At 42.6% G+C, this 54,308-nt stretch carries 53 protein-coding genes and 2 pseudogenes; 27 read left to right on the forward strand and 28 right to left on the reverse strand.

Annotated elements, in window-relative coordinates; all coding sequences use genetic code 11:
* Window positions 1–221: 221 nt before the first annotated feature.
* Together V7L05_RS17880 and V7L05_RS17885 are read right to left on the reverse strand one after the other, a co-directional pair.
* Complete coding sequence (locus V7L05_RS17880) at window positions 222–662, reverse strand: hypothetical protein (RefSeq protein WP_335165941.1); 441 nt, start codon at window positions 660–662, stop codon at window positions 222–224.
* 651 nt (window positions 663–1,313) lie between these two features.
* Entirely contained in the window at window positions 1,314–1,991 is a 678-nt protein-coding gene (locus V7L05_RS17885; protein ID WP_335165943.1) for a response regulator transcription factor, read from the reverse strand.
* On the opposite strand from V7L05_RS17885, the gene V7L05_RS17890 reads away from it, so the two are divergent.
* A complete protein-coding gene (locus tag V7L05_RS17890) occupies window positions 1,967–2,101 on the forward strand; it encodes a hypothetical protein (protein ID WP_335165945.1) in 135 nt (44 codons plus the stop codon). The two genes, V7L05_RS17885 and V7L05_RS17890, sit on opposite strands and share 25 nt — an antisense overlap.
* Here the strand turns inward: V7L05_RS17890 and era are convergent.
* The 3 genes from era to V7L05_RS17905 all read right to left on the reverse strand — a co-directional run bounded on the left by era (window position 2,078) and on the right by V7L05_RS17905 (window position 5,616).
* Window positions 2,078–3,052, reverse strand: coding sequence for a GTPase Era (gene era / locus V7L05_RS17895; RefSeq protein ID WP_335165947.1), 975 nt, complete (start codon window positions 3,050–3,052; stop codon window positions 2,078–2,080). The two genes, V7L05_RS17890 and era, sit on opposite strands and share 24 nt — an antisense overlap.
* A 363-nt stretch (window positions 3,053–3,415) precedes the next feature.
* A complete protein-coding gene (locus tag V7L05_RS17900; protein ID WP_335165949.1) occupies window positions 3,416–4,543 on the reverse strand; it encodes a succinylglutamate desuccinylase/aspartoacylase domain-containing protein in 1,128 nt (375 codons plus the stop codon).
* Between the two features lie 110 nt (window positions 4,544–4,653).
* Window positions 4,654–5,616, reverse strand: a complete 963-nt coding sequence (locus tag V7L05_RS17905; protein WP_335165951.1) for an alpha/beta fold hydrolase — start codon at window positions 5,614–5,616, stop codon at window positions 4,654–4,656.
* A 143-nt stretch (window positions 5,617–5,759) separates the two neighbouring features.
* On the opposite strand from V7L05_RS17905, the gene V7L05_RS17910 reads away from it, so the two are divergent.
* Window positions 5,760–6,284, forward strand: a complete 525-nt coding sequence (locus tag V7L05_RS17910) for an anthrone oxygenase family protein (protein WP_335165953.1) — start codon at window positions 5,760–5,762, stop codon at window positions 6,282–6,284.
* Window positions 6,285–6,354: 70 nt separating this feature from the next.
* Here V7L05_RS17910 and V7L05_RS17915 read toward each other — a convergent pair whose 3' ends face one another.
* On the reverse strand, window positions 6,355–6,696 hold the full coding sequence (locus V7L05_RS17915; RefSeq protein ID WP_335165955.1) for a hypothetical protein: 342 nt from the start codon (window positions 6,694–6,696) through the stop codon (window positions 6,355–6,357).
* 287 nt (window positions 6,697–6,983) lie between these two features.
* Between V7L05_RS17915 and V7L05_RS17920 the strand changes: the two genes are divergently transcribed.
* A complete protein-coding gene (locus tag V7L05_RS17920; RefSeq protein WP_335165957.1) occupies window positions 6,984–8,075 on the forward strand; it encodes a hypothetical protein in 1,092 nt (363 codons plus the stop codon).
* 101 nt (window positions 8,076–8,176) lie between these two features.
* Here V7L05_RS17920 and V7L05_RS17925 read toward each other — a convergent pair whose 3' ends face one another.
* Window positions 8,177–8,356 (reverse strand): high light inducible protein, encoded by a 180-nt coding sequence (locus V7L05_RS17925; RefSeq protein WP_069071239.1) that lies wholly within the window; start codon window positions 8,354–8,356, stop codon window positions 8,177–8,179.
* Between the two features lie 244 nt (window positions 8,357–8,600).
* Here V7L05_RS17925 and V7L05_RS17930 point away from each other — a divergent pair, with 244 nt between their 5' ends.
* The gene (locus V7L05_RS17930) at window positions 8,601–9,314 is read left to right on the forward strand and encodes a hypothetical protein (protein ID WP_335165959.1); all 714 of its coding nucleotides are present in this window, start codon (window positions 8,601–8,603) and stop codon (window positions 9,312–9,314) included.
* 512 nt (window positions 9,315–9,826) lie between these two features.
* On the forward strand, window positions 9,827–10,669 hold the full coding sequence (locus V7L05_RS17935) for a DNA adenine methylase (protein ID WP_335165960.1): 843 nt from the start codon (window positions 9,827–9,829) through the stop codon (window positions 10,667–10,669).
* Here the strand turns inward: V7L05_RS17935 and V7L05_RS17940 are convergent.
* The 4 genes from V7L05_RS17940 to V7L05_RS17955 all read right to left on the reverse strand — a co-directional run bounded on the left by V7L05_RS17940 (window position 10,630) and on the right by V7L05_RS17955 (window position 13,718).
* On the reverse strand, window positions 10,630–11,655 hold the full coding sequence (locus V7L05_RS17940; protein WP_335165962.1) for an NAD-dependent epimerase/dehydratase family protein: 1,026 nt from the start codon (window positions 11,653–11,655) through the stop codon (window positions 10,630–10,632). The two genes, V7L05_RS17935 and V7L05_RS17940, sit on opposite strands and share 40 nt — an antisense overlap.
* Window positions 11,652–12,314 (reverse strand): ATP-dependent Clp endopeptidase proteolytic subunit ClpP, encoded by a 663-nt coding sequence (clpP, locus tag V7L05_RS17945; RefSeq protein ID WP_335165963.1) that lies wholly within the window; start codon window positions 12,312–12,314, stop codon window positions 11,652–11,654. The genes V7L05_RS17940 and clpP overlap by 4 nt, the downstream gene beginning before the upstream one ends.
* A gap of 511 nt (window positions 12,315–12,825) precedes the next feature.
* The gene (locus V7L05_RS17950; protein ID WP_335165965.1) at window positions 12,826–13,398 is read right to left on the reverse strand and encodes an SRPBCC family protein; all 573 of its coding nucleotides are present in this window, start codon (window positions 13,396–13,398) and stop codon (window positions 12,826–12,828) included.
* Window positions 13,398–13,718: an ArsR/SmtB family transcription factor gene (locus tag V7L05_RS17955; protein ID WP_229492935.1), complete on the reverse strand. Its 321-nt coding sequence runs from the start codon at window positions 13,716–13,718 to the stop codon at window positions 13,398–13,400. The genes V7L05_RS17950 and V7L05_RS17955 overlap by 1 nt, the downstream gene beginning before the upstream one ends.
* A 227-nt stretch (window positions 13,719–13,945) precedes the next feature.
* Here V7L05_RS17955 and trpD point away from each other — a divergent pair, with 227 nt between their 5' ends.
* Window positions 13,946–15,013: an anthranilate phosphoribosyltransferase gene (gene trpD / locus V7L05_RS17960; protein ID WP_335166023.1), complete on the forward strand. Its 1,068-nt coding sequence runs from the start codon at window positions 13,946–13,948 to the stop codon at window positions 15,011–15,013.
* On the opposite strand, the gene V7L05_RS17965 is transcribed toward trpD, so the two are convergent.
* On the reverse strand, window positions 14,943–15,992 hold the full coding sequence (locus V7L05_RS17965; RefSeq protein WP_335165966.1) for a retropepsin-like aspartic protease family protein: 1,050 nt from the start codon (window positions 15,990–15,992) through the stop codon (window positions 14,943–14,945). The two genes, trpD and V7L05_RS17965, sit on opposite strands and share 71 nt — an antisense overlap.
* A gap of 218 nt (window positions 15,993–16,210) precedes the next feature.
* Here V7L05_RS17965 and carA point away from each other — a divergent pair, with 218 nt between their 5' ends.
* The 5 genes from carA to V7L05_RS17990 all read left to right on the forward strand — a co-directional run bounded on the left by carA (window position 16,211) and on the right by V7L05_RS17990 (window position 20,658).
* On the forward strand, window positions 16,211–17,371 hold the full coding sequence (gene carA, locus V7L05_RS17970; RefSeq protein WP_335165968.1) for a glutamine-hydrolyzing carbamoyl-phosphate synthase small subunit: 1,161 nt from the start codon (window positions 16,211–16,213) through the stop codon (window positions 17,369–17,371).
* A 251-nt stretch (window positions 17,372–17,622) separates the two neighbouring features.
* Entirely contained in the window at window positions 17,623–17,988 is a 366-nt protein-coding gene (locus V7L05_RS17975) for an STAS domain-containing protein (RefSeq protein WP_300422105.1), read from the forward strand.
* Between the two features lie 578 nt (window positions 17,989–18,566).
* On the forward strand, window positions 18,567–19,046 hold the full coding sequence (locus tag V7L05_RS17980; RefSeq protein WP_335165970.1) for a Mini-ribonuclease 3: 480 nt from the start codon (window positions 18,567–18,569) through the stop codon (window positions 19,044–19,046).
* A gap of 91 nt (window positions 19,047–19,137) precedes the next feature.
* The gene (gene rlmB / locus V7L05_RS17985) at window positions 19,138–20,268 is read left to right on the forward strand and encodes a 23S rRNA (guanosine(2251)-2'-O)-methyltransferase RlmB (RefSeq protein WP_335165972.1); all 1,131 of its coding nucleotides are present in this window, start codon (window positions 19,138–19,140) and stop codon (window positions 20,266–20,268) included.
* 87 nt (window positions 20,269–20,355) lie between these two features.
* On the forward strand, window positions 20,356–20,658 hold the full coding sequence (locus V7L05_RS17990) for a DUF1816 domain-containing protein (RefSeq protein ID WP_335165973.1): 303 nt from the start codon (window positions 20,356–20,358) through the stop codon (window positions 20,656–20,658).
* Between the two features lie 57 nt (window positions 20,659–20,715).
* On the opposite strand, the gene V7L05_RS17995 is transcribed toward V7L05_RS17990, so the two are convergent.
* From V7L05_RS17995 to truB, 3 genes are read right to left on the reverse strand one after another with little or no spacing between them, the layout of a single operon-like run.
* Entirely contained in the window at window positions 20,716–21,582 is an 867-nt protein-coding gene (locus V7L05_RS17995; protein WP_335165974.1) for an alpha/beta fold hydrolase, read from the reverse strand.
* Window positions 21,579–22,079, reverse strand: coding sequence for a hypothetical protein (locus tag V7L05_RS18000; RefSeq protein ID WP_335165976.1), 501 nt, complete (start codon window positions 22,077–22,079; stop codon window positions 21,579–21,581). The genes V7L05_RS17995 and V7L05_RS18000 overlap by 4 nt, the downstream gene beginning before the upstream one ends.
* A gap of 59 nt (window positions 22,080–22,138) precedes the next feature.
* The gene (gene truB, locus V7L05_RS18005) at window positions 22,139–23,023 is read right to left on the reverse strand and encodes a tRNA pseudouridine(55) synthase TruB (protein WP_335165977.1); all 885 of its coding nucleotides are present in this window, start codon (window positions 23,021–23,023) and stop codon (window positions 22,139–22,141) included.
* 126 nt (window positions 23,024–23,149) lie between these two features.
* Between truB and V7L05_RS18010 the strand changes: the two genes are divergently transcribed.
* From V7L05_RS18010 to V7L05_RS18030, 5 genes are all read left to right on the forward strand, one after another.
* On the forward strand, window positions 23,150–24,619 hold the full coding sequence (locus V7L05_RS18010) for an aminotransferase class I/II-fold pyridoxal phosphate-dependent enzyme (protein WP_335165979.1): 1,470 nt from the start codon (window positions 23,150–23,152) through the stop codon (window positions 24,617–24,619).
* Window positions 24,620–24,826: 207 nt separating this feature from the next.
* Window positions 24,827–25,804 carry a choice-of-anchor A family protein gene (locus tag V7L05_RS18015; RefSeq protein ID WP_335165981.1) on the forward strand — a complete coding sequence of 326 codons (978 nt, stop codon included), beginning with the start codon at window positions 24,827–24,829 and terminating at the stop codon, window positions 25,802–25,804.
* A gap of 135 nt (window positions 25,805–25,939) precedes the next feature.
* Window positions 25,940–26,959: an ABC transporter ATP-binding protein gene (locus tag V7L05_RS18020; RefSeq protein ID WP_292802838.1), complete on the forward strand. Its 1,020-nt coding sequence runs from the start codon at window positions 25,940–25,942 to the stop codon at window positions 26,957–26,959.
* Between the two features lie 185 nt (window positions 26,960–27,144).
* Window positions 27,145–28,032, forward strand: a complete 888-nt coding sequence (locus V7L05_RS18025) for an ABC transporter permease (RefSeq protein WP_335165983.1) — start codon at window positions 27,145–27,147, stop codon at window positions 28,030–28,032.
* 33 nt (window positions 28,033–28,065) lie between these two features.
* Complete coding sequence (locus tag V7L05_RS18030) at window positions 28,066–28,464, forward strand: hypothetical protein (protein WP_335165984.1); 399 nt, start codon at window positions 28,066–28,068, stop codon at window positions 28,462–28,464.
* Between the two features lie 77 nt (window positions 28,465–28,541).
* On the opposite strand, the gene V7L05_RS18035 is transcribed toward V7L05_RS18030, so the two are convergent.
* Complete coding sequence (locus V7L05_RS18035) at window positions 28,542–28,979, reverse strand: peroxiredoxin (protein ID WP_335165986.1); 438 nt, start codon at window positions 28,977–28,979, stop codon at window positions 28,542–28,544.
* Window positions 28,980–29,168: 189 nt separating this feature from the next.
* Between V7L05_RS18035 and V7L05_RS18040 the strand changes: the two genes are divergently transcribed.
* Window positions 29,169–29,573 carry an Npun_F0494 family protein gene (locus V7L05_RS18040; RefSeq protein ID WP_334945988.1) on the forward strand — a complete coding sequence of 135 codons (405 nt, stop codon included), beginning with the start codon at window positions 29,169–29,171 and terminating at the stop codon, window positions 29,571–29,573.
* Between the two features lie 68 nt (window positions 29,574–29,641).
* Here V7L05_RS18040 and V7L05_RS18045 read toward each other — a convergent pair whose 3' ends face one another.
* Window positions 29,642–29,800, reverse strand: a complete 159-nt coding sequence (locus V7L05_RS18045) for a histidine kinase (RefSeq protein ID WP_335165988.1) — start codon at window positions 29,798–29,800, stop codon at window positions 29,642–29,644.
* A gap of 71 nt (window positions 29,801–29,871) precedes the next feature.
* Here V7L05_RS18045 and cobQ point away from each other — a divergent pair, with 71 nt between their 5' ends.
* The 3 genes from cobQ (at window position 29,872) to V7L05_RS18060 (ending at window position 32,518) form a co-directional block, all read left to right on the forward strand.
* The gene (gene cobQ, locus V7L05_RS18050; RefSeq protein ID WP_335165990.1) at window positions 29,872–31,356 is read left to right on the forward strand and encodes a cobyric acid synthase CobQ; all 1,485 of its coding nucleotides are present in this window, start codon (window positions 29,872–29,874) and stop codon (window positions 31,354–31,356) included.
* Between the two features lie 118 nt (window positions 31,357–31,474).
* A complete protein-coding gene (locus tag V7L05_RS18055; protein ID WP_335165992.1) occupies window positions 31,475–31,711 on the forward strand; it encodes a 2Fe-2S iron-sulfur cluster-binding protein in 237 nt (78 codons plus the stop codon).
* A gap of 288 nt (window positions 31,712–31,999) precedes the next feature.
* Complete coding sequence (locus tag V7L05_RS18060; RefSeq protein WP_335165993.1) at window positions 32,000–32,518, forward strand: hypothetical protein; 519 nt, start codon at window positions 32,000–32,002, stop codon at window positions 32,516–32,518.
* An 89-nt stretch (window positions 32,519–32,607) separates the two neighbouring features.
* Here the strand turns inward: V7L05_RS18060 and V7L05_RS34760 are convergent.
* Window positions 32,608–32,691: pseudogene (locus tag V7L05_RS34760) on the reverse strand (SRPBCC family protein); the annotation flags it as partial.
* A 2-nt stretch (window positions 32,692–32,693) separates the two neighbouring features.
* On the opposite strand from V7L05_RS34760, the pseudogene V7L05_RS18065 reads away from it, so the two are divergent.
* A pseudogene (locus V7L05_RS18065) lies at window positions 32,694–32,828 on the forward strand (2Fe-2S iron-sulfur cluster-binding protein); the annotation flags it as partial.
* A gap of 204 nt (window positions 32,829–33,032) precedes the next feature.
* On the opposite strand, the gene V7L05_RS18070 reads toward V7L05_RS18065, so the two are convergent.
* From V7L05_RS18070 to V7L05_RS18080, 3 genes are all read right to left on the reverse strand, one after another.
* A complete protein-coding gene (locus V7L05_RS18070; RefSeq protein ID WP_335165995.1) occupies window positions 33,033–34,646 on the reverse strand; it encodes an iron uptake porin in 1,614 nt (537 codons plus the stop codon).
* A 428-nt stretch (window positions 34,647–35,074) separates the two neighbouring features.
* On the reverse strand, window positions 35,075–36,121 hold the full coding sequence (locus V7L05_RS18075; protein ID WP_335165997.1) for a Gfo/Idh/MocA family oxidoreductase: 1,047 nt from the start codon (window positions 36,119–36,121) through the stop codon (window positions 35,075–35,077).
* 414 nt (window positions 36,122–36,535) lie between these two features.
* Complete coding sequence (locus tag V7L05_RS18080; RefSeq protein WP_335165999.1) at window positions 36,536–37,936, reverse strand: sugar porter family MFS transporter; 1,401 nt, start codon at window positions 37,934–37,936, stop codon at window positions 36,536–36,538.
* On the opposite strand from V7L05_RS18080, the gene V7L05_RS18085 reads away from it, so the two are divergent.
* Window positions 37,926–38,327: a hypothetical protein gene (locus V7L05_RS18085; protein ID WP_335166001.1), complete on the forward strand. Its 402-nt coding sequence runs from the start codon at window positions 37,926–37,928 to the stop codon at window positions 38,325–38,327. The genes V7L05_RS18080 and V7L05_RS18085 overlap by 11 nt on opposite strands.
* 4 nt (window positions 38,328–38,331) lie before the next feature.
* On the opposite strand, the gene V7L05_RS18090 is transcribed toward V7L05_RS18085, so the two are convergent.
* From V7L05_RS18090 to V7L05_RS18115, 6 genes are all read right to left on the reverse strand, one after another.
* Complete coding sequence (locus V7L05_RS18090) at window positions 38,332–39,327, reverse strand: ABC transporter permease subunit (protein ID WP_335166002.1); 996 nt, start codon at window positions 39,325–39,327, stop codon at window positions 38,332–38,334.
* On the reverse strand, window positions 39,324–40,880 hold the full coding sequence (locus V7L05_RS18095) for a sugar ABC transporter ATP-binding protein (RefSeq protein ID WP_335166004.1): 1,557 nt from the start codon (window positions 40,878–40,880) through the stop codon (window positions 39,324–39,326). The genes V7L05_RS18090 and V7L05_RS18095 overlap by 4 nt, the downstream gene beginning before the upstream one ends.
* Window positions 40,881–41,316: 436 nt before the next feature.
* Entirely contained in the window at window positions 41,317–42,369 is a 1,053-nt protein-coding gene (locus V7L05_RS18100) for an ABC transporter substrate-binding protein (protein ID WP_335166005.1), read from the reverse strand.
* Window positions 42,370–42,497: 128 nt separating this feature from the next.
* Entirely contained in the window at window positions 42,498–43,499 is a 1,002-nt protein-coding gene (locus V7L05_RS18105; protein WP_335166007.1) for a substrate-binding domain-containing protein, read from the reverse strand.
* Between the two features lie 693 nt (window positions 43,500–44,192).
* Complete coding sequence (locus V7L05_RS18110; RefSeq protein WP_335166009.1) at window positions 44,193–45,089, reverse strand: inositol oxygenase family protein; 897 nt, start codon at window positions 45,087–45,089, stop codon at window positions 44,193–44,195.
* A 177-nt stretch (window positions 45,090–45,266) separates the two neighbouring features.
* A complete protein-coding gene (locus tag V7L05_RS18115; RefSeq protein WP_335166010.1) occupies window positions 45,267–45,776 on the reverse strand; it encodes a gluconokinase in 510 nt (169 codons plus the stop codon).
* A 185-nt stretch (window positions 45,777–45,961) separates the two neighbouring features.
* On the opposite strand from V7L05_RS18115, the gene V7L05_RS18120 reads away from it, so the two are divergent.
* The 4 genes from V7L05_RS18120 to V7L05_RS18135 all read left to right on the forward strand — a co-directional run bounded on the left by V7L05_RS18120 (window position 45,962) and on the right by V7L05_RS18135 (window position 51,106).
* Window positions 45,962–47,002, forward strand: coding sequence for a LacI family DNA-binding transcriptional regulator (locus tag V7L05_RS18120; protein WP_335166012.1), 1,041 nt, complete (start codon window positions 45,962–45,964; stop codon window positions 47,000–47,002).
* A gap of 127 nt (window positions 47,003–47,129) precedes the next feature.
* Complete coding sequence (gene uxaC / locus V7L05_RS18125; RefSeq protein ID WP_335166013.1) at window positions 47,130–48,551, forward strand: glucuronate isomerase; 1,422 nt, start codon at window positions 47,130–47,132, stop codon at window positions 48,549–48,551.
* Between the two features lie 408 nt (window positions 48,552–48,959).
* Complete coding sequence (locus V7L05_RS18130) at window positions 48,960–49,796, forward strand: SDR family oxidoreductase (protein ID WP_335166016.1); 837 nt, start codon at window positions 48,960–48,962, stop codon at window positions 49,794–49,796.
* Window positions 49,797–49,798: 2 nt separating this feature from the next.
* Window positions 49,799–51,106, forward strand: coding sequence for a lactate racemase domain-containing protein (locus V7L05_RS18135; protein ID WP_335166018.1), 1,308 nt, complete (start codon window positions 49,799–49,801; stop codon window positions 51,104–51,106).
* Here the strand turns inward: V7L05_RS18135 and V7L05_RS18140 are convergent.
* The gene (locus V7L05_RS18140; protein WP_442937870.1) at window positions 51,048–53,567 is read right to left on the reverse strand and encodes a CHAT domain-containing protein; all 2,520 of its coding nucleotides are present in this window, start codon (window positions 53,565–53,567) and stop codon (window positions 51,048–51,050) included. The genes V7L05_RS18135 and V7L05_RS18140 overlap by 59 nt on opposite strands.
* 246 nt (window positions 53,568–53,813) lie before the next feature.
* Here V7L05_RS18140 and V7L05_RS18145 point away from each other — a divergent pair, with 246 nt between their 5' ends.
* Complete coding sequence (locus V7L05_RS18145) at window positions 53,814–54,074, forward strand: hypothetical protein (RefSeq protein WP_335166022.1); 261 nt, start codon at window positions 53,814–53,816, stop codon at window positions 54,072–54,074.
* Window positions 54,075–54,308: the final 234 nt, after the last annotated feature.

The following is a 54,308-nucleotide window of genomic DNA, read 5'->3' on the forward strand; positions in this document are numbered from 1 at the left end:
GTCATTGGTGATTTTTTCGTCTCCTTACCTCCTGCATAATCTCTTACTTTTGTCAATGTTCATGTTAAGAAAGATGTGGGTAATGGATAGCTTTTCAAGGGGGACTAAGGGGGATCTCAAATGACTATGCACCAAAACCCGATCAGTATTGGATCGCAGCACTACGATTTCTGAACCCTGCGGGATCTTGCTACACCATGACATTTGACACAGTTCAGCTTCTATGAGCCGACAGTGACGGGGTAAGATAACTCAAAGGGCTTGAAACTAGCTCCAGATTTGGGAGTACCACTTAACTCCAATTCATAAGCTCCTACTTTGGGAAATACGATCTCGGCTCCGGGAATGCTTTTATATTGCTTGGTTGATACATTATGTAAAGTGGGCTTCAGCAATGGGGCATCAGTTTCTTTGTGAGGTTCAGGGTAGACAGCTAACTGACAGTTACATTGTGTCAGGGGGATTAGTCGCCCACCTCTATGGGTGAGGACAATCCAAACATGAGCGGTTTTGCCAGCTTGAGGATTGTCATGGGGTTCAATATGCAGCATCCCGCCGACGTCAGCTGATACCTTTTCGGTGTGGGCATTAACTGGTGTAGCAATCAGAACCGAAATTAATAATAGCCATCCCAAATTCTTCTCTAGGGTAAAGTTGAACATAGAGTTTCTAAAGAGTAAGCGAAGTAGGCCGGACTGACTGGGGAAAGGCAATTAAAGGAAAATTCCCAGATTTTTGATGCTATTTTTCCACCAGTATTTAGGAACGATAATTTTAAAAGAATACTTGAGTCAAAAGACAACCTGTCAAACTTTCGCTATGGGGTTTTTCCCTTATCCTGTTGGTTGACTCCTGAACTTCTATCTAAATATCTAAATTGGCTTATTACTTATGATAGTTACTAAAACTCATCTGGATGAGCGAGAGTAGTGAGAGTGATGAGTCAAAGCAAATATACTTAGTAGCTGAGGTTCAAAGCATGGACTCAACAGGAAAAGTTCAAGTTGTGGACTCGTCCTGGTACGTTCCACTGCCGTTGAAAGAGTATGCAATGAGCCGAGTGACTGTCTACTTTTATAGCGACGGATGGGTTCCAATTAAATATTGCTCTTTGGGAAAGGCAATTTTGCTTTACCAAAAGGCAAACTTAGAAGGCAAGGAAATTTTATTATTTCCTGTTAATTTAGACCCGAATCAATTCTCAAACTCTTTTAACTCTAATGCATTGAGGTAGACTATTTTTCCTAAATCTTGGCAGCAAATGCATCGGCTATAGAGGCGTACACTATGTACGCCTCTACTTGTAAATGGGATTAAACCAACCCAGAACGCAGTGCTACAACTGCTGCTTGCACGCGATCGTCTACTGCTAATTTATTCATAATCCCCCGGACGTGAGTTTTGATGGTGTTGGGACTCAGATAAAGTTTTTCGGCAATCTCCGGGTTACTCAACCCGTCTACCATCAGTTTCAAAACTTCTAACTCGCGCCCAGATAAGTTGGCGTTATTACTGGTGGGTGAGGGCGGTTTGAGATTGTCAATTACTCGCCGCGCAATTTGGGGATCGAGATAGGCTGCACCATCAACTGCGGCTGCGATCGCACTTAACAATCGTTCCACACTTGCACCTTTAATACAATAGGCATCTGCACCGCTAGATAGTGCCGCAATAATTTCTGTCTCCGTTTGATGAGATGTCAGCATCACCACATGAGTTGCTGGCAATGCCGCCTTAATTTGCTGTGTTGCGGCAATGCCATCCAATCGTGGCAATCCAATATCCATAACCACCAAATCAGGTTTCAGTTGCAGTGCGGCTTGAACTCCCAAATAACCATCTTCTGCTTGTCCAACAATCTCCAACTGAGGATGAGCCATTAACGATTGCTCTAATCCCAATTGCATCATCGGATCATCTTCGACAATTAACACCCGCAACGGCGAAGCATTGTCCGGTAAATTTAATGGATACCGAGTATCTAAAGACATTTTTATTAATTAAGAGTCATTTGTTCTTTGCTAATGCCCCATGCCCCATGCCCAATGCCCAATGCCCAATGCCCAATACCCAATTTCTATTCTTCCACCCGATAGCCTAACTCTGCTAAACTAACCCGCGACTGTCGCCATTTTGGTTGGACTTTGACAAACAATTCTAGGTAAACTTTACCAGCGATTAACTTTTGGATTTGTTCGCGGGCTTCACTACCAATTGCTTTGAGCATTGCTCCGCCTTTGCCGATGAGTATGCCTTTTTGGGAATCGCGCTCGACGTTGATGGTAGCAAGTATACGGGTAATGCTGGGAGTTTCTTCTACTAAGTCAATGGCGATCGCTACTGAATGGGGTACTTCTTCACGAGTCAATAATAAAATTTGTTCTCGGATCAATTCACCCATAATAAAGCGCTCTGGCTGGTCAGTTACCAAGTCTGGGGGATAATATAATGGCCCAATTTCTAAATGTTCAATTAATAATTCTTGAAGTTGGGGTAATCCGGCACTAGTTTTGGCAGAAAATTTCACGATTTCCCATTCATGGGACTTACCCATCTGGGCGTAACTATCATCTATAAACTGGGAATCGGGCGGTTGCTGGTCGGTTTTGTTCACACCCAGAATTATCGGTGTTTTGCTGCGACTAAGCAAATCGGCAATATAGCGATCGCCTGCACCACAAGCCACTGCTCCATCTACCACAAACAGCAATACATCTACCGATTCAATGGCAATTTTGGCATTTCGTACCAACACTTCGCCCAATTGATGATGGGGCTTATGAATTCCTGGTGTATCTACAAATATTAACTGCGCCTCTGGTGTCGTTAATATACCGCGCAAACGGTTACGTGTTGTTTGTGCGATCGGTGATGTAATGGCAATTTTTTCTCCTACCAATTGATTCATCAAAGTAGATTTACCGACATTAGGACGGCCAATAATGCCGATAAAACCTGATTTAAATTCAGGAGGAGCCTGTGGGATTGTGGCTTCTCCTGAAAAAGAGAAGTTGTAATTATCAATACTAGTCACCTTTGGCTCCACCCTCATATTTTACAGCTGGGATAACTTGATTTTTTCTTAAACACAAAACAAACATAAAATCCCCCTGGCATTTTTAGCGATTATTTTTGCCGAGGTTTAATCTACTACTGGCTCTACACTTATATTTTACAGCTGAGATAACTTTGTTTCGTTTTTAGACACAAAACAAACATAAAATCACCCTGACATTTTTAGGGATTATTTTTGCCGAGGTTTAATCTGCTACTAACTTGAGCTTAAGTATGGTACTTTAGTTAAGACAGCTCGTATATTATTGAGTGCTGAGTTAAAAAACTCCTAACTCCTGTACAGATGCGATTAATCACGTCTCTCCTGTACAGACGCGATTAATCGCGTCTCTCCTAACTCCTAACTAATAACTCCCAATACAAACTCGCCTTCATTCACAGCTTGATTGGTTGCGACATCATAAACCAAACCATCTTCTTGAGCGCAGACATCAATTAGACTCGGTAATTTACCTTCTTTATTAAAACTGAGAATTTGATAGAGTTTTTCTCCAGCTTTTACATAACTACCTAATTCTATTCTGGATTGAATCATCCCACCTGCGATCGCATAATATTTTTTCCGGTTGCTGCTAGATGCAAAAGTCATTTCATGGGTTTTTGTGTCATCCGATAAATTAGGAATTTGCAGTACACCTTTTTGCGCTAAATAGTTTTTCACACCGCGTATACCTTTAGCGACTGAATCAGGGTTTATTTGCATTCCTGTTCCTAATTCCAATGTCCAAGCTTCCACATCAAACTTGATTTCTCTACCAAACTCTTTAAAACAAGCTTCTAGTGCTAACCAAGGTTTGATAAAAGCTTCATCAAAAGCATCACCATCATATTTATCAAGTAAGATTCCAAAATCAAGCCCGAAGTATTTTGCACTGTCTTCTCGATTTTGGAAGTAATAAAGGTAGTCTAATCCTTGATTTGTAGAAGTATGTAAGTCAATTAAGTAGTCGGCATCTAAACTCAGATTTTGTAGTTTATAGCTAAAAAGCTCAGTGTAAGGCACACTACTGGGAGAATTAATTTTTTCTAAGTTTTTTGCAAATTGTTGCTTAATTATAGTTAGATAATTTTGTCGAACAACTTCTAAATCAGTATTAAGTTGAGATTTAGTAAAGGCTACTAAATCATCAGCTTCTTTCTCGTAATCCCAAAATATGCGATTCCAATCTTTAGCTTCATAAACGCAATATCGACCAGGCGAAAAATGGTGCGATCGCTCATTCGTCCCCATTGGATTACAAACAGGAACTAGCCAAATCTCTCCAGCTAAATCTGAATCATTTATTGTTAACAAAAACTCAATTAACTGATGAATAACGGCATTGCCAGCAATTTCTGCACCGTGCAGATTAGATTGAATGTAAACCTTTTTACCAGCTTTGGCACCGATAAATTTGTAAACTTGTAAAGACAAGCGATCGCCCGAAGCCATTTGACGTAAAGCAATAGTTTCAATAACTGGCAGCATAAAACAACTTGGTGATAATTTGGGGGATCTAAAAGTGCCTAAAGTCACAGCGAAACACTTTTCAAACAACCTCTTAATCTTATTTTAAGATTTAGCTAAAATCGCTAATCTTACCGTTGAGGGGCAAAGTCTTTTAGAAAACCAAGCAAAGCCTCGTTGACTTTTTGGGGATACTCTGCGGGAACCCAGTGACCAGCGCCAGGGACGATAATCTGTCCTTTCAAATTCGGAATCAACTCCGTCATTGCATTAAGATTCATCCCTGGAAACTTCAATACAACATCTTTCTCACCAGCAATAAACAATGCTGGTTGCGATATCTTTTTACCTGACAAATGGGGAGTAATTTCTATATTGCGATCCATGTTGCGATACCAGTTCAGGTTGCCACGGAAGCCGCTCTGTTTGTACTGTTCAACATAATAGTCTAGATCCTCTTCTGTCATGCCTTTTGGTAGCTGCTGGGGATCGATCAGTCCGTCAAGAAAACCAGAAGTTGATGGTTTCGGATTCAGCATGATTCCTTCAGGAGCAGAAGCGCTAATACTATAGTGAATTATACGTATGGAACGACGGATATCTCTTTCAAATTCCGCTTCGGCGATTCCGGGCTTTTGGAAGTACACCATATACCAGAAGTTGTCCCCAAAATTCTCTTGCTTTGTTAATGCTCCAATCGGGTAACGGGAGTAGGGAACACTCATTCCCACAACAGCATTAACTCGTTCCTCATATAGCAGTGCTGTATTCCAAGCTACAGGTGCGCCCCAATCATGTCCCACAACAATGAAAGTTTCCTGACCGAGAGCGTCAGCGATTCCGACAACATCCCCCGTTAAATTAAGTATGTCGTAAGCCTCGATCTCTTCTGGAGCATCACTACCGTCGTATCCCCGTTGGTTGGGAACGGCCACTTGGAAGCCTGCTTCGACAAGCGGATCGATCTGATGACGCCATAGATACCAGCACTGAGGCCATCCATGAAGTAGGATAACCAAAGGCCCCTGACCCTCAACGACTGTGTTCAGACGAACCCCATTCGTCTCAATCGTGCGAAAGTTGCGCTTTTTCATAATTGAAACTCCCTATCGACATACCGACCAGCTATAAAATAATTTACACCGAGAACGACAATAATCTTCAAAGGTTGAATGCGTGGAGCAATCTAATCTGCGATTATCGATAAATAATCAGACTCACACTGCCCTTTAGAGAAATGGAAGATAAAGCAATGGTGCAATATCTGATCAGTCAACAACATTATTATTTCGCATTAAAGCTTTTCTCAGCACTAGGCTGCGGGCTGATAGCCGGAGTCTTCTTTGCCTTCTCAACCTTCGTAATGAACGCCCTTGCCCGACTCCAGCCAGCACAGGGCATTACCGCCATGCAATCCATCAATATTACGGTGATTAATCCGTTATTTATGGCAGTGTTCTTGGGAACGGCTGCGGCTTGCATCCTTCTGGGTATCTCTTCGCTATTAAGGTGGCATCAACCCGGTGCCGCCTATTTGCTCCTCGGCAGCTTGCTCTATCTCGTTGGCAGCTTCGGCGTGACAATCGTTTTCAATGTGCCGCTCAACGAAGCGCTGGCGAGAGTCGAGCCGGACAGCACCATCGGTGCGAACCTATGGTCTAGCTACCTTGCCAACTGGACAATCTGGAACCACATTCGGGCAGCAGCAGCGCTAGCAGCCGCAGCATCGCTCACGATCGCACTCTCTGATCGAGGGGCGTAATCGTAATGTTATGCGATCGCTTGTCTTCATGATCTGCAAGGCGGAAAGAAAAAAGTCAGAAGCGGGTTTATCACTGGCTGTTCCCTTGTTGTCGTAGCAGGTAGTCTAAAATCCGGTCGATACGCTCTAATGCGGCGTTGTTAGTACGCTGATTTTCCTCAAGTCGCTCTAAAACCGTTGCCTGTTGGTTAAAAAGACGTTGTGTTTGATTTACAAATTCGTTTAGGCGCTCAGAAAGTTGGTCAACCCGCACCCCTAATTGGTCAAGCTGAGATTGGGTACGGTCTTGTTTTATAGTCAACTCATCAAGCCGCCTGTTTGCTGATTCGGCGTAGCTAGCAGTAGACACTAGCAATCGTTTAACAGTTTCAAGTTCATCTTCTACATGGTCTAGTCGCTGTGCGTTGGTCATTCTAGCGATCGCCTCTTTATCTGTCTGCTAATTTCCATTACTTCAGTTATGCGTATCTCGGCTCAATGCCATATTTAGAAACTTTAAGGATTACTATACTAAACACGTATGTAATTATTTTCTCACATATTTTCCTTAACTAGTAAACTACAACCGATTTCGTCTTCTTAAAAGAACCGCACCGAATTTAATTCGCTACGAATTAATGAAATGCTGTACTAAGAAAACCTTTGCGTGAGGTTTTTATAAAAATCATTACATACAGATAATATTTAGAGGCAATATTCATGCAGCACTTGCATCAGCTACTAGAAATAAAAAACTCGGAGTTAGCCCAGTTACTACGGTTTAGCCTGTATGGACTAGAGGCTACTTTAAATCAGGCTCGCACAGAATTTCCACTAGATCCAGGTGCCAAGATATGCGATGATGTCCTGCAAGAACTTCATCGCCTGTTGCAACCTGCACCCCCACAGCAGAATACTGGTTGGGAAGATGCGCCAGATGATTTAAAATTAAGTCGCCTCCGGGAAGCTTTCGATTCTGACTTAGAACTTAGTTATTATCTGGGTAATTCCCAACTGCAAAGCCAAACAGATTCGGATTTGTGGAATGAGATTCAACGCAAACTGCTGCGGATACCAGAGGATTTGGCTGCATCTTGGCGATCGCACACCTTGGATCTGGCCCAAGAAGTTGGTGCGATCGCAGATAATTCTAATCTCTTTCAACTTCCCTTTATCCGCGATGAAATTATCTACCCCGGTCTGAGTGGTACTATTCAGACTCAGGGATTGAGCTTATCTCAACAAGCACTTTTAAACTCTCAAATTACCCAAGATAATACATCTGATTTACCAGCAGGTTTCCTATATTTATATATAAACTTTATTGAAATAGACCCGGATTTACATCATGCTTTAAAAAGTGTTTTTAGCTTTGATGTTATCTCTTTAGACTCCAAACCAGAACAGCGACATCAATATATTGATGCTTTAAGCGATCGCTTCCAACGCACCCAAAAAGCTGAGGGAAATGCTGATCCTCTGTCAATTCTCCGTGCTTGGATTGACATGGACGAAGCAATACACTCTTTAGTATTCGTACCACCGGCTGAACGCTATTCTTGGTGGGGAAAGCTGCAACACGAATCACGACGCATCCTGAAGAAAGTCACTAATCAAGCGATTAATGCTGGTAATGAAGTGCGAATTCGCCAATTATCGGGACTTTATGCCGATATCTGTGCTTTATCGAAGGATGACTTACAACTAGACTGTGGTGGTATTCCTGGCGAAGTCTTAACTTGTCTTCGGGTATATGCGCGAATTAATCAAGAAGAATCTCCAGGTCGTGTAATATTTCGCTCATCACGCTAGTTGCTGGCGAGTTTTCTAATTCTTGAGATTATCAAGCAAGGCAGACGATTTTGCGATCGCCCCCTTGCCTCATAATCTAATGAAGGTAAAAACCTTTAAATCTAGAGGATGCCCCAGAAGTGTAAAATCCCTTGACCAGAAAACACTTCAAGTGCAACGGCAGATAAAAAACCAATCATTGCAAAACGACCGTTCCAGTTTTCGCTCTGAGGAGTGAAGCCCCAGCGCAAAGCATTAGGATCTTCTGAAACCGAAGGCGTAGTCTTCTTAACGTCTGCCATAAATAATACTCCGAGCTTTTATGTTCTAACAGTTATGACTGCATGTAAAGTAATGTAACAGATTTTTACAAAAATGCAACATTTAATTTGATCAAAAATGAAATTTAGTTAGCTAGCATATATTAAGTATACGTAATTTTATGTTAGCAGGTTTGCCTAATTATTGCTTGGTCATTTATATGGTTTAATAGCCAAAGTTGAGCTAAACTCTGGCAAAGACAAATATTAAGAAAAGTTTTAAGACATGGCAGCAGTTCTGCATTTTACAGGATTTATCAAGGGAGTGACCTATAAAACTTGCTTAGGTGAAAATTTAAGTACGATTAATTTAGATGTATTTGATGTCAATAAAGAAAGGGGTTATGGATTAATAAAGTCACCGACAACTGAGATTGCTTATTCAAAATGGGTATCACCTAAGAGAACCAGAAGTTATCCATTTGCCAGAATTTATAATACATATAATTCATCGAAAGTTATAACTATTATCCCGGTAATTAAAGATGAGGGAAAAGATGGTGATATAGATAAAATCCAATACTCTACAATTTCTTGGATGAATTTGCTTAATATCTATATAGTACTTGCTTATTACGAAACAGCAAAAAAAAGTACTAAAAAGGGGCAAATTAATAAGAATAAGTTGAGTAATCAAAAATTTGCTAATGAATTTGTTACATTTCAAATCAGTGAAATATTAGCATATCGCCAAAGCGCACTCCATTGGAACAAGAATTTATTTGAAGAAAGATTTACACAAACTTTTGAAAAAGCTCTAGATTCTTATGATTCTATTTTTAATCAAACTGGAGTAATACTTCACTCACGAGAAGGATTAGATAAATATTTACATAAAATCAAAGACGAGTTTGAAGAATTTAAGAATATTTCGCTTAAAGGATCTGAGAGTGCTAGTAAGAGAGAAGTGCTGACTTCTCACAATAAAAGCAACTTTTAGTATTGAAAACTATCTTGGGGGAATTTACTATTTGACTCCCGATGAGATAATATTTGAGAACAATACAGCAGATTTCAGGTTGGTGAAGTACACAAGCTAAGTCTCAAAGTCAGGTATAAAGCCTGTTTTACTTCTGAATTCTGACTCCTTAATTCTGAATTCTGCTGTATGTATATTATACAAGAGTCAAAAAATACTTCAAAAGCATCTTTGCCAAAGCTCCCTGATATTCAAGATGGTTTATTCAAGCTAATTTTATTTTCTAATTTAGACTAAACGGTCAAAAAGTATTATTTGTTACCAAGTTAAAACTTACAGGTAACAATGTTGTTGGTTCTATTGTTTTTCCAGATGCATCACTAGAAGAACTAGAATATTTTTTAGCAGTTAATATTAAAATTTTTAATCCAAATCAAAAAGTAATTATCAAAAAATTGGCTTTAGAAGCTCAAAATAATCATAAACTTAAAATAGAAGTATCCAGTAATTTTTAAACATTATAATTTTTGGTTATGATTAAAAGTCCTCTGCGATATCCTGGTGGTAAGTCGAAAGCAATAAATCAAATAGTTGAATATTTACCAGAGAGCTTTTCTGAATTTCGAGAGCCTTTTGTCGGCGGTGGTTCTGTATTCATTTATTTAAGACAAAAGTTTCCTAATCTAAAAATTTGGATTAATGATTTAAACCGCGAACTCTTCTTATTCTGGAAGCTTGCTCAATCTGATCTAGCTCAGTTAGTTAAAGAAGTTCGACATATTAAAGTTAAATATACAGATGGCAAATTACTCTTTGCAGAATTGACTAATGTAGATGTCAATAATTTATCTGATTTAGAAAGAGCGGTTCGTTTTTTTGTCCTGAATAGAATTACTTTTTCAGGAACTGTAGAATCAGGTGGCTTTTCTGAAGAAGCTTTTCATAAAAGATTTACTGATTCTTCAATAGAACGACTGGAAAAGTTAGAAGGTATTCTATCAGAAAATGTCCAAATCACTAATTTAGATTACAGTCACCTATTAAAAGAAGGAGAAGATGTATTTTTATTTTTAGATCCACCATATTTTAGCGTTACTAAATCAAGGCTATATGGTAAAAGGGGTGACTTGCACACCTCATTTGAACATCAGAGATTTGCTGAACTTTTGCAACAATGCCATCATCGCTGGCTAATTACCTACGACAACTCAGCGCAAATTAGAGAAAGTTTTCAATGGGCTAATATTTCAGAGTGGGAATTGCAGTATGGGATGAATAACTATAAGCAGAGTGGTGCTGCTAAAGGAAAAGAGTTATTCATTACAAACTATGAAGTTCAACGGAATTTAGACAAAATCGCATCTTCTATTGCATAGTCCAGCAACCACGGTGTCGCAAACTGCTGCGGTTCTTGAGGTGAATGAGTCCTCTGCCAATCAATGGTTTGCCGCAACGCTTCATCTAACGACACAATTTCCTTGTATCCCAACTCTTGACGGATACGAGTTGAGTCTACAAACCAATCTTGCTCTGCATTGACAGGTAATTTCCACTCTGATGGTAACTGGCTTTTGGGTACGGTAACAACTTTGCCCTGCCATCCGATTATTTTCCCGACTCTGGTGATGCGTTGAGCTTCGGTAAGTGCTTCTACATCAGCGACATGATAAATACGACCAGTTGCGCGTTCGTTTGTTGCTGCTAGTGCGATCGCATATGCTACATTCTCTACATAGCCGTAAGAGCCACGCCATCGAGCCGTACTATCTTCCAAAACAATCGCAGGACGGTTATCATCCATCCTCTGAAGATAGCAATACAGGCGATGCCGGAAATCTCTGGAACCATATACCATTGGCAGGCGTATAATCGTTCCGGGTAAGTTGGATGCCATCACCACCCGCTCCACCAGAATCTTTTCATAATCAATTGGGACGGTGATCGGTCTAGAGGGCATTTCCCGGTATGGACAGAGTTGTTGGCGCAGGGACGAATCTTCGGTAAGTGGTACAGGCACAACATCAGATTCCTTACGCCAAAGCACATCGTATGCACGATACACATCTATACTGCTGATCACAACAACACGCTGGGCAATACCCTCAAATGTGTTCGTGAGAGTTAGTGCATCTTGTTCGTTATAGGCAATCATATCTACCACGACTTGAGGCGAAAGCTGCCTAAACTTGCTTTTCATCTCAAAAATATGGGAGCGATCGCCCAAAATTTCATGCACATCTGGTGGTAAGTTAGTTGTAGTTCTTCCCCGATGAAATACGCTCACTTCGTGACCCATCGCAATCAGTTGACGGACTACAGGAGGGCCAATAAAATTTGTCCCACCAATGATGAGTATTTTCATTTTTGGTTTCCATTCCATTGCTGTTTATCGATATTAGACTTATTTGCAGATTGAATAGATGCAGATGTTTTCAAGATGATACTGTCAATTAAACCGTAAGCTTTTGCTTCTTCGGCACTCATGAAAAAGTCACGTTCAGAGTCCAGTTCAATCTGCTCTGGCGATTTCCCAGTATTGGCAGCGAGTATTTTGTTAATTAATTGGCGGAAATACAACATTTCTTTGGCTGCAATTTCAATATCAGATGCTTTTCCCTGAGTGCCTCCTGATGGTTGATGAATCATAATTCGAGCATTTGGTAAAGCATATCTTTTGCCATTAGTTCCAGCAGCAAGCAAGAATGCTCCCATTGAAGCAGCAAGACCGATGCATACAGTACATACTTCTGAACGAATTTGATTCATAGCATCGTAAATAGCCATTCCTGCTGTCACCGAACCTCCAGGACTGTTAATATACAATGTGATATCTTGCTCTGGATCTTCAGCATCAAGAAATAGCATTTGTGCAACGATGAGGTTAGCTGTCTCATCTGTAACTTCGTTTCGCAAAAAGATAATTCGCTCTGTAAGTAAGCGTGAATAAATATCTAATGCTCGCTCCCCTCTTTCTGATTGTTGAATAATCATTGGAATGCTGATTTGAGTCTGATAATTCATATTTTATATCTCCAAAAAAGATAAAATAACTCCTCAAATATTCAAATTTTACAAAGAAAAATTGGAATAATAAAGTCTGTTTAGTCATATTTAATTTCCCCAAAGCTCAATTTAATTTGCCTTGGCTAATACCAGGGCTATTTCATTCTAAAATGTCACGTTTTATGCTTAGGAGTTAATTGTCACAAAATGGTCGTTTTTGAGGGGTACATTCGTTGCTAAATTATTGTTTTTCTCAAAAAGATTCGTAAAAACTGCCCTAAAAATAGAATGAAATAGCCCTAGGCTAATACTTATCTGAGTACAGATGATAATGTTGCCAATCTTTGAATTTAAATGTAGATATTGGCGTGCAATATGTGAATTCCCGCTTTAACTAAGTTTAGGGGTTTAAGTTTCATAGCTTCTATCAAGCAGCGCGAATTGAAGCCTAAGCTAAATCCCCGTCACAAAACTTACCCTGAGCGAAGCCGAAGGGCACCGCTTGCGACTGCGTTCATAGCGACTTGTTTTAACTGGTGCAATGTGTGACTAAGATTTGCGGTAGCTTTTTATGCAAACTGTAGTTCCATCCACTATTGAGAAAATAACTAAGAACGATACTATCTAATGCCTCATATCTACCGACGGGTATTGACGAAAATACAGTGCTGCAATTACTTGGTACTAGTGTCTGCGTCCCTGCCTTGGACTCAGGCATAAATTTGCCTTGCCAGGGTTGGGAAAGTTGCATCGGTTCATTTAACTTGATGGCTTTTTGAATCAAACCTTTATGTTCGAGTAGAAGTTTCGTACCCCCAACTACGGGTTGGATTGTCCAGGTAACAATTGAAGGCTGGCACATCATACTGTCTTGCCAAGTGAACGCCAGCCGTCTTGGCTCATCGAGTTCAATTACCTCACAGTCTATGTTTCCCTCCAGCCCTGGTAGTGTCGAATGCAAAAATCGGAATTTGTGTCCCAAACGCGGCTCAAAGTCGTTTTCCATTAACCATACTGCCAATGCCTGACGGTTGGTTAGTACCTGCCAAACCCGTTGGGGAGGATAGGGATAGAACACTTCCATATTCAAATTTCGGAGCATCAATTTTCCTCCAAATAATTGCCAAGGGCATCGAGTTTTTCTTGCCAAAACTGCTCGTAATGAGCAATCCATTCAGATATCTGTTTCAATGGCTCCGGGTTTAGCCGATAGAAGCGCTGTCGCCCTGCTTTCCGCATTTGTACTAAGCCTGCTTCGCAAAGAATCTGTAAGTGCTGAGAAATCGCTGGCAAGCTCATCGCAAATGGCTGGGCTAGTTCTTTGACTGGTTGCTCACCACTACGTAACAGATCCAGTAGCGCCCTGCGTGTGGGATCTGCGATCGCCACAAAAACATCGGCACTGGCAGCAGGTCTACTCATTCCAATTAACCATATATTTAAGCAAACGCTTAACTATTTATAGAATACATAAGTAATTGCTTAAATGTCAATCCCTAAGAACAGCAAAAGGTATGGTTGGTCTACTTCGGCTAATCTCCGTTTTGATCCGGCACAAAGCCAATCAGTTGGATTTTAGTTTCCCAAGCTTGGCTGCTACTTTCTCATTTTTCGGTAGGATAGCTCCCATACCCACAAAAACCTTAGCTATGATAACTTCCCCGATCGCTGCTCAAGAATCTTCTGTTAGCTGGTATGTTCTGCTGCAACAATTAATAGATGGCCAATCATTGTCTCGTACTCAGTCTGCTGAATTGATGCAAGGATGGCTCAGTGAAGCGGTTCCCCCAGAGTTATCAGGGGCTATTTTAACAGCGCTGAACTTTAGAGGCATTTCTGCTGACGAGTTAACCGGCATGGCTGAAGTATTACAATCTCAATGTTCCCCACTCACCACTCACCAGTCAGCACTCACTACTGTAATAGATACCTGTGGCACTGGCGGAGATGGGTCATCAACCTTTAATATTTCCACAGCAGTTGCATTTGTCGCCGCAGCCTATGGTATACCCGTCGCCAAACACGGCAATCGTTCAGCGTCAAGTCTAACGGGAAGTGCCGATGTCTTGGAAGCCTTGGGTGTAAACTTGAGTGCCTCTAGCGAAAAAGTGCAAGCAGCACTACAAGAGGTGGGGATCACTTTCTTGTTTGCCCCTGGTTGGCATCCAGCACTCAAGGCGGTTGCCCAATTACGGCGGACTTTAAAGGTGCGAACAGTTTTTAATTTGCTTGGGCCTTTAGTAAATCCCTTGCGTCCAACTGGGCAAGTGGTAGGCTTATTTACTCCCAAACTTTTGGCAACTGTTGCCCAAGCTTTACAGAATTTGGGCAAGGAAAAGGCGATTGTGCTGCACGGGCGAGAAAAACTCGATGAGGCTGGGTTAGGAGATGAAACTGACTTAGCGGTGTTATCAGATGGAGAAGTGCAGGTAACTACCATTAATCCCCTAGATTTGGATTTAACGCCTGCTCCCATAGGTATGCTTCGGGGTGGGGATGTCCAAGAGAATGCGGTAATTCTCAAGGCGGTACTCCAAGGTAAGGGAACTCAGGCGCAACAGGATGCAGTAGCGTTGAATGCGTCGTTGGCGCTGCAAGTAGCAGGTGCGATCGCATTCCTCGATCACGCCGAGGGTATTAAAATCGCTAAGGATATCCTACAAAGTGGGGCGGCTTGGGCAAAGTTGGAGCAGTTAGTTGAGTTTCTGGGGGATTGATTTGCGATCGCAATTGCGGGCGGAATTCTACCACATTACGTTTGATGGTGACATCGTAGTTGCCAAAAAAGTCATGTCCTAAAAGTCCAGTTTCAAGTTCCGCACCGGCGATCGCTACTGGGACTTTATTCACTATTACCCCGCCAACTGCCATCGAATTAACATAGCCCACAGGAAATTCTACAGCTCTAGAACTAGCCGTGTTTGCCTTCGCTTTCCCCACTGGCACGATTCCCAAAGCATCAGCCATCTCTTGGGTGATGACAGTGCCACTCGCTCCGGTATCCACAATCATCTCAAATTTTTGCTGGCCATTGAAAGTGACTTCAACAATTGGCGTGCCACCAATCCGCCTTTTAATCGGGGCTGTAAATACTGCTTCATCAGGAATCACCACTGCTGACGAGGGCAAACCTGGCTCTGGTGATAACGGTTTTGTTACTACAGGAGGTAATGAACGTAAGGTAAACTTTGGTGTGGTTGCTGCGTGGGGAACAACAACTACTATCCTCTGACGTTCGGCAACGCGCACAGGGCGAGGATTCGCTTGCTGTTGGGCATATTTGATTTGCCGCCGATATTCACTAATCTTGGTTTGAGCGATCGCAAATTCTACGCTTTGTCGCCGCACTTTTCGCATCAGCGCGATCGCATCCTGATACTGCCTCACCACCAAATTCCAATCCTCTGGAGATTGAGCAGATTGGCTGATACTCCAAGCGCCAACAGCTTTGTCTCGCCCCATCTCAAAAAGACTTGGTTCACTTTCAGACGGCTCTAGCGGCTGCGCTTCTGGGATAGCTGCTGGTTTTACTGGTTTGACAGTCGGCTGTACTGATGCCAGATCGCCAATTGGCGTGGGTTGCTCATTGCCACCAGTCGCAGTGTTCCGTTTGTCTTCACTACAGGCAACACATAAAACAGCTAGAGCGCTTGATAGAAAAATTAGGGTTGCACGGGATAAAAAAGACTGAAGCATAATTAATTCTAACTGCCCAAGCTTTGCCAAATCCATTCCCGCTACTTTATTTAATTCCCTTTTAATTTTAATTAACTATCCTCAAAATTTCCAATTGCTCAACTCATGGGATAATTAACAATCGTAGTATTGGGGAATAGGGAGTAGGGAATAGGGAAGAGTTTTCCCAATGCCCAATCCCCACTCCCCACTCCCCACTCCCCACTCCCCAATCTACTATGACTGACACAATACCAGCTTTACTTGTCCTAGCAGATGGAACCACTTATCGCGGTTGGTCTTTCGGTGCTACCGGAACCGCGATCGGAGAAGTGGTGTTCAACACTGGTATGACCGGCTACCAAGAAGTATTAACCGACCCTAGTTACTCCGGTCAAATTGTGATTTTTACCTATCCTGAATTGGGGAATACTGGCGTCAATCCTGAAGATGAAGAATCATCTCATCCTCAAGTGCAAGGTGCGATCGCGCGTAATATTTGTCAACGACCAAGTAACTGGCGATCGACACAATCCTTGCCTGACTACCTGAAACAAAACCAAGTACCAGGGATCTACGGCATCGATACCCGCGCCCTCACCCGCAAAATTCGGATGTTCGGAGCGATGAACGGTGGCATTTCCACAGCCATTCTCGATGAGGCAGAATTGCTAGAGCAGGTACTAGCGGCTCCCAACATGGCAGGATTGAATCTGGTTGGTGAAGTCACCACCTCAACGGCTTATGAATGGTCAGATGCCACAATTCCAGCTTGGGAATTCAACTTTGAGGCTGCGGAAAATCTTGGGGAACCTTTTACCGTTGTTGCCCTTGACTTTGGCGTAAAACGTAATATTTTGCGTCGCCTCGCAAGTTACGGTTGTCGGGTGATTGTTGTGCCTGCTGATACATCACCAGAAGAAATTCTCAACTACAATCCAGATGGTGTGTTTCTTTCTAATGGCCCTGGCGACCCTGCTGCCGTCACCGAAGGGATTGCAACTGCAAAAGCGCTCCTGTTAAGTCAAAAACCCATCTTTGGTATTTGTATGGGACACCAAATTTTAGGTCATGCACTAGGGGCAGAAACCTATAAACTCAAATTTGGTCATCGTGGTTTGAATCAGCCTGCTGGCTCACAACAACGGGTAGAAATTACCAGCCAAAACCATAGTTTTGCGATTAACCCAGATTCTTTACCTACGGCAGTTGTGGAAATCAGCCACCTAAACTTAAACGATCGCACCATTGCCGGGATACGTCACAAATCTCTACCTGTATTCTCCGTACAGTATCACCCAGAAGCCAGTCCTGGCCCCCACGATGCTGATTATTTGTTTGAGCAATTTGTTCAAGCCATGCGAACAGCACGTCAACCCCTTCGGGGAATTCCAAATTAAAAATTAAAAATTCAAAATGAAAGATTTATTTTTGAACTATGCATTTTTAATTTGGAATTAGAGGCAAGCAAGAGTCAAGTTGTCGCATCTGGGATTAAATAAAAATAGCAAAATGCAAATGGGGGACTAGGGACAATACCCAATGCCCAATGCCCAATGCCCAATACCCAATGCCCTATTCCAGTAGATTGTAGACAACTTGCTCAAAAACCATCTATACTTGAGCGTTCACTTTAACTCATGAGGAGGGAATTATTGCTGAGCCACTAAATCTAACCGTTAGCCTGAGGGGCACTCGTGAAGTCCGGGATAACTGTCAGCTATTCCGCCTCACAGGTTTGTTAGATGCTTTTTCTGAGCCGACATTTCGCAAGACACTTGGCAGCAAGATTGTCGAAGGCCCTAAGCACATTATTTTGGATCTCTCACAAATCGATTTTGTTGATAGCTCTGGTTTGGGTGCTTTGGTGCAGCTAGCCAAGCAGGCTCAAACTGCTGAGGGTACTTTGCAAATTGTCACAAATGCCCGCGTCACTCAAACGGTCAAGCTTGTTCGCCTAGAGAAGTTTCTCTCCCTGCAAAAATCAGTTGAAGACGCTCTAGAAAACGTCAAGTAATCTTGATTGCTTGAACCCAGAGACAAATTCAGCTATCCAAATTCAACATCGGATAGCTTAATTTTAAAACTTCTGGCAGAAAACCTCTCTCCTTGTGGGAGAGGCACAAAGCCAGTTGAGTTATTATGTTTAAAGTTGAGCAATAACCAAGATATAGATGCCCAGTTCTGGGGTATGTAATTATTGGCTGGAATATTTGGATCAACAACCAACTCTGAAAAAGTTGTCAGAAATACAAAGCCAGCAGATTTATCTCTAGTTTAACTTGACTTAATACTGTATAGTTAAAAATTGTGGCTTACTAAGTAAGTATGGCAATGGGATCAAGTAACAGGGTGAGTTTGATGTCAAAATTTTACACCATCTTAGGCACAGAACACAAGAAGCAGGCGAAATTTGGTTTATAGGCGTTGACATCAGGGTGATCTAAAATGCCAACTCTCAATCAAAAAGATGAAATTAGTAAGTAATTTTGATAGTATTGATTATGCTAAGTATACTATCATGGCATACTTCAGAAAAATCAGTCTTTGCGAAGAATGCCTGCCAAATTTAGCCCGTCAAGGAATGATTTATTTGTGAAGTCAGAGGAGGAAGAGCTATTAGATGGACAAGATGAAACTCCTAAACAGAGCTTATCTTGGACTCAAGCACTCTTGGCAACCACAGCGCCATTCCAACAGATTTCCCTCTCACAAGTGCAAAAAATTTCTCCTGCTGCTTTAGCATTTTTGGGGGATGCAATTTATGAGTTATATGTTAGAATCTTCTATCTGCTGCCATTGCAGCGTTCAGGAATTTACCATCGTCTGGTAGTCGAGCAGGTAAGAGCGGAAACCCAAGCGCTACATTTGCGATCGCTGATTCCTCATCTCAGGGACACCGAATTAGAAATTGTCCGACGGGGTAGAAACGCCGCGACAGGACGCCCTAAGCGACTTAATCCCGAAATTTATCAACAGGCAACTAGTCTAGAAACCTTAATTGGCTACTTATATCTCACCGATTATCAGCGTCTAACCGAATTGTTGCAAATACTTCATATAGAAAAAGAGTGAGAACTCAATTTCACAATGGCCACAACATTAGATTAGGCTCAATAAATTGAGGTAATCGGGATATCAACCATACGCTATATACATAACTCAAATGCAGAATAAACCGAGAAAAGTCAAGACTTCTAGCGAACCCAATCGTGGACAACCCGTAAAAATTCAAGGTAAACGTGTTGTTGCCAATCCGACTCGCAATCCCAGGAAAATAGATAGCAATCCGATTTCTGTTGCTAATCCGACTCGCAATCCCAGGAAAATAGATAGCAATCCGATTTCTGTTGCTAATCCGACTCGCAATCCCAGGAAAATAGATAGCAATCCGATTTCTGTTGCTAATCCGACTCGCAATCCCAGGAAAATAGATAGCAACCCGATTTCTGGCAACTCCCGCCAACGATATAGCAACTTATCCCAGCCGTCGGCATCTACACAACCGATAGAAGAAGATAGCGATCTCATCTACGGTCGTCATCCAGTATTGAGTGCGTTGCAAAATCAGCGCAATCTCAACCGTCTCTGGATTACTACCCGTCTGCGCTACGATCCCAGCTTTCACCATTTTCTCCTACAAGCGAAGGAGAATGGCACAGTTATTGATGAGGTTGAACCCAAGCGCTTAGACTATCTCACCAACGGGGCTAATCATCAAGGTGTGGCAGCACAAATTGCTCCCTACGGTTATATCGAATTGCCAGATTTAATTGAGCAGTCCAAATCTGTAAGCGATGCCGTAATTGTCGTGGCTGACGGAATTACTGATCCCCACAACTTGGGAGCAATTATTCGCACCGCCGAAGCAATTGGCGCTCAAGGATTGGTGATTCCCCAAAGAAGAGCGTCTGGGATCACTTCTACTGTCATGAAAGTGGCAGCAGGCGCTTTAGAAAATTTTGCGGTAGCGAGAGTTGTCAACCTCAGCCGCGCTTTAGAAGACTTAAAAGAAGCTGGCTTTTGGATTTACGGCGCGGCTGCAAGTGGGAGCGAACCCGTGCATACAATCAATTTCACTGGCCCAATCGTTTTGGTCATCGGCTCAGAAGGTGAAGGTCTGGGTATGTTGACTCAACGCTCCTGTGATTTCTTAGTATCGATTCCTCTACAAGGTAAGACTCCCAGCCTGAATGCTTCGGTAGCGGCGGGTATGGCGCTTTATGAAATTTATCGTCAGCGATCGCTAAGTACACTGTACTTAGATAAATTACAAAAAATTTCTTTGAAAAAATAACAGTAACAGAGTATAAAGAAATGTAAAAGATAATAAAGTAGCACGTCGTTTAACACCCTCTAGCACGTTTATAAATCAGCGAAAACCATGAAAACTATTTGGCATAACCTGAAGGAAGTGTTAATTAACACATTCGACTATATTGGCTTGGCTTGGTGGGTAGAGATTGTAACGCAGAATCCCCGATGCACGTACTACTTCGGGCCATTTCTGAGTTCTTCTGATGCCAGATTGTCAAGCATTGGATATATAGAAGATTTGGAACTCGAAGGAGCTACGGGAATTGCTGTGCATATCAAGCGCTGCAAACCCAATACCTTAACAATCGCTGAAGACTTGGGGGAAAGATTTGACCGCAAAGTACAGCCTGTCTTTGGCGGTCAAATTTAAATTAGGGCAGAGTCAAGATAATTCGTAATTCGTAATTACGAATTATTTGTTCAAGAGTCAAAAACTCTTGGACTGTTGACTACCAATTACCTGCGGATGTTCTTCCAGCCAATGATCAATATCATTTAGTACCAGCTGGGGGACTTCCCACGGGAAAAGATGGGCGGTGTTGGGATAGCACTCCCACTGAGAATTTTGGAGGTGTTGAGCAGTTTCTAAGCTGGAATCAGATGTGATGTGGCGGTCTTGTTCACCAGCAAGTACTAAACTAGGACATTGTATTTGTTGCAAATCTGGAAGTCGGTTGTATCCCGATTCAATTGCACTATAGAGGGCGCGAGTAGCAGCAGGAGAGGTTTGCAAATAAGCTGGTACTGCAACGGTTGCGATGTAATTGTAAGTAGTGAGTGTGTGTTGTTGGATTAGGTAGCGGAAAAGCGATCGCTTGCCAAAAGTTTCAATATTCCATTGCCAACCCGGTTTTAGATAGTTTAGTAAGGCAGCAACGCCAGTATATAAATTATCTTGCCAAGTGATAGGAGGATGACTGCCACGGGGTTTTGCGGCTGTCGCCACCAAAATCAGCCCGGTAACGCGCTCTGGCAAACGTAATGCCAGTTCCATTGCTAGAATGCCCCCAAGTGACCATCCCAATACTAGGCACTTTTGAATCTCAAAACGGTCTAGCAGCGCTTCTAAATCAGTCAAATGGTCATTCATATCAAAATTGCTGTTGTAGCGACTTTTGCCGTATCCACGTAAATCAGGCGCAAAAGTTTGATAACGTTTTGATAAATGATTCGTAAAGACAGAAAGACTACGACCAGTACCCGGATGACCGTGTAAGCCCAGAATGGGAAATCCTTGACCTTGGATGTAGACATTGAGACGTCTAGCAGTAGTATGATTATGGCGATCGCTCATGACTCGCCGTTCTCCTGTCTGCCGAACAAGTATTCTAAAATGCGTTGACTTTCAGTTCTCAACCCTCTAATTTCAGTTCTAATTTCTCTGAGTTCGGTTACAATCCCTTCAAAGTTACGCTGAGTTGCTTCATGGTTTAGCTGATGTATCTCAACTACTTGCACCAAGGAATTTACGGTTGAGCGTAGTTCAGCCATCGCAACTCTATCAGCTTCTCTAGCGACTCTATCAGCTTCTATGGTGGCTGCGATCGCGACTCTATTAGCTTCTATGGCGACTCTATCAGCTTCTATGGTGGCTGCGATCGCGACTCTATCAGCTTCTCTAGCTGTTGCGTTCGCTTCTATGGTGGCTGCGATCGCAACTCTATCAGCTTCTCTAGCTGCTGCGTTCGCTTCTATAGCTGCCGCGTTCGCTTCTATAGCTACCGTATTCGCTTCAGCCCTTTGTGCTGTCCGCTCTAAGATTGCTTCAATTCGGTCTAACCTTTCTGTCATAGTAGTTCGTCATCTTATTCCTCTAATTGTGTCATACAGCTAATTCTGCTTTGAGGGTTTTAAGAAATCGGTTCATAAACCATTTGGGGAATCAACACTTCGTCTTGTAATTGCCCAATACCTAAAAAGCGAGTCTCTTCATCATAAACTCGCACTATTTCAGAAACATCGAAAGTTAGAGAAATTCGCTGACCTTGACACCATTTTTGAGCAGATGTTGCTGGTAAAGTCACGGATGACAAATGTTTCAATGCTGCATCAGATACAAGAGGTTGAAATGTCTCGGCTTGGAGTTTAGTTTCTAAGTCTGTCAAAGTGAGACTATCTGTTAAATCGAAACCACTGCTTTTAGTGCGGATCAAAGCCGCAAGAGTGCCACCAGTTTCTAAGATTGCACCTAAGTCACGAGCGATCGCTCTAATATATGTACCAGAACCACAGGCGATCGCCACATCCAATTCCGGAAAATCTCCTTCTCTCCAGTCCAAAATATCTATCTGAAAAACTTCCACTGTTCGCACTGGAACTTCCACCGTTTTCCCTTGGCGTGCTAAGTCGTAGAGACGTTGACCATTCACTTGGATTGCAGAGTAACTCGGTGGTATTTGCTCAATTTTGCCTTCAAATTGTGCCAGTGCAGTTTTCACTTCTGCTAAACTCAATCCAGCACAAGATCCAGAAGTAATGATTTCGCCTTCTAAATCATCGGTTGTAGTACGCACACCCAGCCGAATGGTAGCTTTGTAAGCTTTGTTTTCTGGGAGATATTGCAATAATCTTGTGGCTTTACCAAGTGCGATCGGTAACACCCCAGTAGCTGCTGGATCTAAGGTTCCCGCATGTCCGACACGTTTGAGGCGCAACAGTTTTCGCACTCGCGCTACGCAGTCGTGGGAAGTCCAGCCAAATGGTTTGTTTAAGTTGAGAAAACCTTGAAATAACACAAAATCAATAGTTACAGCTTCTAAATTCTATTAAATACTTATTTAATGCGACTTGATTGTGAATTCTGAATTCTGAATTCTTCTTCCTCCGTGTCCTCCGCGCCTCTGCGGTTTGTTTCTCCAAAAATGCTCAATCAAAACCAAACACCTCTATTAGATGCCTTAAAAGCCAATGCAGCAAGACCCCATGCGCCTTTTTACACCCCAGGACATAAACAAGGTGAGGGAATTCCTCAACCCTTAACTGATTTACTTGGCAAAGCCGTCTTTCGCGCTGATTTAACAGAATTAGCAGATTTAGATAATCTCTTTGCACCCCAAGGCGTTATTCAAGAAGCACAACAGCTAGCGGCTGAGGCTTTTGGTGCTTCGCAAACATGGTTCCTTGTCAATGGTTCAACCTGTGGTGTTGAAGCAGCAATTCTCGCTACTTGTGGCACGGGTGATAAAATCATTTTGCCTCGGAATGTGCATTCTTCTGCGATCGCTGGTTTAATTCTCTCCGGTGCAATACCGATTTTTCTTAATCCTGAATATGATCCAGTTTTAGATATTGCCCACAGCATCACGCCCCATGCTGTAGAATCTGCACTCCAACAGCATCCCGACGCGAAAGCCGTGTTGACAGTTTACCCCACATATTACGGCGTTTGTGGAAATTTGAATGCGATCGCTAGCATTACACATCAATATAATATCCCTCTACTCGTAGATGAAGCACACGGCGCACACTTTGCCTTTCATCCAGAATTACCCACCCCAGCTTTAACCGCAGGTGCCGATTTAACTGTACAATCCATCCACAAAGTACTCGGTGCAATGACACAAGCATCAATGCTGCATATCCAAGGTAATAGGATAGATAGCGATCGCATCAGTAAAGCTTTGCAACTTCTACAATCTACCAGTCCTAGTTATTTACTTTTAGCTTCTTTAGATGCAGCGCGTCAGCAAATGGCACTCCAGGGAAAAATACTGATGTCTCGCACTTTGCAACTTGCTGAGGAAGCTAGAACCCGAATCAGTGAAATTCCGGGATTATCAGTTTTGAAAATGCCTCGGTTGGGTGCATCTCTCGGCTTTCTGGCTTTAGATAAAACGCGGCTAACTGTCACAGTTTCTGGTTTAGGCTTAACCGGATTTGAGGCAGATGAAATTCTGGATGAGAAATTTGCTGTCACTGCGGAATTCGCCTCACTGCAACATCTCACCTTGATTATTAGTTTGGGCAACACCCCAGCCGATATTGAGCAATTAGTCCAAGGTTTTACCACCCTTGCCAAAGAATATCGCCGAACCAACTTGACTGTTAAAAGCCATCTTTGGCAGGATCTTTTCACTACACAGTGTCATGCTTTATGTTGTTCTCCCCGTGAAGCTTTTTTTGCTGTCAGTGAAATACTACCTTTGATAGAGACTAATAAACACATCTGTGCCGAAATCGTCTGTCCCTATCCTCCAGGAATTCCCGTGTTAATGCCGGGAGAAGTCATCACCAAATCTGTCCTTGATTACCTGCAACAAATTCAGGCAAAGGGGGGATTTATCAGTGGTTGCAATGACACTACCCTGAAAACTTTGAAAGTTGTGAAATAACGTACTAACTCATAACTCCTGAATTGTTGTTGATAGACATTTAATTAATGCAGTCAACAGTAAATCTGCGGCTCAATGGAGAATGTAAGTAAAAAAACACACTAATTGTGCCAGTTATGAAACTTCAATGAAAATAGGTAGCAGACTCATGTCATCTTTGATTTATACCCGTAGGATGATGTTGATGATTCATTCATAAATCAAAAGATGAAATCAAAAACCTATGATGTTTGGGGAGTAGTAGTAGCTCCAATTGTAGTCACTCTAGCGCTGGGTTTCTCAGCAAGAGCGAATGCCGTTGAGTTAGGCGCTGCCTCTGATTACAATGTATTTGTTTTAGGAGATATCTCTCAACAATATACAGATATTGAAGGAAAACTTGCTGCTGGCGGTAACGTGAATTTCATGGGCGGACTCGGAAGTAAACTTTCTAACAATAGCGGCAACGTAGTAGTAGCTGGAAAAAACTTAACTCTGAGTAACGGTCAAGTCAACCACGGTAATGCTGTCTACGGAGGTAGTGCCAATGTGTCCAGCAATGAGGGATTTCCACAGGGAACTCTCAGCAAGAGTAATCCCATCGACTTCAATGAAGCAGGGAAAGAATTGCGAGGGCTATCTCAATATTTGGCAACCTTAACTCCTACTGGTAAAACAACAGTTCAATCTTGGGGTGCTATTAACCTTACTGGCAGTGGTACTGCTTTGAATGTTTTTAATCTTGCAGGCTCATCTGTCTCCAAGACAAACGATTTTCAAATCAAAGGGGACGCAAATTCGACTATTGTTGTCAATATCAGTGGTAAGGATGTGTCGCTGCAAAACTTTCAGTTCAATATCCAGGGCACAGATAAACAAAAGGTGATCTACAACTTCTATGAAGCGACAAACATAACTGCCAGTGGGATCAGTATACTAGGTAGTATTCTTGCGCCTTTAGCTAATTTCAATTTCAATAACGGTCAAGTTAATGGCAACGTGGTGGTAGCTTCTTTGACAGGAAATGGCGAGTCTCACAATTATCTGTTTAATGGTGATCTGCCGGATCTGCCAACTAAGTACTACACTAAGCCTCCCACTCATACTCAGGTTCCAGAGCCTGCAAATCTTCCAGGTTTAGGATTAATGGCTGTAGTATTTGGTTTATTTCGCCACAAACGCAATCAAGCAACTTGCTTAAAATAATCAGAAATTTTTGCCAGCATAGCGTATGACGCGAACTTGTTTACAGATTTTCGCTCATGCGCTCTTTCCTTGCTTTCTACCTTCTACAATAAAGATAGACTTTATTGAGATTTGTATAGTAAGGGATCAGCTGTCATGGCTCCCGCCGTTTTAATTCAAAATCTGCAAAAACGCTATGGCACGGTAGTCGCCGTCCAAGATGTTTCCTTTCAGGTAGAATCAGGAGAAATCTTTGGCTTATTAGGCCCCAATGGTGCTGGTAAAACCACTACCTTGCGTGCCTTGTGTACACTGACCACACCAGATGCTGGCAAAATCGAAGTATCTGGGATCTCTGTGTTGGATAATCCGAGAGTAGCAAGACAACGACTAGGTTATGTAGCTCAGGAAGTCGCTATAGATAAGGTGTTGACTGGAAAAGAACTACTGCAATTACAAGCAGCACTTTATCACCTCCCAGGCGCGATCGCTAAACAGCGCATTGAGACAGTATTAGATTTACTCGGTTTGCAAGAATACGCTAATAAAAAGACCGGAACCTACTCTGGCGGTTTACGCAAGCGCCTAGACTTGGCTGCTGGATTGCTCCATTCACCAGATGTTTTGGTATTGGATGAGCCAACTGTGGGACTTGACATAGAAACCCGTTTTGTGGTATGGGAATTCCTGAGAAAATTACGCGCCTCTGGGACGACGGTAGTAATTACCAGCCATTACTTAGAAGAGATTGACGCTCTAGCCGATCGCGTGGCAATTATAGATCGGGGCGTTGTGATTGCTAGTGGCACACCTTCACAATTAAAAGATCAAGTCGGGGGCGATCGCATCACCTTGCGAATCCGCGAGTTTTCCCCCATTGAAGAAGCTGAAAAAGCGAAAAACCTGTTGCAACCTTTGCCATTTGTGCAAGAAGTGATCATCAACAGCGCTCAAGGTAATTCCCTCAACTTGGTGGTAACACCTCAGAATGACAGTCTGATTAACATACAGCAAGCGCTGAATACTGCTGGCTTGCCTATATTTGGCATCGCCCAATCTCGCCCCAGCCTCGATGACGTTTATCTCGCCGCTACAGGACGCACACTGATGGATGCAGAACTCGCAGCAGTTGCCATCCGCGATCCCAAGGCTGAGAAAAAGCAGAATATGAGATAGGGGATAGGGAGTAGGGAGTAGGGAGTAGGGAGTAGGGAGTAGGGAATAGTAAAAAACAACAGGTAATCAGCAACGCCCAATTCTCCAGTCCCAATTCTCCAGTCCCAATTCTCCAGTCCCAATTCTCCACTCCCAATTCTCCACTCCCCACTCCCCACTCCCCACTCCCCACTCCCCAATTAATTATGAGCGTTACTCCTAAATCTGATATCAATTGGCAGCCAGCGACATTACCACAAGTTGACGCTAATGCTGCACCTAACTTTTTCGGTGAATTGGTACAAGAGACGTTGGCATTAACTCGTCGCTTGTTTATTCAGTTGCAACGTCGTCCCTCATCTTTGGTTGCCGGAATTATTCAGCCAGTGATGTGGTTAGTGCTATTTGGGGCTTTGTTCCAAAATGCACCTAAAGGTATATTTGGCAATACAACAAATTATGGGCAATTTTTGGCTGCTGGCATAATTGTGTTTACAGCCTTTGCTGGGGCGCTAAATGCTGGTTTGCCCATAATGTTTGACCGCGAGTTCGGCTTTTTGAATCGTTTACTCGTAGCACCCTTAGCATCACGGTTTTCCATTGTTTTTGCTTCGGCAATTTTCATCATCAGCCAAAGTTTGCTGCAAGCAGTAGTGATTGTAGCGGCGGCGGCGTTTTTGGGGGCTGGACTACCAGATGCAGCTGGCTTGGGTGCGATCGCTCTAATTGTCTTCCTCTTAGCTTTGGGTGTAACAGCCATCTCTCTTGGTTTAGCTTTTACCCTACCCGGACATATTGAATTGATTGCAGTGATTTTTGTCACTAACCTGCCATTATTGTTTGCTAGTACTGCTTTGGCGCCTCTATCCTTCATGCCTCAGTGGTTGCAGGTTGTGGCTACCCTGAATCCTCTCAGCTATGCGATCGAACCAATTCGCTATCTTTATCTTCATAACAGTTGGGGATTAGGTAGTGTAGTCATGCAGGCTCCTTGGGGTAATGTTACCTTTGGGGGAGCGTTGCTGGTGTTGTTTAGCTTTGCCCTTGTTGCCTTGCTGAGTATTCAACCCCAACTGCGTCGGACTCTTGCTTAGGATAAAATAGAGCAATTTTAGGGTCAAAAAACCATGAAAAAACCATTTTTACAAATTAGTAGATTCTTTGTAGCTACCGTGGCCGGAATTAGCTTTGCTTCCTTGCTGATGGCTCAACCCAGTTCGGCTCAAATCAGCAGCCCAGCAGATGCTTTTCCCAGTACTAGTACAACAGACCAAAATACCGATCCGTTCTCTCGTTCAAACTCAGACAATTTCAACATGTTTGATCTGATTCATCGGGCGAATTTCGGAACTCTCAACTGGGATTCTAACCAACAGAACCAAGAATTAGACTCAGCAGCAGCAGCCTTTAAAGCAAGGCAACAAAAACTAATTCCAGGTCAACAACGAACAACTCCCGGTTCCCCATCGGTCATCATACAACCATCACTTACCCCACGATTAGTTACACCACCATCAGGTAACTGAATTCAAATAAAGAACCCCAAGCCTCTAGGGTTTGGGGTTGAGACTATTTCAAAAATCTTTAGTTATCAGGTAAAAAACTAGAGGCCAAGTGCAGCTAAAAGATCGCTAGCATGGGTGGTGGTATTTACAGCACTATCAACATGGGTAATTTTACCGTTGGGATCAATTACGTAGGTAACGCGCTTGGCATAACCACCGCCATCCACATCAAAAGCTTTGATCAGGGATTTGTCGCTGTCAGCCAGTAGGGGAAAGTTCAAATTATATTTTTGGGTGAATGCCTGATGGGAGACTTCATCATCTGCACTGACTCCCAAAATTACAATATCTTTACCTTGATATTGAGACTGGGCATCCCGAAAACTACAGGCTTGTTTGGTGCAGCCTGGCGTGTCATCTTTGGGGTAAAAATACAAAACGACCGTCTTACCAGCAAAATCAGATAACGAGACTGTGTTGCCCTTTGTATCTTTGGCGGTAAATGCAGGTGCATTCGTACCAACTGCTAGAGACATAATTAACCTTTCCTGTTTCAGATTGTTGATGCACTTGAAATTTTACATTATTACATTAATTTATTAATTTATAAAAATAGCCTAACTATACTTGAGGTAACTAATTTTGGTTAAATCAGGTAGCTGGTACAAGAAAAAATATATCCTTAAATAAATCTTTATCAGAAGAAAACTTTCTACTCATACACAATGGCTGCTGTTGATTCCCAAAACCCAAATATTTTTGTCTATCCTCAAAGCACAGTAGAAAGAGCCGAGCGATCGCTAGTGTGTTCACCGTTTAATCTATCTTTATTTGAAGTCATGGGACACCAGAGTGTGTCATTGAGTGCGATCGCTCTGGAAAATGGACTCAAGCAGGGCTATACTAAACGTCCTTTATCAGAATTAGCCTGTGACAACGCCTTGGGCTGGCTGATCCAAGTGGGTGTATTGCGGCGAGAAGTCGATGGGCAGGGAATTACAGATAGTTTTCGCCTCACTCCCTTGGGACGGCAGTTGGTAGAACAATATCAGGGAAAAAATTGGCGGACTCCTTCATGGCGCGATCGTTTCTATGATGCTGTGATTCGTTGGTTACGGATACCTTTTTAGAAAAAAAAACCAAAGAGTTAGGATTAGGCAATCAAAGGGAACAATATATACGGAAACATCACATCTATTCATGAAGTCTTTACCATAATCATTTGACTGAAATTTGTGATACTGGGCATTGGGCATTGGGCATTGGGCATTGGGCATTGGGCATTGGGCATTGGGCATCGTGTATAGTTCATCTCCCCCATCTCCCTCATCTCCCTCATCTCTCTCATCTCCCTCATCTCCCCCTGCTCCCCTATTGTTTGCTCCTAAAAATTCACCCTGTATCTGGAAAAACTAACTAATAGCGACTATGAAATCAATTATGGTGGTGGGGACAACATCTCATGCAGGGAAATCACTTTTAACTACAGCTATTTGTCGCATTTTGTCGCGGCGTGGCTGGCGAGTGGCTCCCTTTAAAGGTCAAAACATGGCTTTAAATGCTTATGTCACTGCCAGTGGTGGAGAAATTGGCTATGCCCAAGCAGTACAAGCTTGGGCTGCGGGAGTCGTGCCTTGGGTAGAAATGAACCCAATTTTACTTAAACCCCAAGGGGATATGACTTCCCAAGTAATTATCAAAGGTAGGTCTGTAGGAAAGGTGAGTGCCTCAGATTACTACGAGCAATATTTTGATCTGGGGTGGCGGACAATTGAAGAATCGCTACAGCATTTAGGAACAGAATTTGACTTGGTAGTTTGTGAAGGTGCCGGTAGTCCAGCAGAGATTAACCTCAAACACCGCGACTTAACTAATATGCGGGTGGCAAAATATTTAAATGCGCCAACCATGTTAGTAGTTGATATTGATCGGGGTGGAGCTTTTGCCCATGTCGTTGGCACCTTAGAGTTATTAGAACCAGAGGAACGCGCCTTAATTAAGGGTGTAGTAATTAACAAATTTCGAGGACAGCGATCGCTCCTAGATCCGGGAATAAAATGGTTAGAAGAACGTACAGGTATCCCCGTTATCGGTGTTATACCTTACTTACAACATGTTTTTCCAGCAGAGGACTCCCTTGATCTGCTAGAACGTCAATCGTCATCGAATAAAGCCCAAACTGACCTCAACATTGCCGTCATCCGCTTACCCAGAATTGCCAACTTCACCGACTTTGACCCACTGGAATCAGAAAGTACAGTTTCAGTAAAATACCTCAGTCCTAAGCAAGATTTGGGGCATCCTGATGCCGTGATTATCCCAGGAACAAAAACCACAATTGCTGATTTGCTACTGCTGCAAAAAAGCGGTATGGCAGAAGCGATCCAAAACTATGCTGCTTCTGGTGGAACGGTTTTAGGTATCTGTGGCGGCTATCAAATGCTCGGTCAAATTATTGCTGATCCAGAAGGGATAGAGGGACAAGCTGGTAGATTTCAAGGGTTAAATCTTTTACCAATTAGAACTGTAATTACAGGACAAAAAATTGCTCGTCAACGCCAAGTTACCTCAAATTATCCGCAACAGGGCTTGCCAGTGAATGGCTTTGAAATCCACCAAGGGCGATCGCGCATCGAACAGCAAGGCATAGATCCCCAATCCTACCATGCCCTATTTGACGATATTAATTTAGGGTTAGTAGATAGTTGTCAATCGGTGTGGGGAAGTTATCTCCACGGGCTTTTTGACAATGGGCCTTGGCGACGGGCTTGGTTAAATCGCCTTCGTCAACAGAGGGGTTTAAAATCTTTGCCCACAGGTGTTGCTAACTACCGGGAACAGCGAGAGCAGATTTTGGACTCTCTAGCCACTGAAGTTGAAAGCCATTTAGACTTAACTCTGTTTTTGTCTTAAGCTAAAGTGCATAAAAATCGCACATTTTTTCGTTCAAACTGTCATTTGTCTTTGTTCATTAGTAATTTGCAATTGGACTTTGGACAAATGACAACACTAAATTAAATGCGTAATATTGATGATTGTTCGTGTCTACTTTTTACCAGATGATGTCACAGTAGATGCCGAAGTGGGAGAAGCCCTGTTAGATGTAGCAGACCGGGCTGGGGTATTTATTCCCACAGGTTGTCTTATGGGGTCTTGTCACGCTTGTACTGTCGAATTAGAGGATGGAGAGATCATCCGCGCTTGTATCACGGCAGTACCGCCACGCGAGGAATTGACGATTAATTTGTTTAGCGACCCAACTTGGTAATGTCCCTCCTGTTATTGAAAAGGACTGGTATGCTATGCGGATATTACAGCAGTTTTGATGTATTTGAATCACAGAAGCTACGGGTGATCCACTTCCAGAACCAACAGTAAGTAGGATGCGTTAACGCAATTTACTAGGTTGTAACTAATGCTTAACAATTTGCGCGAGCGCGGGTTATTTTGGTTAGTTTAAATAGTATTTTCACGTATTATTACTGATTTTTTACATTTAGAGAATTTTTATAGTTAAGGACTAGGAATCTTATCGTCACAACAGGCAATAGTTAATATGTCAAATCAAATAGTTGCAAGGATCATACGTAGATTTACCAAAACTATTTTATGCATTTTTGGGGTTATTTTGTATTTAAAAAATTTGTCTAGTTTAGTGAATAAGAAGCTTGTTATAAATACATATTTAAATGAGGTAATGAAAGTGCCATTAGGATTTTTTGAAGAAGATTTTCGCTTAAGTCAAAAAGGAATAGATTGGCTGGAAGAATGGAATACTGAAGCAGAAATAGCTACCAGTATTTCTCAAATCGCTCAAAAAGTTGTTGAAATATTAGTCAATGTCCCAGGTATGACTCAAGCCCACAGTAGAGATTTCAGAAGAGCAAGACCTATTTTTACTCTTAAAGATGGTACTGTAATTAAAGTTTTTATTAATCCAGCCAACGTCAAGCATATCTTTTTAGCTGACAGCAATAACAAAATGCTTTTTGGTGGTTATGTAGGTTGGATTGACACAAAAGGATTGAATCAAGCTATAGAAAAGATAAAGCACTCTCTAACTTCTACTTCGTAATAAAGACACGCAATTAAAAAATCCATATTTTCCCTTCAGGCAGTAAGAAACTTTTATAGTTTGTTTCCTACTGCCTATTTTTATCTATATCAATTAGCTTTAACATTCAGCGCGTATTCTTTAAACCTTTCCAAATCAGCTTGAATCGTCGATTCGACTACCCGTCCCAAAAAGGGTATTTATTCCCACAGGTTGTCTCATGGGATCTTGTGACGCTTGCACCGTCGAATTAGAGGATGGAGAGATCATCCGCGCTTGTATCACCGCAGTACCGCCACGCGAAGAATTGACGATTAATTTGTTTAGGGACTTCCAAATAAAAAAATATCCCAAAACTGACGCAAAAATCCTCTCTATTTCTCCTCTCTGTGTTCTCTGCGTCTCTGTGGTTCGTTTATTTGGATAATTTATTTCTTGGAAATCCCTTAGTGACCCAACTTGGTAAAGTTACTGAGCCTCTTGTACTGAGCGCAGTCGAAGTATTGATTCTGAATTCTGACTTCTGAATTCTTCTTCAAAAATCAAAGGTTGTGCGAATCACACCCACATACTGCGGATCATTTCTGCTGTCGTTTTCCGGGTTGAGAATCACCCAAAAACCAGGAGTCACTGAGATGTTGTCGTTCAGGCGGTAGCGATAGAATGCTTCGATATGGTAAGCGTTGTCTCGCTCTTGACGGACATTACTGTTAGAGACATGCGGCGGTATACCAAAGAGAATTCCTGGCAAGTTACCCCTACCCCCCACATCTGGAAACGACATCCCAATCGCCCCAAACCAGACATTGGCATTGTCACCACTGTTCACAAATAGAGAATCTGTTCCACCCCTGCCATTGGAAATATCACTCAAACCAGAGTTCTTGGCATTTGCCCAGATATATCCACCCCAAGCGTGGATTTGGAAATTCGGGGAGAAGCGATAAAATCCCTGTGCGCCGACAATATCGTTGGAAGTAGCAATGTTGTTGCCAAAGGGAGCGTTTGACAGGACACTACCCGTCCCAGCCGCGATATCGACTACTCCAGCAGGGCTATAGCCATGAGAATAGGCAACACCAATAGCTCCTTGCTTACCATAATAGGCTAAGTGCGCTAGGGCGTTGTAGCCGCCATCAAACAAGCCGTTGCTAGCCGATGGGACATTAGGACTGCTTGCTAAATAGCCCAAGGTGAGAATCAAGTCTTTGCTAATGTTCCAGTTAGCGGCTGCACCGCCGCCTCCTCGCCGGAATAAGGGACTGTATGACCCAAAAAGTGAGAGAACCCCATTGCCATCGTCAGCGATTGTGGCGGGAGTGACGGTGGTTGAAATATCGGTGTAACCAATGCCTGTGGGTCCAACAACGAAGTTAAGAGAATCACTGACTGGGAAGTAGTAACGGATGTGGGGAACAAAAAGTGTATCGTTGCTGTCATAATCGAAGTTCAGGCGTGTCATCCCTGTGCCTGTGGCTGCGGCAATTTGGCTTGTACCATTGGAATTCGTAAAGTTGCCAAACTCCAGCCGGACTCGCAACAAATCTTTGCCGGTGAAACTGCTCTCAAAGTTTAGACGACCCCGGTTTGCAAAGTAGACACCAGATTCATCGCGATTTCCACCTACTCTATTACCAAAGGTATCACTAATGGCGGTAATAATTTGAGCATTAAGTCTGGTAGTGGTGGAAAATTGCTGCCCTTCTAGCGTTGCTGTGTGTGCTTCTAGCGTATCCACCCGCCCACGCAGAGTTGTCAATTCTGCTGCAAACTCTGTTTGCAAATTTTGCAGCACTGCCAAATCTTCTTTCTTGACTAAATCGCTAGTACCCGCAGCAATTAATTCATTCACCCGGTCTAAACAGGCATTTAAACCAGCTGCAAATTCGTAACGACTCAAAGCACGATTGCCGCGATAGGTTGCGTTAGGATAACCTGCAATACAGCCATAACGTTCCACTAGCGATTGCAGTGCTTGAAATGCCCAATCGCTCGGTTTGATATCAGAAAACTGGGAAACAGAATTGACTTGTCCCTCCAAATTTCTATTAGTATCTGCTGCATTAGAATCATCTTCTGGAGGTGCTGCCCAAACTGCTGGAATTGCCAAAAATAAGAGAAAAAAACTATGGAAAAGAATTTTTATCATTGATTTATTACTTGAAAATGGTTGAATTTTGACTTTGTAACTAAAGAGATTAGACTCGAACCAAAGTTTCTAGGTGATGAGCTAATACGGTTGAGTTAAGGCTTAACTCTTTGTGAAAGTATTTTTTTAACGAACCGCTAAGGACGCAAAGAACGCAAAGGAAGAGAAGGAAGAGAAGGAAGAGAAGGAAGAGAAGGAAGAGAAGGAAGAGAAGGAAGAGAAGGAAGAAACGCTTAACTTAACTGTATTTGGTTATGAGCTAATCAGCGTTAAAGTTACATATTTTGAGTTGAGGTTTTAGCTCAATACAGTTAAGTTAAGGCTCAAACTCTTTGTCAAATTCAATTTTTTAACGAACCGCAGAGACGCAGAGGAAACAGAGAGAAGAAAAAAACTGCTTAACTGAACTTTATTGCGTTTTAACTTACTTAAAGTAACGCTATGACTTTTTGCTCATTGCTGCTTTTAATAGCCGCTTCTATAATCCGCATTACATTAATTCCGTCTTCGGCGGTAACAGCAATTGGCTGATTATCAACAATTGATTTGTACACTGCATCGTAATAACCTAAATAACTGCCTTGTGAACTTTTTACTTTTTCCCGAATTACTTTTGTGTCTTTTTCTGTATGAAGTAAGCCATATTCACTTTCCGGCTCTGTATACCAATCAAGTGTGTTAGGTTTCATACCCGCCACTAAATACTCTTCTTGTTTATCAGCCCTGCTTTTGAGAAAAGAACCCTTAGTACCATGTATGATATAGGCAGGCGTAGGCTCACGCACAAGGAAACTTGCTTTTAATTTGACGCGCAATGTGTCGTAGTATAGTATCAACTCAAAATAATCATCTACCTGCGATCGCAGTCTAGTTATGCGGATGTCTGCAAAAATAGCATCAGGCATCCCAAATAAATGCAAAGCTTGGTCTATTAAGTGCGGGCCTAAATTGTTTAATGTTCCTGCCCCCGAACCGGGAACTTCTACGTGTTGTTTATGGCTGAGGACTGGTTTATATTTTTGAATTTGGAATTCTGCTTCAACAATATCACCTAACAAGCCTTCCTGTACAATTTTTTTAACTGTTTTAAAATCACTATCCCATCTGCGGTTTTGATATACAGATAATTTCTTTCCCTGTTTTTGTGCCAATTCTTTCAGTTTTTGGGCTTCTGCTACCGTTGTGGTAAATGCTTTTTCTACCAGGACGTGTTTATCTGCAAGCAAAGCCTGTTTCGTATAATCGTAATGGGTATAAGTGGGTGTATTTATTACCACTAATATCACTTGCTCATCTGCTAGTAATGCTTCCAAAGAAGGATAGCTTTTTACTCCAGGATAATGTTGCTGTATCAGTTTTTTGGTTCTTTCCCAAGAACCGGCTAATTTAAATCCGGGATGCAAATCAATGAACGGCGCATGAAATACCATGCCGGACGAACCATAAGAACAAAGAGCCGTATTGATAGTTTCCATCTTTTTACTGATTGACTGAAGCGAGAGTTTGTATTTAGTTCACAAAATTAATTTTGATAAGTTCGTAGTGGGTAGCTCTAACCCTTATCTAAGAGGATGTTTGAAAAGTCCTCTTCACGGTAGCAAAACGTTTTAGATCCCCCTAAATCCCCCTTTTTAAGGGGGACTTTGATTCCGGTTCCCCCCTTTTTAAGGGGAGCCAGTGCGTTGGGCGGCTCCGCCGACTTGAAGCACCTGGCGTGGGTTAGGGGGGATCAATAAGTGCAAAGATACAGCAAATCACTTTTCAAACAACCTCTAAGCACTAAAGTCCTGACTACGAACTCCCTTAACCTGTGATAATACTTGTGGCAAAATCAGGACTATGAATTACGAATTACGAACTTGTACTGAGCGCAGCCAAAGTATTACGAATTACATATCTTCTAACTCAATTCCTTTGGTTTCTTTAATGAAAAAGAGAATGAAAAAGAATGAGGTAGCCGCCGCAATTGTATAGAGTCCATAGGCAGAACCTAGACCGAAATATTGCAGTATGGGAGGAAATGTTGTGGAAATTACGAAGTTGGCAACCCATTGCATGGCAGCAGCAACTGAAAGTGCAGCTGCTCGAATTTTGTTATTAAACATTTCTCCCAACAGCACCCAAACTACTGGCCCCCAGGAGAAACCGAAGCAAAACACATAGAGGTTGGCTGCAATCAGAGCCACGGTACCTGCGCTTCCGGTGAGATTGGGGTTCCCAGTAGCATCGAGGGGAGCATTGCCAAAAAGATAAGCCATCGTCCCCAAGGTCAAGGTCATGCCAATCGACCCTAGTATAAGCAAGGGTTTGCGACCAAATTTATCTACGAAGGCGATCGCAATCAATGTTGTAATAATATTTACGGCTCCTGTAATCACCGTGATTGTTAGGGAATCTTTTTCGGAAAACCCGACTGCCCGCCACAAAACACTGCTGTAGTAGAAGATTACATTAATACCAACAAATTGCTGTAATACAGATAAGCCTATTCCTATCCAAACAATGGGGAGGAGTCCGCCACTTCTGCCTAAGAGGTCAGAAAACTTGGGTTCGCGCTCTTGAAGCACTGTTTGCCGAATTTCTTCGATTTTTGCCAGGACATCACCCCCCAAAATCTTGGTCAGAACGTTAGTAGCTTCTGGCTCCCGTCCTTTGGCAACTAAGTAACGGGGGGATTCAGGAATTGTAAAAGCCACCATCCCGTAGAATACTGCTGGCGGGACTGCTGTCCAAAACATCCAGCGCCAGGCTGCAATCCCAAACAAAAACGGCGAGTCTGCTGAACCTGCTGACACAGCAATAAAGTAGTCGGTCAATAAGGCGATGAAAATTCCCACTACGATCGCTAATTGTTGCAGAGATCCTAACCTTCCCCGCAAATAGGTGGGAGAACATTCGGCAATGTAAGCTGGGGCGATGACGCTAGCAACGCCGATTCCAATCCCACCCAATACTCGCCAAAAGATAAAATCCCAGATAGTGAAGGCCATCCCAGAGCCAATGGCACTGATAGTAAACAACGCTGAAGCGACCACCATTGCCTTGACTCGACCATAACGGTCTGCAATCTGTCCGGCAAAGAAGGCTCCTACCGCAGAACCCAGCAACGCTAGGGACACTGCTAGCCCTGTTAGCCAACTACTGATGTTAAAAGCTTTTGCTATAGATAAAACCGCGCCGTTGATAACTGCGGTGTCAAAACCGAATAGAAACCCGCCGAGTGCCGCAGCACCAGCAATCAAAATCACATAAAACGTGTTGGATTTACGACGAACAGTAGTGGAAGACATAGTTTATATATTGGGTATTGGGTATTGGGCATTGGGCATTGGGGAGTGGGGAGTGGGGGGTAGGAAAGTAGAAACCAAAGGTTCATTAATGGAGTTCCAAGGTTCATTAATGGAGTTCAAAGACTCATTAATGGAGTTCCAAGACTCATTAATGGAGTTCCAAGGCTCATTAATGGAGTTCAAAGGCTCATTAATGGAGTTCCAAGACTCATTAATGGAGTTCAAAGGCTCATTAATGGAGTTCAAAGGCTCATTAATGGAGTTCAAAGACTCATTAATGGAGTTCAAAGACTCATTAATGGAGTTCAAAGACTCATCCTCTATTCTCAATGCCCAATACTTTGACAACGCTCAGTACAAGTGCCCAATGCCCAATTCCCAAAGAAATTAATTCTTTACCGTCTGGAACGTCTGCGTAACCGATCAATCATTACTGCCAAAATAATTACTAGTCCTTTAACGACTAGTTGCCAGAAGTAAGATAGGTTCAACAAGGTTAAACCGTTGTTGAGAATAGCAATGATTAATGCACCTAAAAGGGTGCCGCCAATGGTACCAATACCACCTGTGAAGCTGGTTCCACCAAGAATAACAGCTGCGATCGCATCTAATTCATAACCCTGACCTAATACGCCACTAGCACTATAAAGACGGCTAGCACTCATGATTCCGGCTAAACCTGCTAGTAATCCACTAATACCATAGACGAATAGCAAGACACGATTAACTTTAATTCCAGTTAATCTCGCTGCCCGCTCGTTACCACCAACAGCATATATCTGCACTCCTAAAACAGTTTGTCGCAACACAAACCAGCTAGCGATTATGGTCAGTAGCGCAATTATCACTAGCCACGGCAGGGGACCCACATAATTATTACCCACCCAAGCAAAATTGATGTCCCGGTTAATCAGCGTTGTCCCCTTGGCAACCAAAAAGGCCACACCTCGCAAGGCAGTCAGTGAACCCAAGGTGACAATAAAAGGTGGCACATCCAAGAAGGTGATGAGAGCGCCGTTGACTAAGCCCAAAAGCAATCCTGCAAGCAAAGCAGCAGGCACGGCCGCCCAACTTAAAGCCGGTAGTAGCGATACCAGCAACGCAACTACGGCAGAAACAGCTAAGATTGACCCAACTGAAAGGTCAATACCTCCGGTGAGAATCACAAACGTCATTCCGGTCGCCAGCACAATATTGATTGATGCCTGACGCAAGATGTTAACGATGTTACCACCGGTGAGGAAGTTGGGAGAAAGAAATGCAAATAAGATGCAAATAATTACTAGTATTGGCAGAATACCCGCAACTTCCAACAAACTGCTAATTGATTTCTGGTTGCGGGATACGGGATTGTTGGCTAATTTATTGGGCGGTCTGACTGTTTGACTCATGATGCTAATACCTCCGATGCTCCAGTTGCATAGTGCATAATCTTTTCTTGGGTGATTTCTTTACCAAGACTGCCATCCAGTTCGCCTACCAGCTGTCCTTCTCGCATCACTAAGACGCGATCGCTCATGCCGACAATCTCCGATAGTTCGCTGGAAACCATTAAAATAGCAACACCTTGCGCTGCCAATTCGCTCATAATTCGGTAAATTTCGCTTTTGGCACCGATATCTACGCCGCGTGTCGGCTCATCTAACATTAATACTCTCGGCTTAATCGCTAACCAACGCGCTAGCAGTAACTTCTGCTGATTACCACCAGAAAGATCCAGCGCTCTAATTTCCAAATTGGCCAGGCGGATATTAAAGTTTTCCACCGCGTCTGTTGATAGCCGATTAACTGAACCCCAGTTAACAATTCCAACCTTTGCATCATGCTTGAGTGTGTTGATAGCAATATTCTTGCGGGCGCTCATCTCCAGAAATAAACCTTGATCTTTGCGGTCTTCTGGGACGTAGCCAATTCCCGCAGCAATGGCATCACTGGGCGTATTAATTTCCAGTTTTTTACCATTCAAAAACACTTCACCACTGGCCTTGCGGTCTGCACCAAAAATCAGCCGGGATAACTCTGTGCGTCCTGCACCAACCAGCCCCGCTAAACCGACAATTTCTCCAGCATGAACCTTAAAACTAGCCGGCTCAATCTTCTTGCGGGCGTCGCTCATATTTCTGACTTCCAGCACGACTGGGCCAGGATTCATTTGCCGTTGATGTTCATAAAAGTCTTGCATGGAGCGACCGACCATCATCTGCACCAATCGCTGTGGAGAAATTTCACTGCGTGTCAGACTGCCAATATATTGACCATCACGCAGCACGCTAATCCGGTCAGCTAGGGCATAGATTTCTTCCATCCGATGGCTGATGTAAATAATGGCAATGCCATCACTCCGCAGTTTGCGAATTACCTCAAATAAATGCTCGGTTTCGCGGTCAGACAGTGCTGCTGTTGGTTCATCCATCACCAAAACGCGGCTTTTATCTTTCAGCGCCCGCGCAATTTCTACTTGCTGCTGTTCTGCGATCGACAAGGTACCAACCACAGTCTGCGCTGTAAAATTGGCTCCAAGGCTTTCCAGCACTTCCTCTGCTTCCAGTTGCATCCCTTTGCGGTCTAAAAACTGACCTCGCTGCAACTCGCTACCCATAAACATATTTTCGGTAACGGTTAAATTCGGTGCAACATTCAGTTCTTGATAAATGAGATTAATACCTGACTTGCGTGCTGTCGCCGGATCGGTAATTTTCAAGGGTTGACCATTAATGCGAATTTCTCCTTCATCGGCAATGTAAGCCCCAGCCAGGATTTTCATCAATGTGCTTTTGCCTGCTCCGTTTTCACCCATGAGGGCGTGAACTTCGCCCGGATAAATCGTCAGATTAACATTTTGGAGCGCAGATACACCATGAAATCGTTTTGTAATTCCTTGCATTTCTAACACTGGAGTGCTAGTTGGTGCATCAGGAAATGAGGTTTCAATACTTGTTGTCATGAGCATAACCTGTAAAAACAATTTAAAATTCGCATTTGTGAGTTAGGAATTAATCAACTCATATCTGATCAGAAAATCATGTTTTAAAAGCTGACTACTGTCTTGAAAATAGGGAGTGGGGAAGAGATATTTTCATACTTCATTGTTAACGTTAGTTGATGGAGACTATTTGGGAAAGTCTGAGTACTAGAAATGGGCACTCAGACTTTCCACTAATGCACATACATAGCGGCTCTCGGTTGCAGTACATAGAGTTTTGACCTCACTTCCATTCCTCTCCCCTAAAAGGGCAGAGGCTTTGAGTCTTACTCCCCAACGCTAGTACGGAAGGGGCTGGAGGTTAGGTTTTGTATTTAACTTAAGCGAAAACCGCCGGAGATTATAGGTATGTGCGAAAACTTTACAAATGCATCAAAGGATTCACAATTTTTATTATTTACCAGCCTTTTTCTGTGCTGACATTATCTTTTGTGATCAACTTAACTGGAATCAAAATGGTAGAACTACTTGGTTTTTTCCCATTTAAGATGTCGTTGCCAACTTGAACTGCTTTTTGGGCCATCCCTCGCGGATTTTGAGTAGCAGTCGCCGCATATAAACCATCTTTATTTGCGATCGCAGTTATTGCTTCTGGCGCACCATCAACCCCAACAATAAAGAAATCTTTACGTTGTGCTTGGTTAGCTGCTAATTCTGCGCCAACTCCACTCGGATCATTGATGGCAAAAACAGCATCAATTTTCGGAAAGGTTGTGAGCAAATCAGTCATAACTCTGAGTCCTCCATCCCGGCTACCCTCTGCATTCTGATTTTTGGAGAGTATTTTGATATCGGGATATTTAGATAATACATTCTCGCAGCCAGTAACTCGCTGAATCACTGAGTCCACTGGCGGCCCATTAACTATTACAACATTGCCTTTACCTTTGAGTCGGTCAGCAATATATTTGCAACTAACTTCTCCAGCTTGGACATTATTAGTAGTAATGGTGGCATCCACACCTCCTTCAGCACCTGTATCTACCGCAATCACAATTCTACCTGCTTGTTTTGCTTTTTCAATTGCTGGCTTAATGCCACTTTTATCAGCAGCATTTACGATAATAACGTCAGTATTGGAAGCAGTGAAATTTTCAATTTGATTGGCTTGTTGGTTGAGGTCATAGGCACTGGAAACGACGCTAACGTTGACATCCTTGCCGCCTATTTTCTTCGCTTCTGCCTCAGTTGCTTGTCCCATGAGGACGAAGAAAGGATTACTTAAATCACCAACGGTAAAGGCAACTGATCGTAATTTTGGATTCCCAGTGGCAGTTTTATTCTCTGCACTTATATTGGTAGCAGGTTTGGTATCAGTGTTAGTAGCAGTGTTGCGATCGGGAGGAGTATTTGTACAGCCGACAAGACTACCACTAATGATGCCTAGTAAGCTAGCTGCGATTACGCGAACTGCAACACCAGAGGTGAACGCTATCTTTTTCACATTCATATATCTCCTAAAACTCATTCTTACTTACACGAAATTTGGAACCGATGTATTGTTTAAAAAACAGGCTCAAGTATTATAAATCTCCTGTATCAAGCCTTTTTCCGTATGTTGTAATTACGAATTACAAATTACCAGCCTTTATAGCTGCTGAGGTTTTCTCTAGTAACCAAGTTGACTGGAATCAGAATGTTAGGTGACTCAGGTTTTTTACCCTGGATGATATCGTTGCCAATCTGAACCGCTTTTTCGGCCATCCCTGCGGGATTTTGAGCAGCAGTTGCAGCAAATACACCATCTTTATCTTCCATTGCTTTGGTTGCATCTGGTGAACCGTCAACCCCAACAATAAAAAATTCTTTACGTCTTGCTTGTCTAGCTGCTAAATCTGCGCCGACACCGCTTTGATCGTTAGTGGCAAAAACGGCATCAATTTTGGGAAAGGTTGTAAGCAAATCGCTCATCACTCTCAGTCCTCCATCCCTAGTCCCTTCGGCGTTTTGCTCTTTAGAGATGAGTTTGATATTCGGATATTTGGACAATGACTTCTCGCAGCCACTCACGCGCTGATTGATTGAGTCCATCGGAGTACCGTTGAGAATGACTACACTACCTTGACCTTTGATGCGATCGGCTATATATTGGCAACCAATCTCTCCCGCTTGGATATTGTTAGAGCTAATCATCGCATCCACATCTGCATCAACGGCTGAATCTACTGCAATGACAATTTTACCTGCAAGCCTTGCTTGGTCAATAACTGGTTTAACTCCTTTTTTGTCAACAGCGCTGAGGATAATTAGGTCAGTATTTGCAGCCGTAAAATTTTCGATTTGGTTGCTTTGTTGGTTCAGGTCAAAGGCACTGGAAACCACACTAACTCTGATATCATCCCCAATTTTCTTGGCTTCTGTCTCAGCCCCCTTCTGCACTGCATTATAGAAGGGATTGCCCAAGTCACCCAAAGCAACGCCGATTGTTTGCAATTTTTTATTTGGAGTACTAAGACTATCTGCACTTATATTAGTAGCAGTGTTAGTAGTATTAGTCGCAGTGTTGTGATTTTGAGCGCCATTTGTGCAACCAACAACCGCGAAACCTAATATGCCAACGATGAGCGCAATTCTCTTCATATTCATCTATTTCTAACAACGGATTTAAATTGCATTGAAAAAGGTTAGTAGAATATAAATTTGCCAAGTTATCACAATATTAGCTAGGTCTGAAAACTTCAGATATAACCTAGCAGTACTACTGGTTTTGGCAATTCCAACTCCTCTCAAAGGTCTTATATTGTTACCTGATTGGAGTTAGCGCTATTAATTGCCCTAAATTAGATGTTTTGTTTTTTAAAGCAAAACTATAAGCACTACACTACGTCAAAAATTCACATTTTCTTTGTGAAACTACATTTGGAAGTGCGTGGGCGAAAAACAGCTTTTAACTAAAATTACTAGAGCCTAATCTTATCAAAGTTGTGAATTTGTTTGTATTTTGTTTTACATTGATTTTAGTTTAACCTGCATTATTCCAAATCTGATCCCGCTTTATCGAACTTTACAAAGTCAAGGAAACTATTCCATCTCGATGTAGTTTAAACTTTTCCTACTGGAGCATTTACGAAAATTAAGTACTTTTCCGCTTCGGTATAGTTTAAAAAACTTAACATATTACACTCAAGTTGAATTGAGAAAAGTTAATACTGTAGGAGGGAAGTGTTTGCTTTTAAATTTATCTTTTAGGGGTAGAAAGTTGTAGCCCATTACCATATATAAAAATCCTCTTGCCTTCTTTTAAAATTCTTTGGCTTTGCTAATAGCGGAAATTTATAATTTTAAGGTTCTGGGTAAATATTTCGCCACTAAATCTTCATAGTAAGGCTTTAATTTTTGCCAATCTGGAGGATTAGGATTCTTTGAATATAAATCGTAGGGATTGAATAGCTTCACCCATTTAAACATTTCTTGATCCTGTTTATCCATCAAATGTTCGTAAGCATTTTCACGATGTTGAGGATAAAATGAGTGGTAGCGGAGGATATACAATGCAGGTTCAGGCAAATAATTTTTCATCATGTAATATACATACTCATCATGTCCCCATGACATATGTACATTACTCAAGCCACAATTCGGCTCGTAAACACCATATGTAGTGTTATATATAGGGTTATTGTAATCAGGGTTTTCTTTAAAAAATTCCGAGAAAACAATTTTATCAGAAAATGCACAACCCACAGGATAGGTATCGCCTACTGTCGCCCATTGGGGTTCACCAAATAAGCAAAGTACCTTCCCCATATCGTGAAACAAGCCAGTAAGTACCATCCAGTCTGGGTGATTATCAGCGCGAATCGCTTCTGATGTTTGCAATAGATGCTGTAACTGATCTAAGTCTGTATCAGGATCGGAATCATCAACCAATTGATTCAAAAATTCCAATGCATCCCAGACAGACATTTCTTTCTTATCCAACTTCAGAAAGTGTTCTTTTTTCTCTAATACAAAATCATAGGTTTGATTAATATGATTTAACCGATAGAACTCTTTCACCGTGTCTCTAGTCGGCGCTTCGTAATTCCTATACTCTTGGGTGGTTTTACCTTCTTTAACTATGCTGTCTGGATCTGGATAGCGATTAAGTAAGTCTTTTTCCCATTCTTCTAGCGAATGTAAGGGATTGTTTTGAGCATGAGTAATGGCATTATTTAGAGTTTGAGACATATCTTTTTACTTGTCGATATTGATTTGTTAAATGGTACTTTCGCAGTCTATGCACAGGTGTGCATAGACTGTATTGAACTTATCTTTGCACACCTGTGCATAAGTGTGTGTTAAGTTTCATTTCGTCTTTGATGTTTTCGTAGAGACGTGATTAATCTTACGGTTGTTACCAATAAGCTAAATTCCCAAAGCCGTTCTAATGTTTTGGACAATTAGCTGGGGTGGCTGTGCAATATCCATAGATATGCTATCTAATGGCTCTTCAAGAGTATAAAACTGGCTGTTGAGCAGTTTTTTGCTCATGTAATGATTATGACGCTCTTGCAACCGCATTTGAATCAACTCATAAGACCCTTTGAGGTAAACTAGCTTGATGCGATCGCTATTGGCGTTGGCGGTGCGATCGCTATCCAACATCAGAAATTGCCGATAGCTATCTTTTAAAGCCGAACACGCCAGCACCACATTTTTATTTTCTTCCAGCCAGTGTTTAATAGCTGTTTGCAAATCTTGCAACCAAGGCATCCTGTCAGCTTCACTCAGAGGGATACCGCGCCGCATTTTCTCAACATTCTCTGGCGAGTGGAAAGCATCAGCGTCGCTAAACTCCCATTCTAAGGAGTCTGCTAGCAGTTTTCCGATGGTGCTTTTGCCAGAACCAGATACACCCATTACGATAATAATCATTGACTGCCTGCTCATATTTTTATTAAGAAAAGTTAAGTTATTGAAACGGAGGCAGAATTCAGGACTCCTGACTCGTTTCCCTAAAAAAGTGAGTTGTATTAAAATCTCTTGACAAATAACGATTATTTTCTATAATACATATTAATGCACACCTGTGCATTAATATAAAAACATTAAAATAAAAAATGAATAAACGAAGAATTTCAATTGAAGATATTGCTCAAAGAGCAGGCGTTTCTCATTCTACAGTTTCACGCGCTTTGCGAGATAACGCTCTAATTAGCCCGAAAGTGCGAGAAGAAATTAAGCGACTGGCGCAGGAGATGAGCTATGTGCCGAATGCTATTGCTCAAAGCTTGCAAAATAAACGTACTAATACTATTGGTGTAGTAGTAACTTCGATCGCAGATCCCTTTTTCGCTGAGGTAGTAGAGGGAATTGAGAAGATAGCCAGACCCGCAGGCTTGAGTGTTTTGTTAAGTGCTTCCCACCGAGATTTTCAGCAGGAAATAGCAGCTATTGATACTTTTCATCGCCGGAGAGTAGATGGGATCTTAGTAGCCGACTCACGAATTAGTAAACAGCATATCAAACAACTAACGCAAATTGCTGTGCCAACAGTTCTGATTAATAGCCAGACTGAAGATCAATCCGAAATCTTTCACTCAGTAGCAATAAACGATCGCTTAGGTGCTAAATTAGCCGTAGAGCATTTAATAAGTCTGGGACACAGCGCTATTGGTTATCTGGGTGTAGGCGATCGCAGCAGGTCAAATCAGCAACGCCTAGAAGGATATCGAATGGCTCTGGCTGAAGCTGGTCTACCACAAAATACTGATTGGGTTGCAATTAGTGATGAAGATGATACCAGAACCAGCGATGTTACTACCGGACAAAATATGCTTTCTAAACTATTAACAGCTGAAGTGACAGGCATCTTTTGTTACAACGATATGGTGGCGGTTGGCGCTTTGTTAGCCTGCAAAGAACTAGGTATTTTAGTACCGCGAAGTTTAAGCCTCGTGGGATTTGATGGTATTGCTTTGGGTTGTTATGTTACCCCGCCACTCACGACAGTCAGTCAGCCAATGTTAGAAATTGGTGGCTATGCCATGCAAATGTTACTCGATTTATTAGAAGAAAAAACTGTAGAAAACCGCGTTTTATCTCCTTTTCTAGTACAGCGTGGTAGTAGCGCAGCATTACAGCAATTTTCAGATATTTAAACCACTACTGAGACGAAAATATCTCTCAAACTCTGATTTCTCTGTGTCCTCTGTGCCTCTGCGGTTCGTTATTCCGAAACTTGTGCGTAAGTCCTAAATTTGAAAAAATTTTAATCAAACAAAAATTATGTTAACCAAAAAACCGAGTTTATCTCCCGATCGCTGTTTTTCTCCAGAACCAGTTCAAAGACGACTAGCCCATGAATTTTTTGACAGCATATCTGCGCTACCCTTGGTCTGCCCACACGGCCACGTAGATCCAGCTTTATTAGCTAATCCAGCAGCCACTTTTGGTTCACCGACCGAATTACTGATTATTCCTGATCACTACCTTTTGCGTATGCTCTATAGTCGGGGTGTACCTCTGCAAGCTTTGGGCATACCTACCAGTGATGGTTCACCAGTAGAAACTGATCACCGCAAAATCTGGCAATTGTTCGCCGAACATTTTTATCTATTTCAGGGTACTCCGTCTGGGTTGTGGCTGAAAGAGGAACTAACTAACGTCTTTGGTGTAGATGAACCTTTAAACTCTCGCAATGCCGGACATATCTATGATTACCTGGAAGGTTTGTTAGCTTTGCCTGAGTTCTCCCCTCGTGCTTTATTCAAACGCTTTAACATCGAAGTGCTTTGTACTACCGATGCAGCCAGTGATAACCTAGAGAATCAGCGATCGCTCCACGAAGAAGGTTTTACTCAAATCAGACCAACTTTTCGACCAGATGCAGTAGTTAACCTGGATGCTCCCGGTTGGCGCGAAAATCTGACCAAATTGGAAAGCACTGTTGGTAGAGAAATTAATACTTACGCTGCTTTTGTGCAAGCTTTAGAAGCACGTCGAGCTTTCTTTAAAAAAATGGGCGCCACAGCTACTGATCAAGGTGCAGCTACACCTTATACCACACGCCTTTCCGACCAAGAAGCAGAAGCTATCTTTGCTAGAGCATTAACTGGCAAGCTGAATCCAGGCGATATAGAACATTTTACCGGTCATATGTTCATGGAAATGGCGCGGATGAGTGTGGAAGATGGCTTGGTGATGCAAATGCATTGTGGTGTTATGCGTAACCATAACCCGGCTTTATTTAAGCTGTTTGGATCTGATAAAGGTGCTGATATTCCCCTAAAAATAGAATGGACTCAAAATTTGCGCCCGTTATTGTCAGCTTACGGTAACGATCAGCGCTTCCACTTAATCATTTTTGGCATGGATGAAAGTACCCTGAGCCGGGAAATGGCTCCGTTAGCTGGTCATTATCCTACTATATTGCTCGGGCCGCCTTGGTGGTTTCACGACAGCGTAAATGGGATGGAGCGCTATTTCAATCAGGTAATGGAAACTGCTGGACTTTATAATACTGCTGGGTTTAATGATGATACCCGCGCTTTCGTTTCTATTCCCGCTCGTCACAATGTTTGGCGGCGAGTAGCTTGTAATTGGTTAGCTGGATTGGTAACGCGTGGATTGGTTGAGGAAGAGGAAGGGTATGATATGGCTCGCGCTTTGGCTTATGACCTTGCTAAGGTTGCTTACAAATTGGACTAATACAAATCAAGCTACTAGGATTAGCCCTCTCAACGTGACTCGTAAAATAAGATTGTTTTTTCTCGGCGCTCTCTGTGTCTCTGCGGTTTCAAAGAAATTTATTTAACCACAGAGGCGCAGAGGACACAGAGTAAAGAGCTTAAACAGGAATAAACTTTTTACCCACCTTGAAAGGGCTAGGGACTGTTTTCAAACTCGAAGATCCCCCCTAACCCACGCCAGTCGCTCCACTTGGGGAGACCCCAAGACCGCGCTGGCTCCCCTTAAAAAGGGGGGAAAAGAAACTCTAAAAGCCCCCCAATTTATCGGGGGGTTGGGGGGATCTCCAAAGACTCAGGTGCTTCAAGAAAGGTTTGAAAACACGCCCTAGTCCTGATATTGATTTCTTTAATTACGAATTGAAATAAGATGTCAGACTGGATTTTAAATAAACTTTTTAGCTTGAAAGAGCAGGTAGCAGTAGTCACAGGCGGTTCTGGTGTGCTTGGTGCGGCTATGGCAAAGGGTTTGTCCCTTGCTGGAGCGCGAGTCGCCGTTTTGGGTCGTAATGAAGCACGGGCGGGTGCGGTAGTGGCTGAGATTACTGCTAACGGTGGAGAAAGTATAGCTGTGCTGGCAGATGTTAGCGATCGCTCCCAATTAGAAATAGCCAGGGCTATTATTATACAGCGTTGGGGTCAGATAGATATCCTGGTAAATATGGCTGGTGGTAATATTCCTGCTGCCACAATTACTGCTGATGCTACTATTTTTGATATGCCACACGCAGCCTTTGAGGAAGTAGTTAGCCTCAACTTACTCGGTACTCTACTGCCTAGCCAAGTTTTTGGTCAAGCAATGGTCGAAAGAAATCAGCCCCACGGTTGTATTGTGAATATTTCTTCCATGTCTGCCATTCGCGTGATCAGCCGCGTGGTTGGCTACTCTGCTGCTAAAGCGGGGATAGATAACTTTACTCGCTGGCTAGCGGTAGAACTCGCCCAAAAGTATGGTGATGGACTACGAGTAAATGCGATCGCGCCAGGTTTTTTTATTGGAGAGCAAAATCGAGATTTACTGTTAAATCCAGATGGAAGCTTGACTATACGCGGACAAAAAATTATTGACCATACTCCCGCCGGACGTTTCGGAAAACTGGAGGAATTACTCAGCACCTTAATTTGGTTATGTAGTTCTGGTTCTAGTTTCGTCAACGGGGTAGTTGTGCCGGTAGACGGTGGATTTAGTATTTACAGTGGAGTTTAATCATGTATTCCCTGGCTGTAACTAACGAAACACTTTCAGATGAGCAAGTTTCCGATCTAGTTCATCAAGCTTTAGCAGACCCTAAGTTGGATGGACAGCGTATCTTAATATTAATTCCAGATGGTACCCGCACTGCTCCCATACCTCAAATGTTTCGATTGCTTCATCAGGAGTTGGGTAAGAGGGTTGTGGCTCTGGATTTTTTGATCGCTCTGGGTACACATAATCCCATGAGTGAGGAACAAATCAATCACTTGGTAGGAGTGACACCAGAGGAGCGAGAGACAACCTTTAAAAAAGTTCGCATCTTTAACCACCTTTGGAATCAGCCGGATACCTTTATTTCTTGTGGCGTAATTTCAGCAGATGAAATAGCAGACATCAGCCGGGGAATGCTACATCAAGCAGTTGAAGTACGTGTTAACAAACTTGTAACAGAGTACGATCTAATAATGATTTGCGGCCCGGTCTTTCCCCACGAAGTTGTCGGTTTTTCTGGTGGAAATAAATACTTTTTTCCTGGTATTGGTGGTCAGGAAGTAATTGATCTATCACATTGGTTAGGTGCTTTAATCACCTGTTATGAAATTATTGGTACACCGGGAATAACACCAGTTCGGCGCTTGATTAACCGAGCCGCTAGCCTGATTTCTACCCCGAAGCTTTGTTTAGCGATGGTAGTTGCACCAAAAACGAATCAGCTAGCTGGACTATATATAGATAAACCAGAGTCAGCCTGGGAAAGTGCTGCAAAATTATCAGCTAAACTGCATATTAAATATGTAGATCAGCCCTTTAAACAAGTGCTTTCAATAATGCCCCAAATGTATGACGACATTTGGACAGCAGCTAAAGGAATGTACAAGCTAGAGCCAGTAGTGGCCGACGGAGGTGAAGTAATTATATATGCTCCTCACATTACCGAGTTTAGCTATACACACGGCGAAATCCTAGCCCAAATTGGCTATCATGTGCGCGATTACTTCCTCAAACAGTGGGATAAATTCCAAGCATATCCCGGTGGAGTGCTGGCTCATAGTACTCACTTAAAAGGTATGGGTACTTTTGATCCTATACAAGGGGAACAAGCGCGGATTCGCGTCACTTTAGCTACTGGTATTTCTGCTGAACGCTGTGCTGCTCATAACTTGAACTATCGTGACCCGGCTACGATTCGACCCACTGAATGGGCTAACCGTGAAGATGAAAGTATCTTGCTTGTACCCAAGGCTGGCGAGATACTATACCGTATCAAAGCCAGTTACCAACTAAAACATAAGGTGCCCAGTAACCAGGACGACTGTAATTAGGATAATCTTTTAACAACTTTACTTGGGCGCGACGCAAAGCTTCAGCCTTTGTCACCTTAGTTTTAACTAACTCACGATAAAATTCACCAATTAAGATCGCCGTAGATTTATCACTGATATACCACAGTGAAGCCAAGGTACTACGGGCACCAGCTTTCACGGATGCCCCTGCTAGCCCTAGCGTGGCACGATTGTCACCATTAGCCGTTTCGCAAGCACTCAAAACCAGCATTTCCAAGGCTTCTGAGCGAGTTTCATCCCGACGGCGCAGCAAGCTATCAAATTGTGTGACGTTGATGGGACCATCAGCAGCAAGTATAAAAGTATTCTCAGCATTGGAGCTAAATTGACCGTGGGTTGCCAGATGTAACACATTAAATGGCACACTATTCACCTTACTCTCTAGGTTTTTGCTGTTGAAGTCCCCATTTAGTAACTCGGTGGTAGAGGCGATCGCTTGAGAAATGGAGTTGAATTCTGATTTAATTTCTGGTAACGGTGGAAATTGCTGTTGAAAGTTTTGTGGTGGTTGCACTAACCCGGCAGCTAGAACATTAAGTTTTGTTTGTGTCAAGGGTTTGGGTGCGAGTAACTGGAGTCCTAAGCTGAGTCCTACAGCATATTTTTCTACCAGATATTGCTGACCGTCATACAGTATAGCCATTGGCACATTTCGCAATATTCCATCCAGTACAAATACAAGGGTTTTGACTCCACTTTCTTTTAAATCTGACTCAATTTCTTTGATTAACCACCCATAGACTTCCTGTGACAGCGCCTGCACATCCTCAGTCCTATCAGGTTCTAAAAGATACTCTCTGAGTTGTCTTAGAGTACCTTCTACTTCTTTCTGTGACTTGTTTACTGTATAATTACGCAGTGGATGGTTAGGAATTTTGACAATCACTTGGAGTTGAGAAGGCAGAATAATTGGATAAATGATTGCGGCTGTAGGATTATCTTTATCTACCACTGTATCAAGCAAAACAGTTTTGGCATTAATGCAAGCTTCCCGGAAAAAGTCGTCTAATTCCGCCAGTTGTAGCGCTTCAATCCTCTGTCTAGCTTTGTCTAGGGTTGCTTCGCTCGGATGAGTTTTCTGAGACTGCAACAGTAATTCTACGGACTCTCGATATACAGGCTCTACACTTTCTTTAAAGGAAAACTGGACATCTCGATTCACCACAACTAAGTCACTACGCAGAGTCTGCAACTCACTGACCGCAGTATCATAGGCGGCAATAGCGCCTATAATCTGTCCTTGCTGTTTTAACAAGCGTCCTAACTGCCAATACCAACGATAAGCGATATCTGGGGCGTTGATTGTTTGGGCTACGATTAGTGCCCGTTGGGTGAGATTCTGGGCAATTGACCATTGTTTAGTTTGCTCGTATACACTGCCCAGAGTCCCAAGGGCAAAGCTCTCGGCTCGCTTATCTGCCAAATCTTCAGCTTGTTTCAAGGCGATCGCACAGATTTGAGCGATCACTTCGGGTGTAGTCCCGAATTTCATCAAGCTTTGAGCCAGATTAATCCGGGCATAGATCGTTGTCACAGAAGGACGTAATTGTGCCAGTTGAGTTTGGATTTGCGGCAATAGTGTCTGCGCGGCTGGTGTTTGTCCCGTGTTCACTAGCAAGCTCAACTGATTTATTTCAGCTTGGACTTTGGTAATCGGGTTAGGAGCGATCGCAGCAGCTTGCTGATAGAATTCTATTGCCCCTTTAAAATCTTGCTGTACTTGTGCTGTGTTGCCTAAACTGAATAAAGCAGCGCTCACATTTTGGGGAGAATCCAATTGTTGGGCAATTTCCAAACTTTGCTGTAATACCTGACGGGATTGTTTCAAATCTCCCGCCAATTGCAGAGCATCACCGAAAGACCGTAATTCTACTGCTTTAGTGACTGACTTAGGTTTTAATTGGAACTGCTGCTGCAATTGAGTCAAGATTGTCAAACCCCGACGGTAAAATCCTAAAACTTGCCATGCTTGTGCTTGGTTGATGCGATCGCGGGTAATGCCATTTTGATCACCTAATTGCTTATAGCTGACTTCCGCACGTTGCCAGGTGTTTAGTGCTTGTTCAGCTTGTCCCAAGTCTAGTTGAATACTACCTTGAATATCCAGAATTGGAGCCAGAACCTGAAGATTTTGGGAATTAGAGGATTTTTCGAGCAACTTCAAGCTATCTGTAATTGCCTGTTGCGCTGGTGTCAAATTACCCAGTTTTTGATATGCCAATGCCAAATTACTTAATGCTACAGCTTGCCGCAATTCATTGCCTTGGCTGCCATAACTTTCAACTGCTTGTTGCAAAACTTTAACCGCTTCTGCAAACTGTCCTGCCTCATATAGCACTTTACCCTGTTGCAGCAAGTCTTGTGTTGGTGCAGTCGGATTTTGGATTGACACTCCTAAAGAAGCGATATGTTGTGGAGAGCATCTCAGTTTTGCAAACATACCAGATGAGAAACAAGATTCCTGCTCCCTCTCCTTACCAAGGAGAGGGTTGGGGTGAGGTTTGACAAGGCTTTTTACGAAAGTGAAATGCTCTCTATGTTGTGTCTCTACAGTTGCAGCAACAGGAAAAGTAATAACGCACAAAAAAGCTGTCACTAGAACCAAGAGAATGAAAACAGGCAAGTCACGGATTTTAAAAAGACGAATGAACCATCTGTTACCCATGCGTTGCCACTGATTGTTTTTATGACTCTTGGGTTTCATGGGAATTCCTCCCCATACTCTTGGGGTAACAAATTATTGATTACAGGAAATGGCAGAGGGAATGCCCAAAAAGCGATCGCAATTCCCATCCCCACAGAAACAGCAATTGTTGGATCAAGGTTAGTTTGTATAGTAATTGTAGTGATGGGTATTTTAGGCTGTGTCATCGCTTTGGCAATCACTTCAATACTTTGGCCTAATTTTATTCTGCTAAGAGTAGTGAAAATTAATAACTTTTCTTAACAAATACTTAGATAAGCGACTTCCAAATAAAAAAATATCCCAAAACTGACGCAAAAATCCTCTCTATTTCTCTTCTCTCTGTGTTCTCTGCGTCTCTGTGGTTCGTTTTTTTGGATAATTTATTTCTTGGAAGCCGAAATAACCTAGCGTGGCAAAACTTACTAGAGAAGAGTGAAAATCCTGTAATCTTGACCTTGTAGCGAAATAATGGTGCAAAAACTTGGCAAGAAAAAG

This window comes from Nostoc sp., assembly GCF_036917755.1.
In the GTDB taxonomy this organism is placed as follows: domain Bacteria; phylum Cyanobacteriota; class Cyanobacteriia; order Cyanobacteriales; family Nostocaceae; genus Nostoc.

Coding starts and splice junctions, on each gene's coding strand:
- V7L05_RS17880 (WP_335165941.1), bottom strand. CDS start 662: ATGTTCAACTTTACCCTAGAGAAGAATTTGGGATGGCTATTATTAATT.
- V7L05_RS17890 (WP_335165945.1), top strand. CDS start 1,967: ATGGATACCGAGTATCTAAAGACATTTTTATTAATTAAGAGTCATTTG.
- V7L05_RS17885 (WP_335165943.1), bottom strand. CDS start 1,991: ATGTCTTTAGATACTCGGTATCCATTAAATTTACCGGACAATGCTTCG.
- era (WP_335165947.1), bottom strand. CDS start 3,052: ATGAGGGTGGAGCCAAAGGTGACTAGTATTGATAATTACAACTTCTCT.
- V7L05_RS17900 (WP_335165949.1), bottom strand. CDS start 4,543: ATGCTGCCAGTTATTGAAACTATTGCTTTACGTCAAATGGCTTCGGGC.
- V7L05_RS17905 (WP_335165951.1), bottom strand. CDS start 5,616: ATGAAAAAGCGCAACTTTCGCACGATTGAGACGAATGGGGTTCGTCTG.
- V7L05_RS17910 (WP_335165953.1), top strand. CDS start 5,760: ATGGAAGATAAAGCAATGGTGCAATATCTGATCAGTCAACAACATTAT.
- V7L05_RS17915 (WP_335165955.1), bottom strand. CDS start 6,696: ATGACCAACGCACAGCGACTAGACCATGTAGAAGATGAACTTGAAACT.
- V7L05_RS17920 (WP_335165957.1), top strand. CDS start 6,984: ATGCAGCACTTGCATCAGCTACTAGAAATAAAAAACTCGGAGTTAGCC.
- V7L05_RS17925 (WP_069071239.1), bottom strand. CDS start 8,356: ATGGCAGACGTTAAGAAGACTACGCCTTCGGTTTCAGAAGATCCTAAT.
- V7L05_RS17930 (WP_335165959.1), top strand. CDS start 8,601: ATGGCAGCAGTTCTGCATTTTACAGGATTTATCAAGGGAGTGACCTAT.
- V7L05_RS17935 (WP_335165960.1), top strand. CDS start 9,827: ATGATTAAAAGTCCTCTGCGATATCCTGGTGGTAAGTCGAAAGCAATA.
- V7L05_RS17940 (WP_335165962.1), bottom strand. CDS start 11,655: ATGAAAATACTCATCATTGGTGGGACAAATTTTATTGGCCCTCCTGTA.
- clpP (WP_335165963.1), bottom strand. CDS start 12,314: ATGAATTATCAGACTCAAATCAGCATTCCAATGATTATTCAACAATCA.
- V7L05_RS17950 (WP_335165965.1), bottom strand. CDS start 13,398: ATGCTCCGAAATTTGAATATGGAAGTGTTCTATCCCTATCCTCCCCAA.
- V7L05_RS17955 (WP_229492935.1), bottom strand. CDS start 13,718: ATGAGTAGACCTGCTGCCAGTGCCGATGTTTTTGTGGCGATCGCAGAT.
- trpD (WP_335166023.1), top strand. CDS start 13,946: ATGATAACTTCCCCGATCGCTGCTCAAGAATCTTCTGTTAGCTGGTAT.
- V7L05_RS17965 (WP_335165966.1), bottom strand. CDS start 15,992: ATGCTTCAGTCTTTTTTATCCCGTGCAACCCTAATTTTTCTATCAAGC.
- carA (WP_335165968.1), top strand. CDS start 16,211: ATGACTGACACAATACCAGCTTTACTTGTCCTAGCAGATGGAACCACT.
- rlmB (WP_335165972.1), top strand. CDS start 19,138: ATGCAGAATAAACCGAGAAAAGTCAAGACTTCTAGCGAACCCAATCGT.
- V7L05_RS17990 (WP_335165973.1), top strand. CDS start 20,356: ATGAAAACTATTTGGCATAACCTGAAGGAAGTGTTAATTAACACATTC.
- V7L05_RS17995 (WP_335165974.1), bottom strand. CDS start 21,582: ATGAGCGATCGCCATAATCATACTACTGCTAGACGTCTCAATGTCTAC.
- V7L05_RS18000 (WP_335165976.1), bottom strand. CDS start 22,079: ATGACAGAAAGGTTAGACCGAATTGAAGCAATCTTAGAGCGGACAGCA.
- V7L05_RS18010 (WP_335165979.1), top strand. CDS start 23,150: ATGCTCAATCAAAACCAAACACCTCTATTAGATGCCTTAAAAGCCAAT.
- V7L05_RS18015 (WP_335165981.1), top strand. CDS start 24,827: ATGAAATCAAAAACCTATGATGTTTGGGGAGTAGTAGTAGCTCCAATT.
- V7L05_RS18020 (WP_292802838.1), top strand. CDS start 25,940: ATGGCTCCCGCCGTTTTAATTCAAAATCTGCAAAAACGCTATGGCACG.
- V7L05_RS18025 (WP_335165983.1), top strand. CDS start 27,145: ATGAGCGTTACTCCTAAATCTGATATCAATTGGCAGCCAGCGACATTA.
- V7L05_RS18030 (WP_335165984.1), top strand. CDS start 28,066: ATGAAAAAACCATTTTTACAAATTAGTAGATTCTTTGTAGCTACCGTG.
- V7L05_RS18035 (WP_335165986.1), bottom strand. CDS start 28,979: ATGTCTCTAGCAGTTGGTACGAATGCACCTGCATTTACCGCCAAAGAT.
- V7L05_RS18040 (WP_334945988.1), top strand. CDS start 29,169: ATGGCTGCTGTTGATTCCCAAAACCCAAATATTTTTGTCTATCCTCAA.
- V7L05_RS18045 (WP_335165988.1), bottom strand. CDS start 29,800: ATGAGGGAGATGAGAGAGATGAGGGAGATGAGGGAGATGGGGGAGATG.
- cobQ (WP_335165990.1), top strand. CDS start 29,872: ATGAAATCAATTATGGTGGTGGGGACAACATCTCATGCAGGGAAATCA.
- V7L05_RS18055 (WP_335165992.1), top strand. CDS start 31,475: ATGATTGTTCGTGTCTACTTTTTACCAGATGATGTCACAGTAGATGCC.
- V7L05_RS18060 (WP_335165993.1), top strand. CDS start 32,000: ATGTCAAATCAAATAGTTGCAAGGATCATACGTAGATTTACCAAAACT.
- V7L05_RS18070 (WP_335165995.1), bottom strand. CDS start 34,646: ATGATAAAAATTCTTTTCCATAGTTTTTTTCTCTTATTTTTGGCAATT.
- V7L05_RS18075 (WP_335165997.1), bottom strand. CDS start 36,121: ATGGAAACTATCAATACGGCTCTTTGTTCTTATGGTTCGTCCGGCATG.
- V7L05_RS18080 (WP_335165999.1), bottom strand. CDS start 37,936: ATGTCTTCCACTACTGTTCGTCGTAAATCCAACACGTTTTATGTGATT.
- V7L05_RS18090 (WP_335166002.1), bottom strand. CDS start 39,327: ATGAGTCAAACAGTCAGACCGCCCAATAAATTAGCCAACAATCCCGTA.
- V7L05_RS18095 (WP_335166004.1), bottom strand. CDS start 40,880: ATGACAACAAGTATTGAAACCTCATTTCCTGATGCACCAACTAGCACT.
- V7L05_RS18100 (WP_335166005.1), bottom strand. CDS start 42,369: ATGAATGTGAAAAAGATAGCGTTCACCTCTGGTGTTGCAGTTCGCGTA.
- V7L05_RS18105 (WP_335166007.1), bottom strand. CDS start 43,499: ATGAAGAGAATTGCGCTCATCGTTGGCATATTAGGTTTCGCGGTTGTT.
- V7L05_RS18110 (WP_335166009.1), bottom strand. CDS start 45,089: ATGTCTCAAACTCTAAATAATGCCATTACTCATGCTCAAAACAATCCC.
- V7L05_RS18115 (WP_335166010.1), bottom strand. CDS start 45,776: ATGATTATTATCGTAATGGGTGTATCTGGTTCTGGCAAAAGCACCATC.
- V7L05_RS18120 (WP_335166012.1), top strand. CDS start 45,962: ATGAATAAACGAAGAATTTCAATTGAAGATATTGCTCAAAGAGCAGGC.
- uxaC (WP_335166013.1), top strand. CDS start 47,130: ATGTTAACCAAAAAACCGAGTTTATCTCCCGATCGCTGTTTTTCTCCA.
- V7L05_RS18130 (WP_335166016.1), top strand. CDS start 48,960: ATGTCAGACTGGATTTTAAATAAACTTTTTAGCTTGAAAGAGCAGGTA.
- V7L05_RS18135 (WP_335166018.1), top strand. CDS start 49,799: ATGTATTCCCTGGCTGTAACTAACGAAACACTTTCAGATGAGCAAGTT.
- V7L05_RS18140 (WP_442937870.1), bottom strand. CDS start 53,567: ATGTTTGCAAAACTGAGATGCTCTCCACAACATATCGCTTCTTTAGGA.
- V7L05_RS18145 (WP_335166022.1), top strand. CDS start 53,814: ATGACTCTTGGGTTTCATGGGAATTCCTCCCCATACTCTTGGGGTAAC.